The following is a 53,746-nucleotide window of genomic DNA, read 5'->3' as shown; positions in this document are numbered from 1 at the left end:
CGGCCAAGCTTGCCGCCTCCTATGCCAAGCGCGGCGTGCTGCCGGAATCCGGCGGCACCTGGTATCTGCCGCGCATGCTGGGCTGGGCCAAGGCGGCCGAGCTGATCTTCACGGGCCGCACGCTGAATGCGGCGCAGTCGCTGGAGATCGGCCTGGTCAACAAGGTCGTGGCCGATGGCGATGTGATGGGCGCCGCGCGCGAGCTGGCGCTGGAGATCGCCGCCAATGCCCCGCTCGCCATCCAGGCCGCCAAGCGCATGATGCGCATGGCGTGGAACGAACCCTTCAACGAGCACGTCCATCATGTCTTCCTGCAGCTCCTGCCGCTGATGCAGACCGAAGACATGAAGGAGGGCATCAAGGCCTTCCTGGAGAAGCGGGAGCCGAGGTTCACGGGTCGGTAACCGGATTTTCCCGGCGAAGTTGGTTAAGGTCGCCCCTGCAGAATGCCTCCCTTGGAGCCCCTTCGATGACCCGCATCCTTGCCGCAACCACAGTGGCCCTCCTGCTCACCGCCGGTGCGGCGCACGCAGAGCCGGTCGTCTACACATGGACCGGGTATGGGATGAACGTCCCCGGCAGCGGCAAGTGTCCGACCTACAAGATGGTGATCGACGTCACCGTCGACGGTGAGTCGGTGAAGGGCAGGTTCCAGCAGGAAGGCCGGCCGGAGCGCAGCTTCGAGGCGACGCTCGGCCGGAACGGCGCCATCAAGACCGCGGCGATGGTCGGCGGCGGCGGCATCATGGACGTGATCGGCCAGATCAAGGAAGGCGATTCGAAGATCAAGCTCGACGGCTATTGCGTCTTCGAAGGCAAGCTGACGAAGAAGTAATCCGTCAGTCCATCGCGACCGCGACGCGGCCGGTGACGCTGCGCTCCAGCAGCGCGCGCATCGCCTGCGGGGCCTCGGGCAGGGCGTAGGTCCGGTCGACATGCGGCCGGCAGAGGCCCTGCTCGCACCAGCCACGGATGCGTTCCGCCAGGGCGAAGGTGCGTTGCGCTTCCTCGAAGCGCGCATCATGCGGGCTCCAGCCGACATAGTAGCCGTAGTTGAAGCCCATCACCGCCAGCGTCTTCACCAGCAGGATGTTGGCCGGAATCTGCGGGATCGTGCCGCTGGCGAAACCGATGGGGCAGATGCGCCCGCCCACGGCCATGCAGCGCAGCGACTGCGTGAAGACGTCGCCGCCGACCGGATCGTAGACGCGGTCGACGCCGCGGCCACCGGTGATCTTCAGCACCTCCTCGCGGAAGTCTGTGGCGCTGTAGTCGATCACATGGTCGGCGCCATGCGCCTTGGCGAATTCCGTCTTGCGCGCGCCACCCGCGGTGGCGATCACCGTTGCGCCCAGGATCTTGCCGATCTCGACGGCCGCCATGCCGACGCCGCCGGCGGCCGCATGGACCAGCAGCGTATGGCCGGACTGCACGTCCAACGCCTCCGGCCAGGTCAGTGCACCGGCCGAGGTCGGGTAGGAGATGGCGAGCTGGATCGCCTCGACGAAACCGACATTGCGCGGTTTCGGGAAGACGTTGACCTCGTGCGCCACGACTTCCTCGGCCAGACCACCCCAGTCGAGCACGGCCACGACCTCGTCGCCGACCTTGACCCGCTTGCACGCGGGATCGACCTCCGTCACGACGCCCGCCGCTTCTGTGCCGGGCGCGAAGGGGAAGGGCGGGCGGCGCTGGTACTTGCCCGCAATGATGAGCGTGGTGGCGAAGCTGACGCCGGCCGCGCGAATCCTGATGCGCACCTGGCCGGTCTTCAGCGGGGTCGAGTCGATCTCTTCCAGCCGCAAATCTTCGGGGCCGCCCCACTGGCGGCAGATCATCGCCTTCATGTCTCTCCCTCAACCGAGCTGGACCGGCAGCGCCTTCACGCCGCGCAGGATCAGCGAATCGTGCCACTCCGGCTCGGCCCCGCATAGCCTGATGTGAGGCTGTCTTTCGCTCAGCCGAATGGCGGCGATCTGCGCCTCCAGCCGCGCCAGCGGCGCGCCGAGGCAGAAATGGATGCCATGGCCGAAGGTGACGTGCGGGTTCTGCGCCCGGCCGATGTCGAACCGCTCGGGATCGGCGAAGGCCTCGGGATCGCGGTTGGCCGAGTTCATGAAGGCGAAGACGCGCTGGCCCTCGCGGATCGTCTTGCCGCCCATTTCGAGGTTGGCGGCGGCGACGCGGGCGAAGGCGCCGGACGGGCCGTCGTAGCGCAGGAATTCCTCGACCGCGCTTTCGGCCAGGGACGGATCGGCGATCAGCCGCTCCCACTGGTCGCGGTTCCGCATCGAATAAAGGAAGCCGTTGCCGATCAGGTTGCTGGTAGTCTCGTGGCCGGCGAACAGGAGCAGGATGCAGGTGCCGATGATCTCGTCGGTCGTGAGCGCGTCGCGGTCGTCGCGCGCCAGCACGAGATGGCTGATCATGTCGTCGCGCGGCTCGGCGGTGCGGTCCTCGACCAGGGCGCGGAAATAGTCCGACATCGCCTTGGCGCCCGATTCGGCGCGCAGGTACTTGTTGCCCGCGACCTGGGCGGTGCCGATGAACAGGGCGATGTCATCGGACCAGACCTTCACCCTTTCGAGGTCGGCGCGCGGTACGCCCAGCAGGTCCATGATCACCGAGGCGGGCAGCGGATAGGCGAAGTCGGCGATGTAGTCGACGGTCTCGCCGCGCCTCGCCTTGGCCTCCATGCCGTCGATCAGGTGGGCGACGATGGCCTCGATGTTGGGCCGCAGGTTGGAGACCGAGGTCGGCGTGAAGGCCTTGTTGAACAGCCGCCGCAGCCGCGTGTGGTCGGGCGGATCGCGGAACACCATCCAGTGGTTGAGGTAGCGGACCAGGCTGTCGATCGAGCCCCGCTGGTATTCGGGATTTGTCCTGAAGAAGGGCGTGAGTCGGTCGGCCGAGATCTGTTTGTTGTTCAGCGCCACCTGCTTCACGTCGGCATAGCGCGTGATGATCCAGGCCTTCATGGCGGGCGACCAGTGCACCGGATCCTCGTCCCGCAGCCGCGCGAACTCCGGGAACGGGTTGGCGTTGGTCGCGGGATTGCCGAGATCGAACACGTGAACCATGCTCAAACCTTACTTGAAATCAGCCACCAGGGGAGCGCCATGAGCAAGACCGTCGCCGAAGTTGTCGTCGAGACCCTGCAGTCGGCAGGCGTGAAGCATTGCTGGGGTGTCCCGGGCGATACGCTGAATTATGTGACGGATGCGATCCGCCGCAGCGACATAAAATGGGTCCATGTTCGCCATGAGGAAGTCGGCGGTTTCGCGGCCGGCGCCGAAGCCCTGCTGACGGGCGACCTCACCGCCTGTGCCGGTTCCTGTGGCCCGGGTAGCCTGCATTTCATCAACGGGCTTTTCGAATCCCACCGCAATCGCGCGCCCGTCGTCCTGATTGCCAGCCAGATTACCAGCGAGGAGCGCGACTTCGACTTTCCGCAGGAAGTCGACTTCGAGCAGGTCTATCGCAGCTGCAGCGTTTTCTGCAGCGAGATCCGCTCGCCCGCCCAGGCACGGCGCAAGACCGCGATGGCCTGTCAGGCGGCCCTGGCCAAGCGGGGGGTCGCCGTGCTGATCCTGCCGGTCGACATCTCCAAGGCGGCGGCACCCGAAGAGCCGGCCTTCGTCGTGCATCAGGCCAAGCCGATACTCCGGCCGTCCGATGCCGAGCTCGACCGGATCGCCGAGATCGTCAATGGCAGCCGGAAGGTCGCGATCTATAGCGGCTCTGGCTGCCAGGGAGCCCATGACGAGATCGTGGCCCTGGCCGAGCGGCTGAAGGCGCCGGTCGCCCACACCTCGCGCGCCAAGGATTTCCTGGAGTACGACAATCCCTTCAACGTCGGCATGACGGGCCTGCTCGGGACGGCCGGCGGCTATCACACGCTGAAGAACTGCGACACGCTCCTGCTGCTGGGGTGCGACTTCGCCTGGCGCCAATTCTATCCGGACGATGCGCGCATCATCCAGGTCGATATCGACCCGACCCATCTCGGACGGCGCCATCCGGTGGAGGTGGGCGTCGTCGGCGACATCAAGGCGACGGTCGCTGCGTTGGTGGGACGGATCGAACCGCGCGAGGATCGCACCTTTCTCGACGATTGCCTGGACCGCCACGACAAGGCGATGGAAACGCTCAACAAGCGGGCAACCGCCGTCGAGGGCCACAAGATCCATCCGCAATATCTCGCCACCCTGATCGACAAGTATGCGGCTCCCGATGCCGTCATCACCGCCGATGCCGGTTCGCCGACCGTATGGCTGCTGCGGCACATCACGGTGAACGGCCATCGGCGCACGCTGATCAGCCTGACCCACGGCACGATGGCGAACGCCATGCCGCAGGCGCTGGGCGCCAAGCGCGCCTTTCCCGATCGGCAGGTGATTTCGATGAGCGGCGACGGCGGGCTCACCATGCTGCTGGGCGACCTGCTGACGGCCATCCAGGAAAGGATCCCGATCAAGATCGCCGTGTTCAACAATGGCTCGCTGGGATTCGTCGAGATGGAGATGAAGGTCGAGGGGCTGCTTGATGCCTACACCGACTTGCAGAACCCCGACTTCTCGCGTGTCGCCGAAGCGATCGGCTTCCATGCGCGGCGGGTGGAGCGCGCGGCGGACCTCGAGGCAGCCGTGCAGGACTGGCTGGCACAGCCCGGTCCGGCATTGCTCGATGTCGTCACCAGCCGCATGGAGTTGGTGATGCCGCCCGTCGTCGAGCCGGCTCAAGCCTTCGGCACTGCGGTCTATTCCGCCAAGGCGATCCTCGACGGTCGTTCCGGCGACGTCTGGGACCTCATCCGGGAGAATATCTGACCCTTGAAAAGCCAAGGCGACCGGTCATATCAAACGACATGGCCAGGAAGATCGACGTTCGGGAGAAGCTGCTGAGTGCAGGCCTCGAGGCCCTGCACAAGCGCGGCTTCAATGCGACCGGTGTGCAGGACATCACCGATGCCGCCGAGGTGCCCAAGGGCTCCTTCTACAATCACTTCGCGAGCAAGGATGCGCTCGGCGTCGAGGTCGTGAAGCACTACACGGCGCTGGGCGAGGAGCGGCGGCAGTCGATGGTCGATGGGACAGGCGCCCCGCTGGCCCGGCTGCGGGCCTACTTCAAGACCCTGAACCAGCTCGGACCGGCGAACGGATACAGCTGTGGCTGCCTGCTGGGCAATTTCGGCGCCGAGCTGTCGAGCCAGAGCGCCGATATCAGGGCGGCGCTGGACGAGGCGCTTGCCAACTGGACGAAGGACATCGCGCGGGTCATTGCCGAGGCCCAGAAGTCAGGCGACGTGAGCCGAGATGTCCCGGCGGCCACGCTGGCCGCCTTCCTGCTCAACGCATGGCAAGGGGCGGTCATCCGCTCCAAGGTCGAGAAGGGTCCGGCGCCGCTCGACGCCTTCATGTCGGTCGCCTTCAACAAAATTCTCACCTGAGACAGGAAAACTCTCTGGAAGTCTCCGATCGAAAGAGTATCTCTAAGACGACCGGTCATCTTGACCTTCGGAGATATATCGTGAAAATCCAGAACTCAGTTGCCCTCGTGACCGGCGCCAATCGCGGCCTCGGCCTTGCCTTCACCCAGGCGCTGCTCGCGGGCGGGGCGCGCAAGGTCTATGCGGCCGCGCGCGATCCCGCATCGATCAAGCAGGCGGGCGTCCAGCCGATCCGGCTCGACGTCACCAAGCCTGAGGAGGTAGCGGCCGCCGCGCGCGATCTCGGTGACGTGACGCTCGTGATCAACAATGCCGGCATCATCCGCGGCTCCGGCTTCCTCGGCGAGAACGGCGTCGAGGCGGCGCGCGCCGAGTTCGAGACCAACTTCTTCGGCCCCGTGCTCGTCAGCCGCGCCTTCGCGCCGATCCTGGGCCGCAACGGCGGCGGTGCGATCGTGAACGTGCTGTCGGCCCTCAGCTGGGTCGCTTTCCCGAGTTCGTCGACCTATGCCGCGTCCAAGGCGGCCGCCTGGTCGTTCAGCAACGGCCTGCGTCACGAGCTGCGCGGGCAGGGCACACAGGTTCTCGGCTTGCATGTCGGCTTCATGGATACCGACATGGTGCGCGACGTCACGGCACCCAAGTCGAAGCCCGAGGATGTCGTGAAGGCGGTGCTCGAAGCACTGGAAGCCGGTAAGTCCGAGGTGCTGGCCGACGAGGTCAGCCGCCGTATCAAGCAGAACCTGTCGGCCGAGCCCGGCGTCTACTTGCTGCCGCCGGCGGCCTGAGCCCACGGGCCGAAGGGCGGCATGTCCTTCGAGGGCTTCAGCGGAAAGTCGGGGGCGCGCTTCTCGAAGAACGACTTGATGCCCTCCTGCGCATCGGCGCCGGCCGCGAGATGGCCGACGCATTGCAGGTCGAGCGTCACGGCGTCGAGCGGATCCTGCGCACCCCACATGCTCCACATCAGCCGACGGTTGACCGCCGCGGCGACCGCAGACGAAGTCGAGGCCGCGAACTTCGCGGCCAGCGCCTGCGCCGCCGGCAGCAGTTCCTCCGGTGCATGAACGGAACGGACGAGGCCGCCCTTCAGCGCCTCGTCCGCGCCGAACAGCTCGGCCGTCATCACCCATTCCTGCGCCCGCTGCATGCCGACCAAGCGCGGCAGGAACCAGCAGCTCCCGGCTTCCATCGCCATGCCGCGCTTGTTGAAGACGAAGCCGATGCGCGCGCTGCTCGACATCATGCGGACGTCCATCGGCAGGCACATGGTGATACCGACGCCGACGGCCGCACCGTTGATCGCCGCCACGATCGGCTTCAGGCAGTTGAAGATCGCCAGCGTGATCGAATCGCTGGCCTCACGCTTCTGTGGCTTGTTGCCGTCGTTCCAGACCTGGAAGGCGGCGGTACCGCCGGAAATGTCGGCGCCGGCGCAGAAGGCGCGGCCCGCGCCGGTGACGACGATGGCGCGGACCTCATCCATCGCATTCACGCGCTGGAAGAAGTCGATGAGTTCGCGGCTCATCGTGGTCGAGAAGGCGTTGAGCTTGTCGGGACGATTGAGGGTGACGGTCATCACGCCGCCCGCCAGATCCGTCAGCAAAGTCTCGTATTTCATGGCCCGAATGCCCTCCCGGCATTGTTCCGCCCAGCAAGACGGAATGTCGTTGCGTGACTGATTGGTTTGGGAAACATTCGCCGCAACACCCGCCCATCGCAATCCCGGAGGAAGTCGAATGTCCCACCTGATCAAGACCGTCGAAGACGGCGTCATGAAGATTGTGCTGAACCGCCCCGAAGCCATGAACGCGCTGAGCCGCGACATGATGAACGCGCTGACCCAGTCGCTCGAGGAAGCGGCGGGCGACCGTAGCATCGGCTGCGTTGTCGTGCGCGGCGCGGGCGACAAGGCCTTCTGCGCCGGTGGCGACGTGAAGTCGATGGCGGCGGGCCGCGACCAGGACAAGACCTACGAAGACAAGGTCCACGACATCCGCGTGCGCATGCATGTCTCCGAACTGCTGCACGAGATGGGCAAGCCCACCATCGCCATGGTGAACGGCGTCGCCGCCGGCGCCGGCCTGTCGCTGGCCCTCGCCGCCGACATGCGCTTCGCCGGCAAGAGCGCGCGCATGACGACGGCCTTCGCCAAGGTCGGCTTCTCCGGCGACTTCGGTTCGCACTATTTCCTGCACAAGTTGGTCGGTACGTCGAAGGCGCGCGAACTCTACTTCACGGCCGAGATCCTGAACGCCGAGCAGATCGAGAAGCTGGGTCTCGCGACCCGGATCGTCGACGATGCCAATCTCGATGCCGAGACGATGGCCTTCGCCAAGAAGCTGGCGGCCGGTCCGCGCGTCGCCTGGTGGCACGCCAAGAAGAACATGAAGGTCGCGGAAGAGGGCACGCTCTCCGAGGCGCTCGACAGCGAAGCCGCGCGCATGATCCGCACCGGCGAGACCGAGGATCACAAGGAAGCGGCCCGCGCCTTCGTCGAGAAGCGCGCCCCGAACTTCAAAGGCGTCTAGACTTCAAGGGCCTCTGAGCTTCAGCCAGGCGGCGAGGCGGGCCAGCGCGCCCGCCACGCCGTCCGGCATCGCCACCATGGCGGTGATCAGCAGCACGCCGTAGATCAGCGCCGAGAAGCCTTTGCCCAGTCCCGCCGTCACGTCGGGAAAGAACTGGAGGAAGAGGCCGCCCAGGATCGCGCCGCTTGCCGAGTGCATGCCGCCGATCACCAGGCCGAACAGCATCTGGACCGACAGCGCGAAATTGTAGCTACCCGGTCCCACGAACCCGAATTGCCAGGCCGACAGGCAGCCCGCCACGGCGAGATAGGCACCAGCGAGGCCGGAGGCCGCCGCACGCGCCTGCGGCACGCGAACGCCCTGCGCCGCCGCCGCGAGATCGTGATCGCGCGCCGCCTTCAGGGCGCGGCCGGAGCGGCTGTGGATCAGGTTGTGCGCGAGCCAGGTCCCGGCTGCCAATAGCGCGAGCGCCATCAGGAACGCCCAGCGGTCGTTGCTGAGGAAGCCGGCGGGCGGTGTCGGGAAGTCGAGATAGAGGCCCTGGACGCCGCCGGTCCACTGCTCGATCGGACGCCAGCGCAGGAGCTGCGGAAAGGCGATGACGACGGCATAGGTGACGAGCGCCTGGGTCCACAGGCTGTACGGTCCGGCGACCCGGCCAACGCCGTAGCCGGCGGCAAAGCCCAGGACCGGCGCGAGCAAGAGACCGGCGTAGCTGGAGAGCGGCGTATGAGCGCCGAGGATCGCCGCTCCATAGCCGCCGATGCCGAACAAAGCGGCCTGGGCCAGCGAGAATTGTCCGCTGACGCCGCACAGGATCACCAGCCCCATCAGCGCGATCGACCAGATCACAGCCTGCGTGAAGCGGAAGACGACGAAATCCGGGAAGCAGAACGAGAGGGCGGCCGCCGCCACGAAGCCCATGGTCCATACGGTCCGCATGGCGTTACGATAGTCCCTACAACAACCGAATGGGAGCGAAGCGATGAGACTGAGGCAATGCGTCTTCGTCTGCAAAGACCTGGAGAGCTCCACCGAGGAGCTGTGCGACATCCTCGGCATCGAGGTCGCCTATCGCGATCCCGGCGTCGCCAAGTGGGGCCTGGCCAACGTCGTCTGCCCGACCGGCAACGACTTCCTCGAGATCGTGTCGCCCTTCAGGGACGGCACCTCGGCCGGCCGCTACATCGAGCGTCGCCACGGCGACGGCGGCTACATGGTGATCCTGCAGGTGCCCGACGCGGCGGCCGAGCGCCAGAGGGTCACCGCGCTCGGCGTCCGCGCCGTGGCGGAGAAGGACCTGCCCGAGTACCAGTACACGCACTTCCATCCCTCGGACACGAACGGCGTTCTGCTGTCGCTCGACACGACCTTTGCGCCGCAGGGCACCGATCCGGCGCTGTGGTGGCCGCCGGCCGAGAAGGACTGGCTGAAGCATGCGCGCTCCGACGTCACCAACGGCCTCGCGGGCGTCGAGATCCAGCATGACGATCCCGACGGCGCCGCGGCCTCCTGGTCGCGGATCCTGAACCGCCCGGCCGTCGACAACATCATCCGGCTCGACGGCTCGCAGATCCGCTTCGTGCCGATCGTCGACGGCCGTGGCCCCGGCGTGTCGGCCTACGACGTGAACGTCGTGGATCGCGAACGCGTGCTGGCCGCCGCCGAGAAGCGCCACCGCCGGCATGGCGTCGGCCAGGTCGAAGTGTGCGGGTGCCGCATCAATCTCGTATAAGTAGAGGCCCGGAAACCCAAGCGAGCCTTGCCCATGCCGACCCTCGATCTCCCGGATGGCAAGAAGCTGAACTATCGCGAGGAGGGCAACGGTCCGGCCCTCCTGCTGGTGCACGGCTCCCCCGGCGACAGCCGGTCCTGGGGCCGGGTCGCGCCCCATCTTCGTGACCGGTTCCGCGTGCTGGCCGTCGACCTGCCGGGCTATGGCGGTTCCGACCGCGTGCCGGACGCGCCGGTCGGTCGAGCGGCCCTGATGGGTGCGGCGGTGGCGCGTCTGGCGGAAAGCATCGGTGGCCCCGTGCGGCTGGCGGGTCATTCCTATGGCGGTGTCGTCGCGGTGCAGGCGGCGGTGCAAGCGGCACCCGGGACCATCGAGAAGATGGTCCTGTTCGAGCCGGTCTTCTTCCGGGCGCTCGAAATCACCGGCGACAGGGAAGCCCTCGAGCCCGCCGTGGCGCACTTCGAGGCCTACGCAACCCGCGCCGCGGCGGGGGAATCCGGCGTGGTGCGACTGATGATCGACTACTGGTTCGGCGAAGGGGCCTTTGCCCGCATGCCCGATCCGGTGCGGGGCTATCTCGACGCCAACGCGCCACGCAATGCGCTCGACGTTCACAGCAGCCTCAATGATACGGCGACCGCCGAGCAGCTTGCGACCCTCACGTCGCCGGTCCATGTGATCTACGGCGGGACGAGCCCGGAGATCGTGCGGGCGATCGGCCGCAGCATGTTGCAGCTCTTGCCCAATGCTCGAATGGAAGCGCTTGCCGGCGCCAATCACGGCATGCTGGATAGCCATCCCGAAGCGGTCGCCAGCCTGATCGCCGGCTGAGGATCATGCTGCGCATCACGTCGTTCGTCATGGGCCATCTCGTCTCCGCCGTCCTGGTGGGAGCGGGCGCGGGCGCGTTCCTCGATGTCCGGGCGTCGCTCTACTTTGCGCTCGCTTTGTTGGTCGGCGCCGCCGTGAGCTCGCGCGTGTGCCAGTGGAAACCTGGTTTCGAAGCCGCCGGCTGGAAGCTCTGGCTGGTCGCCGTGATCGCCAACCCGATCCTGTTGGCGTCGCTGGTCTTCATGGCCCTCGACTGGGAATGCGTCGTGGGCGTGCGTCGCGGCTGGAACTGCATCGCGGCGGCGATTGCCATCGCTGCCGCGAGTCTTTGTCTTCTGCCACCGGTCGGCGGCGTCGCCTGGCGCGGCTGGAAGCGCTACCGGGCGCGTCCGCGTTAGGCCGCGAGCGAGTTGGCGAGCCGGCCGCGGATCATCTCCTCGGCCTCGCCAACGATGCGCTCGACCAGCTCCTTGCAGGTCGGGATGTCGTTGATCAGGCCCATGCAGGTGCCGGCCGACCAGATGCCGTGCTCCATGTCGCCGGTCTCGTAGACGATCTTGCCCTTGGCACCGGCGACGATCGGACCGATCTCCTGGATGGTCTTGCCCTCGCCTTCCATCTCGATCGTCTTCTTGGCGATGCTGTTGCCGTAGACGCGGCTGGTGTTGCGCATGGTGCGCAGGATCAGCGAGGTGCTGCGCTCGTCGGAGGAGACGATCTTCTCCTTCACGTTCTGGTGGATCGGCGCTTCCTTGGTCGCCATGAAGCGGGTGCCCATGTTGATGCCCTCGCAGCCCAGCGCCAGCGCCGCCACGAGCCCACGCGCATCGGCGAAGCCGCCCGAGGCGATCATCGGGATCTTGATGACGTTGGCCGCGGCCGGCAGCAGCACGAGGTTCGGCACGTCGTCCTCGCCGGGATGGCCGGCGCATTCGAAGCCGTCCATCGAGATCGCATCGACGCCCGCCTTCTCGGCCGAGAGGCCGTGACGGACGGCGGTGCACTTGTGGATCACCTTGACGCCGGCTTCCTTCAGCTTGGGCAGGAAGGGCTTGGGATTGTTGCCGGCCGTCTCGACGATCTTGATGCCGGAATCGATGATGGCGTCGATGTACTCGCCATAGGGGCGCGGCACGAGCGTCGGCAGGATGGTGAGGTTCACGCCGAACGGCTGGTCCGTCATCTCGCGGCAGCGCTTGATCTCCTTGCGCAGGTCCTCGGGTGTCGGCTGGGTGAGGCCGGTCAGGATGCCGAGCGCACCGGCATTGGAGACGGCCGAGGCGAGTTCGGCGCGGCCGACCCACTGCATGCCGCCCTGCACGATCGGGTGCTTGATGCCGAACATCTCGGTGAAGCGCGTCTTGATCATCTTGCCGTTTCCCCTTGGGTGAGTTCCCCAAGCATTAGCGAACCGGCGCGGCGGGGGCCAGCCCACGGATCGCAGCGTGGCAATACCGTCCGCAATGCGGATCAGATCTGGTCGATGAACGAAATCGTGTCCTCGAGCGTGGGCGCGCGCTGGCGCAGAAGGCCCGAAAAGGCGCCGACGATGTCGATGTGATCGACGCCGGGATAGAGCTTCAACTCAGCTTTGCCGCCCGCCTTCCGCCAGGCCTCGGCTAGCCGCTCGCTGTTGAACGGCTTCACGGTCGTGTCCGTGGTTCCGTGCAGCAGCAGGATCGGCGGCAGGGGCGCGCGGGCATAGGTGATGGGTTGCGTCTCGCGGCGGTCCGGCGCGCCGAAAATCTCCTGCAGACGGCGCGAGGTCAGCGGCAGGAAATCGTAGGGCCCGGCAATGCCGATGCCGCCCGGCAGCTTCATGCGGTCGACACCGGCAGCGGCGAGATAGGGTGTGTTGGCGACCATCATGATCGCGATGTAGGCGCCGGCCGAATGGCCGGCGACGAAGAGCTTGTCCGTGCCGACTTTCTTTGCCGCCCACGCTGTTGCCGCCGCGCCATCGTCGAGGAAGGTCGGGTAGAGCACTTCTGGATAGACGCGGTAGTCGGGAATGATGGTGGCGATGCCGCGTGCCGCGAGAGCCTGCCCCACGAACAGGTAATCGCCCTTGGCGCCCGAATCCCACGAGCCGCCATAGAAGAAGATCACCGACTTAGCATCGGCGCGCGGCTGGTCGGGCGTGTAGACGTCGAGCTTCTGGCGCGGAAGGCTACCGTAAGGGATGTCGGCGTCGAGCGTGTAGCCGGAGCGCGAGACGGTGGTGTTCAAAAGCGCTGCGGGAGAGCAGCCGCCGAGCAGGCCGAGGACACTGGCAATGAGGCCTCGGCGCGCCAGCGTCATGCGGTCGAGGCGAGGTCGCGCACCTGATCCGCCAGCGCCAACGAGGCGGTGAGGCCGGGCGATTCGATGCCGAACAGATGGATGAGGCCCGGCACGCCATGATCGGCGGGGCCCTTGATGGTGAAATCCTGCGCCGCCGCGCCCTGCGGCACGATCTTGGGGCGGATGCCGGCATAGCCCGGCTGCAGCGAGCCGTCCTTGATTCCCGGCCAGTACTTGCGGACCGCGGCGTAGAATTTGTCGGCGCGATGCGGATCGACCGTGTATTCGATGCCGTCGATCCATTCGACGTCGGGGCCGAACTTCGCCTGGCCACCCATGTCGACGGTGATGTGCACGCCGAGGCCGCCCGGCACGGGCACCGGGTAGATGAGGCGGGAGAAGGGCGAGCGGCCGGTCAAGGTGAAGTAGTTTCCTTTGGCGTAGTACGCGGTCGGAATGTGCTCGGATGGCATCCCGACGAATTTTTTCGCGAGCGTCGGCGCATGCAGGCCGGCCGCGTTGATCAGCAGCCGGCAACGCAGGTTCATCGGCTCGGTTCCGCCGACCTCGATCTCGACGCCGTCCTCAACGACGCGGCCGCTCTTCACCGGGCTGTTGAAGGCGAACATCGCACCATGGCTCTCGGCATCGCCCTGCAGCGCCAGCATGTAGGAATGGCTGTCGACGATGCCCGTGCTGGGCGAGAACAACGCTGCCGTGCATTGCAGGTTGGGTTCCATCGCCATCGCCTCGGCGGCGCTCAGGAAGCGCATGCCCTCGACGCCGTTGGCTTCCGCACGACCCTTGATCTCGGCGAGCTTCTCGGCCTCGGCCTCGTTGGTCGCCACGATCAGCTTGCCGCAATTGAGATGCGGCACGCCGTGCTCCTTGCAATAGGCATAGAGCATGCGCCGGCCGGCGACGCAGGAGCGCGCCATCAGGCTGCCCTTGGGATAGTAGATGCCGGCGTGGATGACCTCGGAATTGCGCGAGCTGGTTTCGGTGCCGATGGCATCGGCTGCCTCCACGACGATGACCTCGCGGCCTGCAAGGGCAAGGGCGCGGGCGACGGCAAGGCCTACAACACCTGCGCCAATGACAACGCAGTCGACGGTTTCGAACGGGGACGAATTCATGGTCGCATGCTAGAACCGCCGCCTCTTTCAGTCACCAAGGGCGGGTGTCGCAGCATGAAAGGCGCGTTGGTCACGGGGGCGGGGATACGGATCGGCCGTGCGCTGGCAATGGCGCTGGCAGCCGACGGGTTTTTCGTCTTCGTGCACTACAACCGTTCGGCGGCGGGCGCGCGGGAGACCGTGGCGGCGATCCGCAAGGAAGGCGGCAAGGCGGTCGCGGTGCGCGCCGATCTCACTGCGGCGCGGCAGGCCGAAGGGCTGGTGGCTAAGTGCCGTGCACGCGGCGTGCGGCTCACCTGCCTGGTGAACAGCGCCTCGCTCTTCAAGCTCGACCGGGCGCCGACGGCGACGGCGGCCGATTTCGACCTGCACATGGCCGTCAACCTGCGGGCGCCGCTGCTGCTCGCCCAAGCGCTGGCGCGGCAGCTTCCGGCGGAAGAGACCGGCCTGGTGGTGAACGTGCTCGACCAGAAGCTGTTCAACCTCAATCCCGACTTCCTGACCTACACGCTCTCCAAGATCGGCCTGCAGGGGCTGACGACCCTGCTGGCGCAATCCTTCGCGCCGCGTCTGCGGGTGGCGGGTATTGCGCCGGGCCTGACCCTGCGCAGCGGCAGCCAGACCGATGCGCGCTTCGCCGAGCAGCATGCCGCCAATCCGCTCGAGGTCGGCGTCCAAGTCGAGGATCTCGTGCGTGCGCTGCGCTTCATCGTGGCGACGCCGAGCTACACCGGCGACACGATCATCGTCGACAGCGGCGAGCACCTGACCGGCCGCCCGCGCGACATCGCCTTCGACAGGAAAAAGAAGAAGTGACCATGGCCGCCCCCTCCGAGCGCCGCATCTTCATCCGCGACCTGCGCCTGCAGGTCTCGATCGGCATCTACGATTTCGAGCTGGCCAAGCCGCAGGCCGTCGTCATCAACGTCGAGCTGCTGTTGGGCGGGCCCGAGCGCGCGGCCGACGACAGCATCGCCAATGTGCTGAACTACGACATCATCCACGATGGCATCGTGGCGCTTGCGGGAAGCCGGCACTTCAACCTGCAGGAGACGCTGGTCGAGGCCATCCTCGATCTCTGCCTGGCGCAGGCGCAGGTCGCCGAAGCCCGCGTTTCGACCGAGAAGCCCGACGTCTACAAGGATTGCCGTGTCGGTTACGAGGCGGTTCGCCGTCGTTCGCCGGGCTGAGCGCAGGCTCCATGTCACCTTCCGTCGGTGCGCTGCGGCGCGCCACCCTGGTGCTGTTGTTCGCCGCCCTGATCTGGGGATCGATGATCCCGGTCCTGGCAGCGCTGGCCGAGCACTACGACAACTGGCTTCTGTCCTGGTCGCGCTACATCCTGGGCCTGCCGGTCCTGTGGCTGGCGGTGCTGATGAGCAAGAAGCCGGCAGCAGCGCCGCGGCCGCTGCAGTGGGAACGCCTGCTGCGCCTGGGTGCGGCGATGACGGCCTTCTCGGTGCTCTACACGTTCGGCGTGGCACACGCCCATCCGGCGACCTCGGCGATCGTCCTGATGTGCGGGCCGATCTGGGCGACCTTGCTGTCGCGCGTGATGCTGGGATCGACCACGCCGCCCGGCTTCCTGTTCACGCTGGTGCTGGTGGTCGCGGGCGGCGTCGTCGTCGTGCTCGGAACGCCGGGCCGTGCGCCGGGCTCCTTCGGCCTCGAAGGCGGCGAGGGGTTGCTGGTGATCGCCCAGCTCTGCTGGACCTGGTACTCGATCCGCGCCCAGCAATGGCTCTCCGATCGTGGCCAGATCGCCCTGTCCGCGCTGACCTCGACGGTGGCCAGCGTGCTGCTGGGCATCGTCTGTGCGGTCGTCTGGGCGCTGGGCGGCCTCGCCTGGCCGACGCGTCCGCCGACGCCGGTCGAATGGGGCATGGTTTTGTGGATCGGCGTGCTCGGCGTTGCCGTCGCAGTTCTGCTCTGGAACACCGGCGTGTCGCTGGTCGGCGTGCCGGTCGCCTCGCTGTTCGCCAACTCTGCGCCGGTCTTCGCCATCGGCCTCGCTGCCCTGATGGGACGCGAGCCGAGCTGGCTGCAGGTCTTTGGCGGCGTGATCGTGCTGGCGGGCATCGCCCAGCTCCAGATCCGCCAGATGCGGGCGGCGCGGCGATGACGACGGCGCCCGCACGCGACCGGCATCACATGCTGGGCGCCTTCGCCGCGATGGTGTTCGTGGGCCTGGCCTGGGGCGCCAACGTGCCCGTCTCCAAGGTGATGCTCCAGCACTTCGACCTCGTGCCGATGCTGACGGTTCGAACCGTGGTCGCCGTGGCGACGTTGGGCGTGCTGCTGGTGCTGGTGGAGGGCGTCGGCAAGCTGCGCATCGAGCTCGGCCTGAAGCGCTTCCTGCTGATCGGCCTGATGATGAGCGGCTTCTTCACGATCTTCCTGGTGGGCATCCGGTTCAGCAATCCGATCTCGGCCTCCGCGGTGCAGGTGGCAGGGCCGCTGATCGCGGCGGCAACCGTGCGCCTGGTGACGGGCGCGCGTTTCGACCCGGGATTCGGCGTGGCTTTGGCGCTCACCCTGGCCGGTGGGGCCATCCTCGCGGCCGGGAGCCTGTTCGGGCAGGGCGCGCTGACCCTGGGGGGCGGCGAGATCATCGTGCTGCTCTCCAACGCGCTCTGGACGCTTTACAGCCTGAAGGCGCAGGCTTGGTTCGACCGCGCGAGCCAGCTCCATCGGACCTATGTCGCGTCGCTGTCGGCCCTGGGCTGGATGGCGATCCTCAGTGTCGTGCTGGTGGGGCTGGGCTGGGCGCATTCGCCGTTCGCGGTGAGCGATGCCTGGGTGTGGAGCCAGCTCCTGCTCGTCGCCGTCTTCGCGAGTGGCATGGGCGCCTATCTGTGGAACGTCGGCGCCAGCCGGCTCGGTGTCGCAATTGCGTCGCTCTGGGTGAATCTCGTGCCGTTTTTCGCCGTATTATGGTCAATGACCTATGGCTTCATCCCCAACGCCTACCAGATCGCCGGTGGGCTCGTCGCCCTGAGCGGCGTCGTCTACATGCAATGGCGAAAGCTGCAAACGACAAAACGCTGAGATAGGCTCTGCCATGCCCGACATGTCCTTCCCCCACCTCAAGGTATCGAATTGCCGCTGGCTCTCCGTCCCCGGACGAGGCGACGTGCGCGGCAAGATCAACTTCCTGGAGTTCGATCATCAGCTCGGCTTCACGGTTCGGCGCCTTTTCTGGTTGCACGACATCGCCCCCGACCAGTGGCGCGGCCGGCACGGCCATCGCGAATCGCACCTTGTCACCCTGGTGATGAACGGCTCCTGCCAGGTCCATCTCGACGACGGCAAGGCGAAGGAGACGGTCGTCCTCAACGATCCGGGACGGGCGCTGCATATCGGGCCGATGGTCTGGCACGAGCTGGACAACTTCGCGCCGCAGACCGTCATCCTGGTCATCGCCTCGACGCTGTACGACGAGAGCGAGTACCTGCGCGACTACGAAGCCTTCAAGCGCGAGGCGCTGTCGGCGAGCGGCGCATGATCCCCTTCCTCGACATGAAGTCGGTCTACACCGAGCTCAAGCCCGAGCTCGATGCCGCCTATGCGCGGGTGATGGAGTCCGGCTGGTTCGTGCTCGGCAAGGAAGTCGAGGCCTTCGAGAACGAGTACGCGGCCTTCTGCGGCACCAGGCACTGCGTCGGGTTGGCCAACGGCCTCGAGGCCCTCGAGATGACGTTGCGCGCCTGGGACATCGGTGCCGGCGACGAGGTGATCGTTCCGTCCAACACCTACATCGCGACCTGGCTGGCGGTGACGGCGGTCGGCGCCAAGGTGGTGCCGGTCGAGCCGACACCCGGCGGCCCGAACATCGATCCCGATCGCATCGCGGCGGCGATCACATCGCGCACCAAGGCGATCATGCCGGTCCATCTCTACGGCCAGCCGGCCGACATGGATGCGATCACGGCGCTGGCCGCCAAGCATGGGCTGAAGGTGGTCGAGGACGTGGCGCAGGCGCAGGGCTCCAAGGTGCGTGGAAGGCGGGCCGGCTCTCTGGGCGACGCCGGCGCGCACAGCTTCTTCCCGAGCAAGAACATTGGCGCTTTCGGGGATGGCGGGGCCGTCACGACCGACGATCCGAAGCTTGCCGAACGGCTTCGTACGCTGCGCAACTACGGCAGCCGCGTGAAGTACGTGAACCTGGAAAAGGGCGCGAATTCACGCCTCGACGAACTGCAGGCCGCTTTCCTGCGGGTGAAGCTTCCGAAGCTCGATGAATGGAACGAACGGCGGCGTCTTGTGGCGGCGCGTTACGACGACAAGCTCGCGGATTTGCCGAACCTTGCTTTGCCGAACGTGCCGCAATGGGCGGAGCCGGTCTGGCACCTCTACGTCGTGCGGACGCCCCGCCGTGCCGATCTGGTCAAGGCGTTCGAGAAGGCCGGCATCGGGTCGCTTATCCACTACCCGATCCCTCCGCACCTGCAGGAGGCCTATGCCGAACTCGGCCAGGGCAAGGGGACCTATCCCCTTGCCGAGAAGCTGGCCGAAACGGTGCTCAGCCTTCCGATGGGACCCCACATTCCAGTCGAGTCCGTCGACAAGGTGTGCGGCGTGATCCGGCAGGCGCTCGCCGCCTAAAGCTCCGGCGCGGCGTGGATGCCGCGATAGTTGCGCTGGTAATCCCAGTAGCCGTCATAGCCGCGCTGTGAATAGGTCGGCTGCTGGGCGTAGCTGTACTGGTAGGTCGTGGTCCGGTAGGCGCTCGGCGGCGCCGTGTAATAGCCCGGCTGCGAATAGTAGGTCGTCGTCGCGTAGCGCGGCGCCGGCGAATAGGCCTGATAGGGCGTGTAGCCCGAACGGTAGCCGCTGCTCGGGCCGTAGTAGGATTCCGACGCACAACCGGCGACGGTCGCGGCCATCAGGGCCGCCGCAATGATGCCAGTGACTCGCATGGCGCTCTCCTTGTTCTGTGCTGAGTCAACACAGGAGAGCTTGCGCGGGTTGCGGCCTAAACCCCGCTTCCCTCGTTTTGCCACAATCGCGTCAGCGAAGAACGCCTCCGGCGTTCCTAGTGATTGTGCAGGATCTGGCCGAGGAACAGCTTGGTGCGCTCGTTCCGGGGATTGGCGAAGAACTCTTCCGGCTCGTTCTGTTCGACGATCTCGCCGCGGTCCATGAAGATCACGCGGTCGGCGACGGCGCGGGCGAAGCCCATTTCGTGGGTGACGCAGAGCATGGTCATGCCCTCGCGCGCCAGCTCGATCATGACGTCGAGCACTTCCTTCACCATCTCCGGGTCGAGCGCCGAGGTCGGCTCGTCGAACAGCATGATCTTGGGCCGCATGCAGAGCGCCCGGGCGATCGCCACGCGCTGCTGCTGGCCGCCGGAGAGCTGGCCGGGATACTTCAGCGCCTGCTCGGGGATGCGCACCCGCTTCAGCAGGCCCATGGCGATCTCCTCGGCCTCCTTCTTCGGCATCTTCTTCACCCAGATCGGCGCCAGGGTGAGGTTGTCGAGGATGGTGAGGTGCGGGAAGAGGTTGAACGACTGGAACACCATGCCGACCTCGCGGCGGATCGCCTCGATGTTCTTCACGTCGTTCGACAGGGTGACGCCGTGCACCACGATGTCGCCCTGCTGGTGCTCCTCCAGCCGGTTGATGCAGCGGATCAGGGTCGACTTGCCCGAGCCCGACGGTCCGCAGATGACGATCTTCTCGCCTTCCTTCACGTCGAGGTTGATGTCCGTCAGCACGTGGAACTGTCCGTACCACTTGTTGACGCCCTTGAGCTGGATCACCGATTCGACCTTCGAGAGATCGCGGGCGGTTGCGGCCATGAGTTGCTCCCTGACGGCGCCTAGCGGCGCGTACCCTTGTTGAGCTCGAACTCGAGGTACTTGCTGTACCGCGACATCGAGAAACAGAAGATGAAGTAGACGAAGGCGGCGAACAGGTAGACCTCGCCCGGGAAGCCCGCCCAGTTGGGATCGACCAGCGCCTGGTTGGCGGTGTTCAGGAAGTCGAAGATGCCGATGATCAGCACCAGCGACGTATCCTTGAAGAAGCCGATGAAGGTGTTGATGAGCGGCGGGATCACGACCCGCAGCGCCTGCGGCAGGATGATCAGCAGCGTCTTCTGCGGGTAGTTGAGGCCCATCGCGTCGGCCGCCTCGAACTGGCCCTTGGGCAGCGACTGTAGGCCGCCGCGGATGACCTCGGCGATGTAAGCGCCGGCAAACAGGATGACGGCGACCTGGGCGCGCAGGAACTTGTCGATGGTCGTGCCCGACGGCAGGAACAGCGGCAGCATGACCGAGGCCATGATCAGCAGGCTGATCAGCGGCACGCCGCGGATCAGCTCGATGAAGCCCACGCACAGGCCCTTGATCAGCGGCAGGTTGGAGCGCCTGCCGAGCGCCAGCAGGATGCCGTAGGGGAACGCGAAGGCCAGGCCATAGGTCGCCAGGATCAGCGTCACCGGCAGGCCGCCCCACAGGCTGGTCTCGACGTAGCTGAGCGGCGCGATCGCGAGGCTCCACTTTGGCAGCACGCCCACGATGCGCAGGACCAGCCCGATCGCACCGATGGCGATCAGGGCGTAGTAGGCCATCCGCTCCGACGGCGTCGCCAGCGCGCTGCGCATCGTCAGGCCGATGCCGCCGCCGACCAGGGCGATGAACAGGATGAGGCTGAGCGGAATGTGGATCTGGCCGAACATCAGGATGAAGGTGATGAACGAGCCGACGCCCCAGATGACCAAAAGGCGCCAGTTCCACATGCGCCGGTCGGCGCTCAGCACCAGCATCGCCAGCATGGCGATGACGGCGAAGAGCGGCCGCCAGTGCTGCTCGTAGGGGAAGGAGCCGAAGAAGATGTAGCGGAACTTCTCGCGGATCAGCGCCCAGCAGGCGCCGCCGCCGCGGCACTCCGCGCCGGTCGAGGCGGTGAAGTTGGCGGTGAACAGCGCCCATTCGAGGAACCAGCTGAGGATCCAGGCCACCGCCGCGACCAGCACGACCGTGGTGATGCCGTTGCCCCAGCTGGAGAACAGGTTCTTGCGGGCCCAGCCGAAAACGCCGGTCTCGTCGACGGGAGGGGCGAGCGGCTTGCGCTCGCCGACAGGCATGTCGGTCATGCTCAGCGCTCCCTCAGGGCGATGCGTTTGTTGTACCAGTTCATGAACGCCGAGATCGACAGGCTGACCGACAGGTAGGCGGCCATGATGATCAGGATGTTCTCGATCGCCTGGCCGGTCTGGTTGATGGTCACGTTGACCGAGGCGACGAGGTCCGGATAGCCGATCGCGATGGCCAGCGAGCTGTTCTTGGTGATGTTGAGATACTGGCTGGTCATCGGCGGGACGATGACGCGCAGCGCCTGCGGCAGCAGCACCAGCCGCATCGACTGGCCGCGCGACAGGCCGAGGGCCGCTGCCGCCTCGCTCTGGCCCTTGTGCAGGGCGAGGATGCCGGAGCGCACGATCTCGGCCACGAAGGCCGAGGTATAGAGCACGAGCCCGACCAGAAGCGCGGTGAACTCGGGCTGGATGACGGTGCCGCCGGCGAAGTTGAAGCCCTTCAGCTCGGGCCAGCTCAAGTGATGCGGCGCGCCGCCGGCCAGCCAGACGAGGGCCGGCAGGCCGATCATGATGCCGAGGCTCGCCGAGATCGCCGGGAAGGGCTGTCCCGTGGCTTCCTGGCGCTTCCTGCCCCAACGGCGGATGAACCAGGCGCCGGCGAGGCCGATCAGGAACGCCACGCCCATCCATTTGTGGATGGGATCGGCCATCGGTACCGGGAAATAGACGCCGCGATTGCTGAGGAAGACGCTGTTCCAGAGCAGCGAGATCGCCTGCCGGGGGCCGGGGAAGGCCTCGCTGATCAGCTTGTAGAAGAGGAACAGCCACAGCAGCAGCGGCACGTTGCGGAAGGCCTCGACGTACCAGGCGCAGATCCGGCTGAGCAGCCAGTTGGGCGACAGCCTGCCGACGCCGATGATGGTGCCGAGCAGGGTGCTGAGGAGGATGCCGAGGACGGCGACGCGCAGCGTGTTGAGGATGCCGACCCAGATCGCGCGGGCGTAGGTGCTCGCCGGCGAGTAGTCGATCATCGTATCGCCGATCTCGAAGCCCGCCTCGCGCTCGAGATAATGGAATCCGCTGGCGATCTTCTGGCGCTGCAGATTGTCGATCGTGTTGCTGACGAGATACCAGGCGAGGAAGCCGACGAGACCGACGACAACGATCTGGAACACCCAGCCGCGAATGACCGGATCGTTCCACGGTGCCACTCTCACACGTGGCGCAGAGCCGAGAGTCTCGACTGCCATACGCTATTCCCCCTGACTGGTGCGGTTGGCCCGCGCGGGCCTTATATGCCCCCTATTGCCCCCAGTGTAGGAGGGAATTGCCCACACGCAACCGGGCAAATCCCACGCTCCTCGGTGCCCGATCGTACCCATCAACGGATCGGCGGGGCGTATTGCAGGCCGCCCTGGGTCCACAAGGCATTCTGGCCGCGCGGAATCTTGAGCGGCGAGCCCATGCCGACATTGCGGTCGAAGCTCTCGCCGTAATTCCCGACCTGCTTGACGATGTTGTAGACCCACTTCTCGTCGACGCCGAGTGCCTTGCCCATGCCCGGCGTGACGCCGAGGATGCGCTTGATGCTGGGATTGTCGCTCTTCAGCATCTCGTCGACGTTCTGGGACGTGATGCCGTATTCCTCGGCCTCGATCATGGCGTAGAGCGCCCAGCGCACGATGTCGGCGAACTGGTTGTCGCCATGGCGCACGACCGGTCCCAGCGGCTCCTTCGAGATGATCTCCGGCAGGATGACATAGTCGTCGAAGGTCTGCGGCGGCGGCACATTGGCCGCGCGCGTCGCGGCCAGGCTCGACGCGTCGGTCGTGTAGACGTCGCAGCGACCCGAGAAGAAGGCCGAGCGGATCTCGTCGACCTTCTCGATGACGACCGGCTTGAAGGTCATCTTGTTGGCGCGGAAATAGTCGGCGAGGTTGAGTTCGGTGGTGGTGCCGGGGGCGACGCAGACCGTGGCGCCGTTCAGCTCCTTGGCGCTCTTCACGCCGAGCTTCTTCGGCACCAGGAAGCCCTGGCCGTCATAGTAGTAGACGCCGGTGAAATCGAGGCCGAGCGCCGTGTCGCGGGTCAGTGTGTAGGTGGCGTTGCCCATCACGATGTCGACTTCGCTCGACTGCACGGCGGTGAAGCGCTGCTGCGAGGTGAGGGGCGTGTACCGGACCTTTTCCGAATCGCCGAAGATCGCGGCCGAGACGGCACGGCAGACGTCGACCGAGAGGCCCTTCCACTTGCCCTGGCTGTCGGCCAGCATGAAGCCCGCGGTGCCGATGCCGACCCCGCAGTTGACCATGCCGCGTGCCCTGACGGCGTCGAGATCCTTGCCCGCCTGGGCTGTCCCGGCGCTGCCGAACACGGCCACTGCCAGGCCAGCAGCCGCCGCCACGATCCTATTGCGCATTTCACCTCCCATTATTTTTAGATCCCCAGAATGCCGCCTTCTTCCGGAGGCTTGCAAGCCGCAGGCCAAAACGGGCGGAGGCCGATTACCGGATCGGGGGAGCGTAGAGCATGCCGCCGTCGCGCCAGGGGCGGTTCAGCCCGCGGGGGATCTTCAGCACCGTGTTGGGACCGAGATTGCGGTCGAAGCTTTCGCCGTAGTTCCCGACCTGCCGGATGACGTTGTAGGCCCACTTCTCGTCGACCCCGAGCGCCTTGCCCATGCCCGGCGTGACGCCGAGGATGCGCTTCAGCGTGGGATTCTCGCTCTTCAGCGCCTCGTCGACGTTGCGCGAGGTGATGCCGTATTCCTCGGCCTCCAGCATCGCGAACAGGGACCAGCGGACGATGTCCGCGAACTGGTTGTCGCCATGGCGGACGGCCAGTCCGAGCGGTTCCTTGGTGATCGCCTGGGGCAGGATCGAATAGTCGTTGGGATCCGGCGCATAGGCGGCGCGCGTCGCGTAGAGGTTGGACAGGTCCGCCGTCAGGACGTCGCAGCGACCGGCGAAGAAAGCGGCGCGCATGTCGTCGAGCTTGTCGAAGCACCGGCTTGAAGCTCATCTTGTTCAGCCGGAAATAGTCGGCGACGTTCGCTTCGGTCGTCGTGCCCGGCTGGACGCAAACGGCGGCGCCGTCGAGGTCGCGGACGCTGCGCTTGCCGAGCTTGCGCGGCACCATGAAGCCCTGGCCGTCATAGTAGTAGATGCCGGCAAAATCGACGCTGGCGTCGCGGCTGAGCGTGACGGTCGTATTGGAGGCGAGGAGGTCGACCTCGCCGGCCTCGAGGGCGGGAAGGCGCTTCAACGGTTCGAGCGGCACATACTTGACCTTGCCCGCGTCGCCGAACAAAGCGGCCGCCGTCGCCCGGCACATGTCGACCGAGAGCCCCCGCCAGACGCCCTGGCTGTCGGCGTGCATGAAGCCCACGAGGCCTGCATTGACGCCGCACAGGAGCTCACCTCGCGCCTTGACCGCGTCGAGGACCGGTCCGGCCATGGCGCTTGTTGCCGCGAAAGCCGAGACGGCGGCGATCACCGATAGTGCGAATTTCAGCATGTGTCCCCCGACACTTCTCCCCGGTCAGAGACTGCCCGCATCGCCGGAACGTTTGCAACGGCCAAACGAAAACCGCCGCCCTTTCGGGCGGCGGTTCGTCGTTTGTGTCCTGGCCGGGAGCTTAGCGGATCGGCGGGGCGTACTGCAGGCCGCCCTGGGTCCACAGCGCGTTCTGGCCGCGGGCGATCTTGAGCGGCGAGCCCATGCCGACGGTGCGGTCGAAGACCTCGCCGTAGTTACCGACCTGCTTGATGATGTTGTAGACCCACTTCTCGTCGACGCCGAGCGCCTTGCCCATGCCCGGCGTGACGCCGAGGATGCGCTTGATGCTGGGATTGTCGCTCTTCAGCATCTCGTCGACGTTCTTGGACGTGATGCCGTATTCCTCGGCCTCGAGCATGGCGTAGAAGGCCCAGCGCACGATGTCGGCGAACTGGTTGTCGCCATGGCGCACGACCGGTCCCAGCGGCTCCTTGGAGATGATCTCCGGCAGGATGATGTAGTCGTCCGGCGTCGGGGCGTTCGCGGCGCGCGTGGCGTAGAGGCCCGAGGCGTCGGTCGTGAACACGTCGCAGCGGCCGGCGAAGAAGGCGGCGCGGACTTCCTCGATCTTCTCGATGACGACCGGCTTGAAGGTCATCTTGTTGGCGCGGAAGTAGTCGGCGAGGTTGAGCTCGGTGGTGGTGCCCGGCTGGACGCAGACGGTGGCGCCGTTCAGCTCCTTGGCGCTCTTCACGCCGAGCTTCTTGTTCACCATGAAGCCCTGGCCGTCATAGTAGTTGACGCCCGTGAAGTCGAAGCCGAGCGCGGTGTCGCGCGTCAGCGTGTAGGTCGTGGTGCGGACCAGCAGATCGACCTCGCCCGACTGGAGCGCGGTGAAGCGCTGCTGGGCCGTGGTCGGCACGAACTTGACCTTGTCAGCATCGCCGAAGATGGCGGCGGCGACGGCGCGGCAGACATCGACGTCGATGCCGGTCCACTTGCCCTGGCTGTCGGCCGCCGCGAAGCCCGCGACGCCGGTGCTGACGCCGCAGATGAGCTGGCCGCGCGCCTTGATCGCATCGAGATCCTTGCCGGCGTACGCCGTACCGGCGACGCCGACCAGACCGGCGGCGGCGATGCCGGCTATCATTTTTTTGAACATGTTGCCTACCCTCGTGGTTGCCTCTGCCGTCCCGTCGGCCGCCTGTTGCGGCCGTTCGGGATCGATGACGCAATTCCTAGGCGAACAACTGGGCGCGCGCAACGGCGCGCGGCGCCCAACCGTGTCCGTCTAGAGGCGGTCGGCGGCGCGCGAGGAGAAGGGGTTGGACGACCACGGCTCGGCGCCCTGGAGGCCCGGATAGCGGTTCTCGCTACTGCCGCGGCTGCGGTCCGAGGCGCGCTTGATCTCCTGCTGCCACTGCCGGTAGGAGACGAGCTGCTCGCCCGCCAAGGTGCTGTGGCCGCCATTCTCGGAGATGAAGGGCTGCGGATCGACGAACTGGCCGTTCACGATCACGGAGAAGTGCAGGTGCGCGCCGGTCGACCGGCCGGTCGAGCCGACATAGCCGACCAGGTCGCCCTTGCGGACACGCGTGCCGGGACCCACGCCGTCGGCAAAGCGCGACATGTGGGCGTACAGCGTCTCGAAATTGTCGGCGTGGCTGATCTTCACGGTGCGGCCGTAGTTGAAGTACCAGCCCTGGTGATTGATGAAGCCGTCGGCTGCCGCGTAGATCGGCTCGCCAGTCTTGCCCTCGAAATCGATGCCGTTGTGGAAGCCGCCGCCGCTCTTGCGGCCGTAGTAGCGGCGCGTGCCGAACGGCGAGGACTGGCGTGCCTCCGGCCGCGGATTGGAGAGCGCCGTGCCGCCGAGACGGCGGCCCTGATCGTCGAACCAGCCTTCGGGCTGGTTCTGGGGCGCGAACCACCAGAAGGACTGCTTGCCCTGTCCCTCGCCGAGGCTCGCGACGAGGACGCGCGGCGTGCCGTCGACGGTGCGGCCCTGGACGACGTCGATCCGGGCGGCAGCCGGCGCGAAGCCGGAGAGCGCCTGGGTCAGTTCCTTGAGGGCAGCCGGATTGGCGCCGGTCGGGGCGAGGCTGGTCGCCAGGGTGGCGCTGCTGGTCTTCACGGTCTTGACCGAATCGGCCACCACCGAGCGGGCGCCCGGGCCGGCGTTCGGCGGGGCCGAGCCCGGCAGGCTGGAGACGCGCTCGTCATCGTCCTCGGTCGCGCCGGGCGCGAGCTTGAAGCCGAACGAACCGTCGGCGCCGCGGGCGAGATCGACGGCCAGCGCCTTGTTCGAATAGAGCTGGAGGGAGACCAGGCGCTTGGGCTGGCCGGCGCCCTGCGGCTCGAGCACGGCGCGGCCGGAACTGGCGGCCTTGACCTCGGGCTGGCTCAGCGCCTTGCCGACGGCGTCGGCCGCCGCCTGGGCGTCGTTGGGGTCGACGCGGAGGCTCAGGAGCTGCTGGACGACCGAGCTGTCGGCCGCGATCGAGAAGGACTGGACGTCTTCGCTGGGGACGGGCGCCGGGGCGGACCTCGCGGCGGGCTTCTTGAGCTGGTTCTTGGACGGCGCCTTCACCTGCGCCATCGCGCCGGCGGCGCAAAATATCGAAGAGACTGCAAAGGTCGCTACCGTGAGACTGCGGATGGTTCGCCAGCTATAGGCGCGTTGGAGACGCGTCATGGTGGACGTCATCAGTGGGCCGCTCCCGTTCCATTGAACGCTACGAATTGACGATGAGGCGACTAGCGATCCATCGACCTCCCCCGGTCGATGGCCCCCCGCGTGCCCCGCTTGAAGGGCACTTTGGCCACGGAGTATCCACAAGTCCACAAAAAGTTGCAAAAATGCAACACCCGCGCAAGGTCCGTAACATATTGGAAATGTTAGGATTTTAGCGCTGGCGACCCTTGCGATCATTAAAGGTCACAGGGGGCAACCTTTCCGATTTTGCTGCGGCGCAAAGAATCGGATAGCGCGCAAGAAGTCCGGCCGCTTCCGCCATTTCCTCGACATCGTTGAACATCGGCACGCCGGCTCGCTCCATGGTGGCGAACCAGTCGGCCTTCCCGGGAAGGGTGCCCATCATGCTGTGCATGAGAGGAAGCGGTGCGGCTGCGGCCAGCTCGGCGAGGCGCGCGATCACCGGTTGGGCGTCGACCATGAAGGGCACGACATTGATCATCATCACCATGTCGTAGGTCTGCGCGGCATGGGCCATGGCGGCCTCGAAGGCGAGGCCGAACCGGTCTTCGCGGGCATCGGCCAGCAGGTCGATCGGGTTGGCGACGGAGGCCTCCGGCGGCAGCTGCTGGCGCAGCACGTCGGCCATGGCGCGCGGCAGGGCGGCGAGGTCGAGCCCCTCCAGGGCGGCCCGGTCGGCGCAGAGAACGCCGGGTCCCCCGGAGTTGGACAGGATCAGCGCGCGCGGCCCGAGGCCCCTGGGAAAGCGTCGCCCAGCCAGCCCAGGTAATCCTCCACGCCGAGATGGACGGCGTTGCCGACGGACACGACGGATGTGAGCGGCAGGCCGCGGGCATTGGCCTTGTCGATGAACTCCTCGGCGAGCGCCCCCGACTGGGAGATGAAGGCGAGGCCGTTGGTGGCGCCAACTGTGGTACCGGGTGGCAGGTCGCGGAGGAAGGTCGCGGCGAAGCGCTTGGCCGGATCGAGATGGACGATGCCGGCGCAATTCGGTCCGGTGATGGTGAGGCCGCGTTCGGCCGCGAGCTTCAGCAGCGCCTCGTTGCGCGCCATGCCGGCGGGACCGGCCTCGGCAAAGCCGCCGGGCAGGATCAGCAGGTTGCGGATGCCGCGGTCGGCCGCCTGTTCGACCGCCTCGAGGATGGCGTCGGGCCGGATCACGATCACGGCGAGGTCGACGGCCGGTTCGATGGCGGCGATCGAGGTCACCGAGTCGTAACCGAATATCGTTCCACCCTTGGGATTGACCGGCACGACCCTTCCGCCATAACCGGCCTGACGAAGCATCTGCATGACCGCGCCGCGCGGAAGAGGTGGCTCGTTCGCCGGCCCCCACGATGGCGATGCTGTCGGGGGCGAAGAACGGCGTGAGGTCGCGGGCGGGTGCTGGCATGACGCGTTGGTTGCAGCACAGGCGTAGGGGGAGAACAAGATGGCCGATCCGATCGAGATCCTTGTCCAGGGCCGGGCCCACGATCTGGGTGGCGGCTTCGCGGTCCGCCGCGTGCTTCCGAGCGTGAAGCGGCGCATGGTCGGGCCGTTCATCTTCCTCGACCATTTCGGTCCGATGGACGTGCCGCCGGGCGGCGGCATGGAAGTCCGGCCGCATCCGCATATCGGCCTCGCCACGGTCACCTATCTCTTTGATGGCGGCATCTATCACCGCGACAGCCTGGGCTATTCGCAGGCGATCCGCCCGGGCGACGTCAACTGGATGACCGCCGGCAGCGGCATCGTGCACAGCGAGCGGACGGAGCCCGAGATGCGCGCCACCGGCTTCCGCATGCACGGCGTCCAGACCTGGGTGGCGCTGCCCAAGACGCACGAGGAGACCGCGCCGGCCTTCGAGCATGTCGAGAAGGCCCGGCTGCCGGCCTGGACGGAAGGCGGCGCCGAGCTGCGGCTGATCGTCGGGACCTATGCCGGCCGCACCGCGCCCACCAGCCACTTCTCGCCGATCTTCTATGTCGGCGTGGAGATGAAGGCCGGCGCCGCGCTGGCGATCACGCCCGACCACGAGGAGCGCGCGATCTACGTGGCCGAAGGCATGCTGGTCGTCGGCGAGAGCCAGCTCGGCGTCGGCGACCTGGCGGTCTTGGCGCCCGGCCAGACGGTCGAGGCGCTGGCGGGTCCGGACGGCGCCAAGGCGATGCTGCTGGGCGGCGCCACCATGGACGGCCCGCGTCACATCTGGTGGAACTTCGTCTCCTCGGACAAGGACCGCATCGAGAAGGCCAAGGAAGACTGGCGCGAGAAGCGCTTCGCCATGGTGGCCGGGGATCCCGAGTTCATCCCGCTGCCGGATCGCTAGGTCGCAGCTACTTCTTCTCGACGTTCCAGAACACCGTGATGGGCGATTCGATGTTGCCCGTCACGCCCTTGCGGCGCGCCATCGGCTGCAGGTACTGGCCGAGCGGGACCGTCACGCCCTGGTCCATCATGCGCTTCTGCACCTGCTCGGCGATCGCCTTCTGCTTCGCGGGATCGCTCTCGCGGGTGAAGGCCATGCGCAGCCGTTCGATCTCCTCGTCGAGCGGCCAGCCGAACTGGGCGCGGTCGCCGCTCGCCTCGGCATAGTGGTTGTTGATCGGGTCGATCAGCAGGACCGCCGCCGCCGCGGTCATCGAGATGTTCCAGCCGCCCTGGGCGACCGGGTCCTTCTTGGAGCGGCGGCTCACCACGGTCTGCCAATCCATCGACTGCATGTCGACCTTGAAGCCGCCGCGCTCCAGCAGCGTCTTGGCGATCGGCGCCAAGTTGGTCAGCACGGCGAGGTCGGTCGACTGCAGCAGCACGATCGGCGTGCCGTCGTAGCCGGCCTCCTTCAGCATCTTCTTCGATTCCTCGAAGTTCGACTCCAGGATGCCGTCCATGCCGATCGAACTCTCGAACGGCGTGCCGCAGCCGAAGACGGCCTTGCAGACCTTGTAGTAGCGCGGATCGCCGATCACGCCCTGCAGGAAGTCCTTCTGGTTCAGCGCGACCTCGGCGGCACGGCGGATGCGGACGTCGTTGAACGGCGGCTGCTTCCAGTTGAAGCGCAGCACATAGGTGTTGCCGAGCTTGTCGAGATTGACGATCTCGACGTTCTTGTCCTTTTCGAGCACCGGCAGCAGGTCGTGCGAGGGCTGCTCGATCATGTCGATCTCGCCCTGCTGCAGCGCGTTGATCGCGGTCTGCGTGTCGGGGATCGAGACCCATTCGACCCGGTCGAGCTTGGCGACCTTGCCGCCGGCCAGGCCCGACGGCGGCTCGGCGCGCGGCTTGTAGTCGGCGAAGCGCACATAGACGACCTTCTCGCCGGCCTTCCATTCGTCCTTCTTGAACACGAAGGGACCGGAGCCGGTGAAGTCGGATATCTGCTGGTTCGACGGCGTCCTGGCGACCCGCTCGGGCATGATGAGGAGCGGCGTCGAACTCGGCTTGCCGAGCGTCTTCAGCATGATGGCGAACGGCTCCTTCAGGACGATCTGGAAGGTCTTGTCGTCGACCGCCTTCATCTCCTGCGTCTGCTTGGCCAGCAGGCCGCCCAGGGTGTCGCGCTCCGTCCAGCGCTTGATCGAGGGAATGACGTCGGCCGAGGTCACCGGCTGGTCGTCGTGCCACTTCAGCCCGTCGCGCAGCTTGAAGGTCCAGGTGAGCTTGTCGTCGCTGACCGTCCAGCTATCGACCATCTGGGGCTGCGGCTCGAGCTTGGCATCGAGCGCGAACAGCGTGTCGTAGATCATGTAGCCGTGGTTGCGGACGATGTAGGCCGTGGTCCAGATCGGATCGAGGATCTTGAGATCCGACTGCATCACGACGCGCAGCGTCTTGTTGGATTGTGCGAGGACCGGCGCAGTCGTGAAAACGGGTACGCAAAGAGCCGCGAGGGCGAGCAACGAACGACGCAACATACAGAACACTCCCTAAACGGACGCCGGAGGGCTCCAGGTCGTCTCCTCGTCGAGCGGATAGACGGGCCTCGGCAGCTTGGTCCAGGTGAAGTTCGCCAGAACCGGCGACGTCAGGCCCGGACAATCGACTTCGTAGATCTGCTCCGGCTTGAAGAACTCGTCGAAGCCGCCGCGGAAGTGGCCGCGGCTCTTCACGACCACCGTGCGGGCCTGTGCAATGTCCAAGCCAAACATCTCGAACTGGCGCGGGTCCATGCACTGGCAGCGGATGCTGATGACCACGATCAGGATGCCGCCGAGGTCGAGCAGCGCCGACGGGCCCATGTCGGCCGAGACGTTCTTCAGGACGCCGCGCCGGCCGACATACTGGCCGTCCGACAGCTTGATGACCTTGGCCTCGCAATCGAAGGGCAGGGAGAATTCCTGGTGCTCCTGCGTGTTGAACGAGGCGTTGAAGATCGCGCCTTCGCCCAGCTCGTGCGCCTGCGCGGCGAGTGCTGCATCGTTGAACACGCCGAAGTACACGCCCTGCACCCGGGCGCCCTTCAGCGCGCGCAGCAGGTAGGTCGTGTTGCCGCGCCCGCCGCCGCCGGGATTGTCGGCGACATCGGCCAGGATGATCGGCTTGCGGCGACGATCGCGGCCGACCGAGGCAGCGAGCTGGACCGCGTCGGCCAGGGTCATCGCCTCGCGCTTGAAGCGCTCCTTCATGCCCCAGGCGCGCTTGGCGATGTCGAGCGCCAGCTCGGCCGCCGCCTTGCGGTTGCCGTTGCGCGCCGTGACGACGGCGGTGAGTCCGTTCTTGGGACTGTCGCTGTAGGCGAAGCCCGCCATCACGGAGACGTTCAGGATGTCGCCGCCGACCTTCGTCTGGCCGTACTTGATCAGGTCGGCATAGGGGCCCTTCGCGGTCAGAAGCGCGATCTGCGGCGGCACCAGCGGGATCTTCACCATCTCGATCGCCGTCTTCGCGCCGGCCAGCAGCTCGCGCATGTGCCGGCCCGCCTCGACGCCGCGCTCGTAGATATCGACATGCGGGTTCTCGAGGTAGCCCACGAAGACGCTGAGATTGTCGGTCATCCGGCGCGAGACGTTGGCGTGCAGGTCGAACACCGAGACGATGGGCACGTCGGGCCCGGCGACGCGGCGCAGGATCTCGAACAGGTCGCCATCGGGATCGTCGGTGCCCTGCGCCAGCGCCGCGCCATGGCAGGAGACGAAGATCGCATCGACCGGCAGCACCGACTTCAGGCCGGCCTCGATCTCGGCGAGATAGTCCTTGAAGAACTGCTCCGCGACCGGCCCGCCGGGCTGGGCCAGCGACACGCGCAGCGGCACCGGCGTCCAGGTGCCGCTGCGGTCCATCTCGTCGAAGAAGCCGGGCAGGTCGGGCATGGTGATGGACTTGCCCGAGCGTGCCTCGCTCACGATGCGGTTGCCGCGGATGTCGACGTCGTGCTCGAAATCCTCTGCCGTGGTCACCGGCGAAAAGCGGTTGCACTCGATGGCAAAGCCGAGAACGGCGATACGCGGATTGTCCTTGGACACAGAAGCCTCCTAGCGCTGTCGCGCGAGGAACGCGTCGACCAGCGCGTTGAATCTAGCGGCCTGCTCGAAATAGGGCGAGTGCCCGGCATCGGCAATCGTCTGGGCTTCACCGCAGGGCAGGCTTGTCGCGATGGCGCTTGCCAGGAACGGCGGGAAGACGACGTCCTCGCCGCCGGCGATCAGCAGGGTCGGCACGCGGAACGTCTTGAATTCGGCCAGGGTGCGCGTCGCCGTGCGGCGCAGGCCGGCGCGCAGCTTCTCCTTGTCGAGCGCGCCCGCCATCTCGTCGATGCTGCGATAGAGGAGATGCAGCGCGGGAAAGCGCTCTGCCGCGCGCTCACCAATCGCCGGATGGATGCCGCGCGCCATGCCGGCCGCGATGGTGGCGTTTGCCGCGGCCAACCACGCGTCATAGGCACTGCCGCCCGACGGATCGGCGCCGCGCCGGTCGAGCGTGCCCGACGTCGAACTCAGCACCAGTGCCTTCACGCGGTCCTGATGCGCCAGCGCATATTCCAGCATCGTCCAGCCGCCCATCGATTGCGCGACCAGACGGACGTCGGCGAAGCCGAGATGATCGATCAACGCCGCAAGATCGCCGGCATAGTCCGCGGGATCGACGCCGCCGGGCACCGGATCGGACGGGACGAAGCCGCGATGGGCGAAGGCGACGCATGTGTAGTGGGGTGCGAAGTGCGCCACCTGTTGCCACCAGCTCAGATGGTTGCCCCCGAGTCCATGCGCGAAGAGCAGGGCGGGCCCGCTGCCGGAGACTTCGTAGTAGAGATCGCCGAACGGGCGCTTCAGCCGACCGACGGTGCGGGACGGCGCGGCGTAGGAACTCATGCGGAGCCTCTCTTCTGGCTAGCAGGCTGTCGAAACGGGGTCTTTCGGCGAACACCTTTGATTCGTTACCGGGTTACCGCGATACGGGAGCCGCCGCATTCGTTTCGTTTGTTTCGTTCGTTTCGTTTATTTCGTTTGTTCACCAAAACGCCGACTGTTTCGGCCTGCTAGAAGAGGATCAGCCTGGAGCCCACGATGCCGAGCGGCCAGCGTCCCGCGGCGAACAGACGAAACTTGCTTTCGAAGGGCGAGCTTTCTTCACCCGCGAGGCGCGCCACGGCCAGCTGATAGACCGCCTGCGACGCCGCGCCCGCTGCCACATGGATCGATGCCTTGGCCGCGTTGCCCATGCGCCCGGCTGCGGTGGCGGCCTTGCCATGCACCAGTTCGCCGGCTTCGGTGGTGAGCTCCGTGAGCGCGGTCCACAGGGCGCGTTCGGGATAGCGAGCTTCTGCGCGCTGCAACAGCTCACGGCGCACAGCCTCCTCGCGATCCCACCAGACGGGCGACCAGTCGAGCCTCTTCAGCATGGCCTCCGCTTCCGGCCAGTCCTGTGCGATGCCGCTCTCGAGACCGTCGAAGCCGAGTACTGCGGCATAGGACGCGGCATCGCTGCGGTCACCTTCCGTCAGCGGCTCGCCGAGGGCCGCGAACCAAGAGGCCGCACGGACCTCCGCCTTCACCCGGTCGAGCGCCGTCCGGGGCAGGGAGACGATTGAGGTCACGCCGCCTGCCGCACCCCCGGCAGGGTGAGGCCGTACTTGGCGGTGACCTCGGAAGCGCGGTTCATGAAGTCGGCACGCATCTCGTCGTTGGTGCGCTGCTTGATATTCCACTTGCGGAAGATGTCGTTGTTGCGCGACTTCGAGCCGCCGAAGAAGGAGGGCAGGTAGGGGAAATATTCGTCGATGGCGGCCTGCAGCGATGCCTTGCCCTCCGGCGTCTTGATCAGCTCGGCGGTGAAGTCCTCGCCGAACTGCGCGTGGAAGCGCTCCTCCGGCATGGTCGCGCGCGCGAGGTTGCGCAGCGGATGGAAGGTGCAGTGGAGCAGGTCCTCGACCTGCAGGATCTCGGCGAGGTCGGCCAGCAGCTTGATGGCGACAAACTCCTGCCAGTTCTTCAGCGGGAACTCGAAGATCGACAGCGGGCGCTTGCCGGTGCCCGGCACCATGCGCTCCTCGTCGATGCCCATCTGCACGCCGAGCTGCTTGAAGCGCACGTGATGGCCGTATTCCTCCATGGCGACCCGGCAGGTCAGCCACTTGGCGTAGGGCGTCGGCGCATAGGCGATCGCGGGTTCGTCGAACACCTGGGCGCCGTAGAGCTCGTTCACGGCATGGCTGATGACGAGCTTGCCGACGGCCTCGCGATACTCCTCGGGCGCGTCCTTCAGTTCCTCGACGGTCTTGACGATGATGGACTCGGTCATGTCGCTCTCCTCAGACGAGAGGTTCGGTATTGAAGGCTTCGAGATCGGTCGTGAGATCGGTGAACCAACCTTCCACTCCGGCGATCAGCTCGTCGGCTATGTTTTCAGGGCCATCGTCCACCACCATACCGACGACCGGGCGCGGCTGGCCGAACACGAAAATCTCGCGTCCTCTAACGCCCAGCAGTTGGCCGGTGATCGTCTTGGCCTTGGGCAAACAGAGCGCCGTAACCAGGTTGGCGACATGATGCGCGCCGATCTTGAGGGCGCGCTCCTTGTAGGTCTTCTGCGCTTCGTTCGCGGGCTGGATGATGTCGGTGACGCGGGTGCGGGCGAACGGCGCCACGGCATTGGCGGTGATCTGCGCCCGTGCGAGGTCCATGGCGGTGACGCGTGTGAGGCCAAACAGGCCGGCCTTCGCACTCGCATAGGCCGCCTGGCCGAGATTGCCGTAGAGGCCGGCCGAGGAGACGATATTGACGATGCGGCCCCAGTCGTAGCCGTCTTTTCCGCCACGGCCGGACTTGCCCTGGTCGCGCATGACGGCCGAGGCGGCGTTGATCAGGTAGAAGGCCGACGACAGGTTGGTGCGGATCACCGCGTCCCAATCGGCCGGATCGGCGCGGAAGACGAAGGCGTCGCGCAGGATGGCGGCGTTGTTCACGACGATGTCGATGCCGCCGAAGGTCTTCACTGCGAGGTCGACGAGTTGCTTGCCCACGCCGGGCGACGCGACGCTCTCGGTGAAGGCCAGCGCGCTCTTGGCTCCGGCCTTGTCGTTCATCTCCTGAGCCGCCGTGCGAGCCACTTCCGGATCGCCGCCGTCGCCCGAGATCGAGGCGCCGTTGTCGGCCACGATGACCTTGGCACCCTCGGCGATCAGCGACTCAGCGATGGCCCGGCCGATGCCGCGGCCGGCGCCGGTGACGATGGCGACGCGCCCCTGCAGAAGACCGCTCATTGTTCCGCTCCCGTTTTCTTGTTTGCCGCTGCCATTTCGGCCGCCGTGTAGAAGGCGTCGGCATGGATATCGACACGCCGCATGCCGCGCTGCTCCAGCAACAGCGTCGCGGCCTCGACCATCACCGGCGGGCCGGCGAGATAGGCCTTGCAGCCGTCGACCTCGTCGAAATCCTGGGCGACGGCTTCATGCACCAGCCCCTGGCGCCGACCCGAATCGCCGTCCTCGCTCAGCACCGGAATGAAGTGCAGGTTCTTGTGCTTCTCGGCGAGTGCCGCGAAATGGTCGTGCAGGTAGAGGTCGCGTTCGCTGCGGACGCCGAAATAGAAATAGATGTGCTGCGGCAGTTCCTTCTGCAGCACACGCTCGACCACCGACTTGATCGGCGCCATGCCAGAGCCGCCGGCCACGGCGATGATCGGTCCGCGATGGCTCTCGCGCAGGTAGGAGGGGCCGAACGGACCCTCGACCCGCACGCTGTCGCCGACCTTCAGTCTTTCCGCCACATGGGCGCTTGTGGCGCCGCCCGCGGTGCGACGGACATGGAATTCGAGCACCGGATCGCCCGGCACGTTGGCCATGGAGTAATCGCGCGGCGGGCAGCCCTCGAATGTGACGGAAGCGAACTGGCCGGCCGAGAAGTCGAAGGGGCCGCCAGAGACGATCTCGAGCCGGATGCGCTTGATGTCGTGCGTGGCGTCGTCGAGCGACACGACCTTGCAGGCGAGGAGGCGGCGCGGATGGACGATCAGATCGTCCTCCTCCAGCCAGGCGACTTCGCACTCGTCCCAGGGCACGGCGCGGCAGGCGAGGATCAGGCCGCGCGCCTTCTCCTCGTCGGAGAGCGCGAACTCGGAGTAACCCTCCATCGTCACCTCGCCCTTCACGAGATGCGACTTGCAGGCGCCGCAGTTCCCGGACTGGCAGCCGAACGGATAGGAGATGCCGGCGTCGAGCGCGGCTTCCAGGATGGTGGCGCCGGTCGGCACGTCGATCGTGCGGTCGGCGGAGGCGATGCGAACCTTGAAGCTCATCTTGTGCGGCGGCGAATTTGTTTGCTCCCCAAACAATCTCCGTCTACCACTCCGACGATGGGCCGTCCACCCGCCAAGCCCCTGTCCAGCTCCCCGCCCAAAGCGCTCGACCGCGGCCTGCTGCCGTCGCTGATGGGCTACGCGCTGCGGCGCACCCAGTCGGCGGTCTTCGCCGATTTCGCCGCGACCTTCGCCAAGGCCGGCGAGGCGCTGACGCCGGGCGAGTTCGGGTTGCTGGTGCTGGTCGACCGGAACGAGGGCCTCAGCCAGATGGCGCTGGCCCGGGCGCTGGGCATCGACCGCTCGACCCTGGTGCCGATCCTCGACCGGCTGCAGGCGCGCGACCTCCTGGTGCGGCGGCCGTCGCCGACCGACGGGCGCACCCATGCGCTGGCGCTCACGCCGGCCGGCGAGAAGGCGCTCGCCCGGTTCGGCAAGCTGGTACGCGCGCACGAGAAACGGATCGCATCCGGTCTTTCGACGGCCGAAACGCAGACCCTCATCGACCTCTTGGAAAAGGTGCGGGCGTCGGCCCGTTCGTTATAGTCCGCGCCCCATGAGCTCAGCCCATCCCGACTTCCAGAACGCCGCCAAGGATTTCGTGCACGATTCCGAGATGCTCGAAATCCTGCGTGCCAACCCGCCCGAGGCGTTGAAGACGCTGAACGGCGAGCTGCTCGATATCGATTCGACGCGCGGCTATGCGCGGTTCCGTTTCGAGGTGGTGCCGGCCTTCTGCCATTCGCAGGGCCGCATCTGCCAGGGCGGCTTCCTCACCGGCATGGTCGACACCGCCATGGCCAACGCCGCCATCGTCAAGGGCAAGCTCGCGGTCGCCGTGCCGACGCTCGAACTCAAGATCAGCTTCTTCGAGGCGATGGGGCCGGGCATCCTCTACGCCGAGGGCCGCGTGATGCGCTGGGGCGGCTCGGTCGGCTTCCTCGACGGTGAGCTCAAGGACGAGAAGGGCCGCCTGATCGTCCATTCGACCTCGACGATCAAGATCGTGCGCCCGAAGGTGAAAGCTTAGGGCGAAAGACGCACTCGGCTTCATTGGAGCGCGCAACTCCAGTTGCGCTCAAGCTTCGTCACTCTGCAAGACATGAGCGCAACTGGAGTTGCGCGCTCCAATGACGGTTTGAAACCTACTTTCCGAAACGCGTCTGCCAGTGCTCGGCGATCTGCTGGCGGGTGGCGAACCAGGCGCCGCCTTTCTGCTTCATGTGCGACAGGATGCGATCGAGGGCGGCGATGCGGCCGGGGCGGCCGATCATGCGCAGGTGCAGGCCGATCGACATCATCTTCGGCGACCGCTCGCCTTCGGCCCACAGCGTGTCGAAGGCGTCGCTCGTATAGTCGGCGAAGTCGCGCGCCGACACGAAGCGATGGAAGCCCTGGTGATAGTGCATGTCGTTGGTGTCGAAACTGTAGGGCAGCACCAGGTGCCGCTTGCCCGCGACCTCGACATGGAAGGGCAGGTCGTCTGAATAGTCGTCGCTGTCGTAGAGGAAGCCGCCTTCCTCGACCAGCAGCCGGCGGGTGTTGGGCGAGGGTGTCGAGCGCGTGTGCCAGCCGACGGGCCGCGTGCCGGCGATCTCGGTCAGCGCCTTGACGGTGCGCGCGATGATCTCGCGTTCCTTCGCCTCCTCCATGTGGGCATGCTTTTCCCAGCGCCAGCCATGGCAGGAGATCTCGTGGCCGCGCGCCACGGCGTCGTGGATCAGCCAGGGAGACAGTTCGGCGGCCAGGCCGCAGGTGCTGACGGTCGCGGGTACCCCAAGTCGCTCCAGTGAGTCGGCGATGCGCCACCAGGCGGCCTTGGTGCCGTACTCGAAGTGCGATTCCATGCAGCGGTCGGGGACGCCCACGACTTCGTCGGTGACCTCGTAGACCTTCTCGTTGTGGGCGTCACCTGCCGACAACGACATCTCCGCGCCTTCCTCGAAATTGATCACGAAGGAGACGGCGACCCGCGCGCCATTGGGCCACTGCGGATCGGGCGGCGTGCGGCCATAGCCCTTGAGGTCACGCATGGTCGTCACGAATCCCTGTGGCCGATCACGTCGGCCAGCGGACCTGCAAGGCCCTTGGAATCCTTGGCGGCGGGGCGGCGATAGGTCCCCAAGGTCGCCTTGCGCGGATTGAGGCGTACGAGACCCTCGGCCATCGTCACGGCGGCCTGGATACCGTCGACCAGCGGCACCGGCACTCGGTCGCGGATCGTGTTGGCGAGGCCGGCCAGCGGCGCGCCGGCCAGGATGACGACGTCGGCGCCGTCGTTCTTCACCGTGCCGAGGGCGAGGTCGATCAGCACCTGCTCCTTCTCGTGCTGCACGTCGTCGATCGAGCGGAAGCCCTCGTCGGGCGTGCGGATGGCGGCACAGCGACCGGACATTCCATGCCAGTCGACGATCTCCGCGAACCACGGTTCGAGCGCCTTGGCGAAGCTCACGATCGCGAACTTGCGACCGAGCGTGCAGGCGACCAGCATCGCGGCTTCCGCCATGCCGACGACCGGGAAATCGAACAACTCGCGCGCGCCGCCGAGGCCGGGATCGCCGAAGGCCGCGACGATGGCCGCGTCGAAGGTGCCGCGCCGCTCCGCCAGCATCTCCAGCATCATGGCGCTGCCGATCGCGGCCTCCGCACGCGTGGCGATGTAGGGCACGCCGCGCGGCGCGGTCATGGGCTGCAATTCGGTGCCGGGGCTGGCGACGAGCTTGCCGGCCGCGACCAGACGGTCGGTCACGCCGATGGACGTGTTGGGATTCGCAACGAGGATTTTCATCGGGCTATTGTTAGAAGTCGGCGAGCTTGCGCAAGCCCACGAGCCGGTCGCCGATCACCAGGGCCACGATGGCCAGCAGCACGAGGCCGGCCGAGATGGCGGCGATGGTCGGATCGGGCCGCTCCTCGACATATTGCAGCATCTGGATGGGCAGCGTCTTGGTCCAGGCATCGGTGAAGAACATCGAGATCGGGTAATTGTCCATCGAGGCGAGGAACGCAAACATCCCAGAGGTCAGGAACGCCGGCGCGAGCGCGGGCACCATGACCCTCGTCAGCGCCGCCGGATAGGAGCAGCCCAGCGTCCGTGCGGCGTCGATCAATGAGAAGTCGAACAGCGAGAGGGCGCCGACGACGGTGCGGACGATGTAGGGTAGGGTGATGACCACGTGGGCGATCAGCAGGCTGGCATAAACGTCGCGCAGGCCCATCGCCTTGAAGCCCTGCAGCATGGCGATGCCGATCACCAGGCCCGGCAGCATCAGCGGCGAAACGAGGAAGGTCGAGATCGTCTCGCGCCCGGGAAAGCGGCCGCGCACGAGGGCGATGGCGCACAGGGTCCCGAGGACCATGGCAACGACCGTCGAAACAGCGGCGATCTGCAGCGAGACGAGGAGGGCCGGTACAAGGCCGCGCATGTTCGCGAGGCGCTCGTACCAGCGCAGCGACCAGTCGGGCGGCGGCAGGGTAAAGACCGTCGAGGAGCCGAACGACACGGCGATGGTGACGATGAGCGGCGTCATCAGGAAGACGACGGTGAAGCCAGCGATTGCCCAGACGACATATTGCGAGACGCGTTCGATGGCGGTCATGTCTGGCTGCCTCCGATGCGGCGCGCCAGCCAGGTCGAACCCACGACGATGGACACGGCCAGCACCAGCAGGATCACGGCGGTGGTCGAGCCAAGCTGCTCGTTGCGCATCAGCAGGAAGGAGCGGCCGGTCAGGGTCGACAGGGTCTGGAAGCGGTCGCCGATCAGCAGCGAGGGGATGACGAACATCGACACGCTCATCGAGAAGACGAAGGCGACACCCGAGACGATGCCCGGCAGGGTGAGCGGCAGGGTGACATGGGTGAAGCGGTAGAGCGGCGTGGCGCCCAGGGTCGCGCCGGCCTCGCTGAGGCGCGGGTCGATCAGCTTCACCACTGAGTAGATCGGCAGGATCATGAAGGGCAGGAAGATGTTGGCGGCGCCCAGCACCAGCCCGGTCTCGGTGAACAGGAGCCGCTGCGGCTCGTCCCAGAGGCCAGTCCCGACCAGGATCTGCGAGACGATGCCGTCGCGGCGCAGCACGATCTGCCAGGCGAAGGCCTTGACCACGGCGCCGACCGAGAGCGGCAGGATGATCGAGACCAGCATCACGATCTGCAGGACCGCGCCTGCCCGCGCCAGCGCGAAGGCGGCGGGATAGCCGATCACGAAGCAGACGACGGTGACCCAGGCGGCGACCCGCAGGGTGTTGCCGACGACCCTCCAGTTGAACGGATCGCTCAGGAAGGCGACGTAGGGCTGGATCGTTAGACCGCCCGGTCCCGTCAGGCTTTTCATGAAGAGCCAGAGCAGCGGGAACGCGTAGACGACGAGTAGATAAATGACCGCCGGCGCCGCCAGGAGGGCGACGGGATCCCGCCACGGCGAGGGCGCACTTTTCGTCGTCATGGCGCCGGGTAGATCAGCGTGTCGGCGACGGCCCAGCCCAGTCGCATTTCGGTGCCGGGCGCGGGCAGCCCATCGCTAAGATCGGCGGTCTCGACCATGAGATGGTCGCCATCCTTCGCCTCGAAATGGAGCTGGACCTTCGATCCCTGGAATACGGCGTCGCGCAGGCGGGCGACCAGCGCATAGTCGCCGCCCGTGTTCACCTTGATGCGCTCCGGTCGGACCGCGAGCACGACGGACGCTCCGGTCACGAAGCTGCCCGACGCGCGCAGCGGGCCGTACGCGGTGTCGACGATGACATGATCGTAGTCCTGGCCCACGACGGTGCCGGCAATACGCGAGGAAAGGCCCACGAATTCGAGCACGAAGGCGGTCGCGGGTGAGCGGTAGATCGTGGCCGGTTCTGCCAGCTGCTCGATCGCGCCCTTGTTCATCACCGCGATGCGGTCGGACATGGTGAGCGCCTCGTCCTGGTCGTGGGTGACGAAGACGGCGGTGATGCCCAGCTCGCGCAGCAGGCGGCGCAGCTCGATCTGCATGTTCTCGCGCAGCTTGCGATCGAGCGCGGAGAAAGGCTCGTCGAGCAAAAGCAGCTTGGGCTGCACGGCGAGCGCCCGGGCGACGGCCACGCGCTGCTGCTGGCCGCCCGACAAGGCGCGCACGGAGCGGTCCGCGAAATCGGTGAGATGGACCAGCGACAGGAAGCGCCGCACCGTCGGGCCGATCTCGCCGGCCGGATGCTTCCGCGCCTTGAGGCCGAATGCGATGTTCTCGGCGACCGTCAGGTGGGGAAAGAGCGCGTAGTTCTGGAAGACGACGCCGACGTCGCGACGATGCGGCGGCCGGGCGCCGATCTCCTCGCCGTCGAGTCGGATGGCGCCGCGGTCGGCGGCCAGCAGGCCGGCGACGATGCGCAGGAGGGTGGTCTTGCCGCATCCCGAGGGACCCAGCAGCGAGATGAACTCGCCGGCGGCAACCTGGAGATCGACACCGCCCAACACGGTCACGCCGCCGAAGGACTTTTCAGCTCCGGCGACATCGAGGAACGAATCGGAAGTCACGACGCAGCCTCTCGACTACATCGACATGTCCCGGTCCCAGCGCTTCACCCAGTCGGCGCGATTGTCGGCGACGAACTTCCAGTCGATTCCGTGGATCGTGGTGTTGGTCGGCGCACCGGGAGGGACGGGTGTGTCCTTGTTGGTCGGCAGCGAGTAGGTGGCGACCGAGAGCTTCGCCTGCACCTCCGGCCCGATCATCTCGTTGATGTAGCCCGCGGCCAGTTCCGGCTGCGGCCCGCCCTTCACCAGCGCGACACCCGAGGGCATGGCGAAGATGCCTTCCTTCGGGACCGCGATCTCGACCGGCGCACCGGCCGCCTTGCGCTCCAGCGCCACCTGAGAGATCGCGCTCGAGATCATGAAGCCCTCGCCCTGTTCCAGCAGGTTGTAGGCCTGCGGCATCTGCGTGTAGGCGGTCAGCAGATTGGGCTTGATGGTCACCAGCTTCTTGAAGCCGGCGTCGACGTCCTTCTGCGCCTCGGGCATCGGCTTCCCGGTGGCGAGGAACGCCGCCATGAACAGGTTGGCGAGGCCTTCGGTGTTCTGCAGCGACGGCAGGATGACCCGGCCCTTGTACTTGGGATCGTAGGCGTCGGCCCACGAGGTCGGCGCCACCTTCATGGCCTTCGGATTGTAGGCGATGCCCAGCCACGGCTGGAGGTAGTTGCACCACATGCCGTCCATGTGGATCGTGCCCGGCTTCAGCGCGGCGAGGTTCGGCACCTTGGCGGCGGTCAGCGGATCGAGCAGCCCCTCTGCGACGGCCGGGATCATGACCGGATCGTCCATCATGACGACCGACAGGTACTGCTTGTCCTTGTTCTTTTGCATCTTCTCGAGGTTGACCAGCGAGCGCGAGCCCTCGAACACGACCTTGCAGGAGAACTTCTTCTCGACGACCGGGGCGATGATGGTCTCGACGAAGTTCTTGTGGCTGGCGGCCCCGCCGACCACGAGTTCCTTCCCCTGGGCGCGCAGGATGCGCGGCGCGGCCAGGGCCGCGGTGGCAGCGCCGGCGGCTGCGAGGACGGTGCGGCGGCTGAGGCTCGCGGTCTTTGACTTATTCATAGGCTATTCCCCCTTCGTCGAGACGAGGGAGGCAAGGATCGTGCCTAAGGGGGGCATTCGGCTTAAACCGGCCGGAGGCGGGCACCTTTACAGCGTTCGGGCGTTCACGCTTCCATGTCCGACAAGTCATCAGAGGCCACCGCGGCAGCCGACGTCGAAATGCTCCGGCGCCATGTCCGCATCCTGGTCGAGCTGGGCAGGCTGGCCGGACAGCATTGGACGCCCGAGCGTTTCCTCGACCTGGCGGTCGTTCAGGTCGGGCGGGCGGTCGAGATCCATCACGTAAAGGTTCTGCAATACCGTCCCGCGACGGCCGACCTGCTGATGGTCGCCGGAACGGGCTGGAAAAAAGGGGTGGTGCGGGTGGCGACGTTTCCGTCCGACCTGCGCTCGCCACCCGGCCGTGCCTACCTGACGGCCGAGCCGGTCTCGATCGTCGACTGCGCGAAGGCGCCGGACTTCGTGCTGTCCGCGATGCTCAGGGAGCATGGCATCGTCTCGCTGGCGAACGTGCCGATCCTGACCGGCAGCGCTGCTTGGGGCGTGCTCGAAGTCGACAGCACGGTGCCGCGCGACTTCGGCGCAGACACCCTCTCCTTCATGATCGCCGCAGCGGCGATCATCGGTTCCACCCTGGAGCGCGGGACATCGGTGGGCGGGGAGGCGGCGGCGCTGGCGGAAGCGGCCGCCGAAGCCCAGCGGCGCGAGGTCCTGCTGCGCGAATTGCAGCACAGGGTGAAGAACAACTTCCAACTGATTCTCGCTTCCATCAGCTTGCAGAAGCGCCGTTTCGCGGTGGGGGAAACCCATAATGCGCTCGATCACATTGCCAATCGCATCAACGCCATCTCCCTCGCCCACGATCAGCTCGCGCCGCGGCAGGATGCGCAGACCGTCGACATGGCCGGCTATCTTCGCGCCCTGTGTGCGTCGATCGAGCAGCAGGTGGAGAATGTCGCGATCGACATCGAGGCAGATGAAGTGGCGTTGTCGATCGAGCGGGCCGTCCCGCTGGGGCTCATCCTCAATGAGGCGGCGACCAACAGCGTCAAGCATGCCTTTACCGGAAAGGGGGGCCGCATCTCCGTGCGCCTCCAGGCCGGTGTCGGCTTCGGCGAGGGCCGCCTGGTCGTCGCCGACGACGGCAACGGTTTCGAGAAGCGCGAGTCCAAAGGCTCGGGCCTCAAGCTGATCGACTCGCTGGCGCGGCAAATCGGCGGCCAAGTTTCGATCGAGAGTTCGAAGAAAGGCACGTCGACGTCGGTCACTTTCCCGATCATCGGCTGAACCGGCCGCCGTGTGCGGCGTTTCGGCCGCCCCTTTCCGTTCGGTAAGGGACCTTACAGAACATTCCTGTCATTCCAATCGGGTCTTGGGCAGGCCGGTGGCGTCCGGAAGATCCGGAGCGCGGGCCATGGGGGCGTGTGGAAAAAACAGCGGTGCTTGTGCTGATCGTCGAGGATCAGGCGGAGATCGGCGAAGTCTTGAGAGATTCCTTCCAGGATGGCGGCTACGACGTGCTGCTCGCTGCAACGGCGGAAGAGGCGCTGGCCGTGCTCGATGCCCGCAGGGAGGAGGTGCGCGCCCTCGTCACCGACATCAAGTTCGGGTCGAGTGCCACCGGCTGGGACGTGGCGCGCCATGCGCGCGAGCTGAAACCCGAAATGCCGGTGGTCTACATGACGGGCTCGGAGAGCAGCGACTGGCCGGTGCTGGGCGTGCCGAACAGCATTCTGGTTCCGAAGCCCTTCGCGCCGGCGCAGGTCATCACTGCGGTCTCGCAGCTCCTGAATTCGAGCCGCACACCGGGTTCGTAAAGACCGACAACCAGCGGGCCGACGATGCGCTATTCCTGCTTGCGGCCTGGATCGCCGGCTTTCAGCCGCGCCACTTCTTCTTCGAGTTCCTTGATCCGCTGGGCGAGCTGGTCGACGGCGGGGGCGATTTCGGCCTCGCTGTAACGCGGCACGATGTGCTGGCGGCAATTGATGTCCCAGGCCTCGATCGTGAAGGCGATCGCGCGCTGCGGTCGCGCCCGGTAGCTGGGATCGACCAGGCGCTCCATCAGTTCGAGATCGCCTTCGACGATGCGGGCACGGCCCCACAGTTTCAGGCGCTGCTGCGTGGCGAAGTGCAGGATGAAGATGTGAGCGCGGTCGTTTTCGCGCAGATGGCCGAGCGTGATGTACTGGTGGTTGCCCGCGAAGTCGGCGAGGGCCAGCGTGTGGCTGCCGATCGGCTTCAGGAAGCCGGGAGGGCCGCCGCGATGCTGTATATAAGGTCGGCCGTCGGCGCTGGCCGTCGCCAGGAAGAAGGTGTCGATGGCGCCAAGGAACTGGCGGAGATCGTCGGTGATCTCCGTGTTCCATGTCCGGCCCTCGAACTGGGCGCGCGATCCGAGACGCGTCTGCTCCGCCTTCACCGCGGGCGAGAACATCACGTCTTCGGGATTGCTCATCCCCGTCGCTCCATCGTTACCCCAGCTTCTTGCCGAGTCGTCCGGCGATTTCCTGGATGAATTGCCAGGCGACGCGGCCCGACCGCGAGCCGCGGGTGATCGACCATTCGACTGCCTGTTTGCGCAGCTCGTCCTTCGGCACGTCGAGCCCGTAGAATTCGCAATAGCCTTCGATCATCGAGAAGAACGTGTCCTGGTCGGCATTGTGGAAGCCGAGCCACAGGCCGAAGCGGTCCGACAGCGAGACCTTTTCCTCGACGGCCTCGGACGGATTGATCGCCGTCGAGCGCTCGTTCTCGATCATGTCGCGCGGCATCAGGTGGCGCCGGTTCGACGTCGCGTAGAAGACGACATTGTCCGGCCGGCCCTCGATGCCGCCGTCAAGCACGGCCTTCAGCGACTTGTAGGCGGCGTCCTGGCCGTCGAACGAAAGGTCGTCGCAGAACACGATGAAGCGACGGGAGGAGTCGCGGATCATGGTGAGCAGGGCGGGCAGGGACGGGATGTCCTCGCGATGGATCTCGATCAGCGCCAGGGGGCCCGGCGGGCCACCCATCTCGCGGTTCACATGGGCGTGCACCGCCTTGACGATCGAGCTCTTGCCCGCGCCGCGCGAGCCCCAGAGGAGCGCATTGTTGGCCGGCAGGCCCTTGGCGAAGCGACGCGTATTCTCGACCAGCGTCTCCTTCTGGCGGTCGATTCCGACCAGGAGATCGAGGTTCACGCGGTTGACCTTGGGGACCGCCTCGAGCCGGTGACCGGCCGCGTGCCAGACATAGGCTTCGGCCGCATTGATGTCGGCGCCGGGAGGAAGCGGGGGCGCCAGACGGTCGAGTGCTGCCGCAATGCGTGAAATAGTGGCTTTAAGGTCTTGATCCATCGTCGCTGGCCGCTGAAAAGGGGGGCGACCATATCGCCCCCTGCTTACATTGCAAAGCGGGGCGGGACCGCTATAGTCCGCGCGCTTTTTCGACGGCCGGAAGATTCGGGAGCAGAAGATGTTTATTTCGCAGGCGTGGGCGCAGGGTGCAGGTGGTGGTGGCGGGGATTTCCTCGTCCAGCTCTTCCCGCTGATCCTCATCTTCGTCGTCTTCTACTTCCTGCTGATCCGTCCGCAGCAGGCCAAGGTGCGCGCCCAGCGCGAGATGTTGTCCGGCGTGAAGCGTGGCGACCGGGTCGTCACCGGCGGCGGCATCATCGGCCTGGTGACCAAGGTGATCTCCGACAACGAGGTCCAGGTGGAACTTGCCGAGGGCGTGCGGGTTCGCATCATCAAGCAGACCATCACGGATATCCTGACGCGCGGCGAATCGGTGCGCGGGCCGAAGGACAGCAACGAAGAAGACGACAAGCCCATGTTGCCGCCGCCGGCCGCCGCGCCGGAGCGCAAGAGCCTGCTGGGCAGCCTGTTCGGTGGCGGCAAAAAGTAACGAGGCGGAGAGGATTTAGGTCGGAATGCTCAACCTTCCGCGCTGGCAGACCATCGTCATTGCCGGCATCACGCTGCTGTCGGCGCTGTTTGCGCTGCCGAATCTCTTGCCGGCCAGCGTTCTCGACCACATGCCGCACTGGTATGCGAACAGCCGCATCAATCTCGGCCTGGACCTGCGCGGCGGTGCGCACTTCCTGCTGGAAGCCGACCTGCGCTCGGTGATCAACGAGCGCCTGAACAACCTGTCTGATTCGGTGCGCGGCGAACTGCGCAAGCAGCAGGTGCCCTTCAAGGATGTCACCATCGAGCCCGGTCGCGCGCTGGTCGTCAGCCTGCGTGACGAAGCCAATCGCGCCAAGGCGATCGAGGCAATTCGTGCGGTCGATCCCACGCTCACGCTCTCCGGCAGCGGCGACACGATCCGGATTGCCTATTCCGACCAGGAGATGGCGAAGAAGAAGAAGGAAGTGATCGACCAGTCGATCGAGATCCTTCGCCGCCGCGTCGACGAGACCGGCACCCTGGAGCCCACCATCACGCGCCAGGGCGACGAGCGCATCCTGCTGCAGGTCCCGGGCATCAAGGACACGACCGACCTCAAGCGCAAGATCAACCAGACCGCCAAGCTCACCTTCCATCTGGTGAACGAGGACGTGGCCGCGGCCGGCCAGAACATCCCGCAGACCGTGCCGCCGACCACCTTCCTGGTGCCGACGCGCGAGGGCATGCAGGAGCTGCGCCGGACCAACCCGAAGGCCTGGGAGGATATCCAGGCCGCCAATCCGCGCCTGTCGCCGGAGCAGATCTGCCGTCGCTACCAGCCGCAGTGCCTGCCGGTGCTCAAGCGCGTGGTCGTCGGCGGCGAGGACCTCGACGATTCGAAGGCCACCTTCGAGCAGCAGCAGGGCGGCCGTCCGATCATCAGCTTCACCTTCAACTCGGCCGGCGGCCGCGCCTTCTGCGCCGCCACCCGCGCCAACATCGGCAAGCGCCTGGCGATCCAGCTCGACGGCGAGATCATCAGCGCCCCGGTCGTGCAGGGTGCGATCTGCGGCGGCAGCGGCATCATCACCGGCAGCTTCACGACCCAGCAGACGCAGGAGCAGTCGCTGCTGCTGCGCTCGGGCGCGCTGCCGGCGACGCTCAGCATCATCCAGGAAAGCACCGTCGGCGCCGACCTGGGCGCGGACGCCATCCAGGCCGGCACGGTGGCGGCGCTGGTCGGCACGGCGCTGGTCGCGATCTTCATGTTCGTGGCCTACGGCCCGGTGTTCGGCGGTTTCGCCAACCTCGCCATGCTGGTGAACCTCCTGATGGTGTTCGCCGGCATGTCGATCCTGGGCGCCTCGCTGACCCTGCCCGGTATCGCGGGCCTGGTGCTGACGGCAGGCCTGGCGGTCGATGCCAACGTGCTGATCTATGAGCGCGTGCGCGAGGAGAAGGCCCTGGGCCGCTCCCCGTTCAGCTCGCTCGCCACGGGTTACGAGAAGGCGATGTCGGCGATCATCGACGCCAACCTCACGACGCTCATCGCCGGCGTCCTGCTGTTCGGCTTCGGTTCGGGGCCGATCCGCGGCTTCGCGACCACCCTGACGCTCGGCATCATCACCTCCATGTTCAGCTCGACGATCTTCACGCGCATGCTGCTGGCGGTCTGGGTGCGCTGGCGCCGCCCCTCCGAACTCGTGATCTGAGGCGCAGCCATGTGGAAGCCTGTCCGCCTTTTCGCCTTCAAGAAGAAGTTCGACTTTCTCGGTCAGCGCCGCGCCGCGCTGATCATCTCGACCTTGATCAACGTCGTTTCGATCGTCGGCGTCCTCACGCTCGGCCTCAACTTCGGCATCGACTTCAAGGGCGGCATCGCCATCCAGGCCAAGGCCAAGGACGGCAAGGCCGAGCTCGACCAGCTGCGCAACACGGTCGGCGCTCTCGGCGTCGGCGAGGTGTCGCTGCAGGAATTCGGCGATCCCAGCACCGTCCTGATCCGTGTCCAGCGCCAGGAAGGCGACAACCAGTGCGTCGCGGGTGCGCAGCGCGTGATGCTGCAGCGCGCCGGCCAGGGCTGGCAGGTCAAGCCCGGTGCGGCCGGAACCGGCGACGTCGAGTTCACCTCGCCGGCCGCACTCGACGCCGCCAACTGGCGCGATGCCGTCAGCCGCGCCGGCTTGACCATCCAGGAGCGTCAGCTGCCGCGCGGCCAGACCAATACGGCCAAGATCGACATGTCGGTCGAGCAGCGCGCCGAATGGTGCCAGCAGGTGGCGATCAAGCTGGTCGAGGATGCGATCGGCAGCAACTACGAGCTGCGCGGCACCGAGTCGGTCGGTCCCAAGATCGGCGACGAGCTGATGCGCAGCGGCATCTGGGCCGTGATCGCCACCATGGTCGCCATCGCCATCTACGTCTGGGTGCGGTTCGAGTGGCAGTTCGCGATCGGTGCGCTGATCGCCATGCTGCACGACGTCATCTCGACCATCGGCATCTTCGTGCTGTTCCAGCTCGACTTCAGTCTCACGGCGCTGGCCGCGGTGCTGACCATCGCCGGCTACTCGATCAACGACACCGTCGTGATCTTCGACCGCGTGCGCGAGAACATGCGCCGCTACAAGAAGATGCCGCTGCTCGACCTGCTGAACCACAGCATCAACGAGACGCTGTCGCGCACCTTGATGACCTCCGCCACCGTGTTCGTGGCGGTGGGCGCGCTGGTGCTGTTCGGCGGTCCGGTGCTGCACAGCTTCTCGGTCGCCATGCTGTGGGGTGTCATCGTCGGTACCTACTCGTCGGTCTGGGTCGCCTGCGCCGGCCTCGTCTATCTCGGCCTGCGCGCCGACCATCTGCGCCCGGCCGAGGACAAGGCGGACAAGGCCGACAAGGGCGGCGACAAGACGGAGCAGGCCGGGGCGTGAAGCCGCTGCTCCCGGGACCCGCCGACAAGAGCCTGCCGACGCCGGACCCGAAGCAGGTCCAGTACATTCGCAGCTACGGTCCCGGCCGCTTCATGATCAGCGAGCGGGAATGGCAGTCGCCGGTGCTGGTGACGCCGGCGGCCACCTATCCCTGGAGCGTGACGCGCGCCGAAGACCTCTCCCTCGAAAGCCTGGCGCCGCTGCGTGAGGCGGCCGTGCCGACCGAGATCCTGGTGCTGGGCTGCGGCCCGCGCGCCGTGTTCGTGCCGCCCGACCTGCGGGCCGCCCTGAAGGCGGCCGGCATGGGCCTGGAAGTGGTCGATACCGGCTCGGCCTGCCGCATCTACAACGTGCTGCTGGCCGAGAGCCGGCGGGTGGCGGCGGCGCTCATTCCGCTGTAGGCGGCGGGAAGACGCCGCGAAACGAAAACGGGGCCCGCAGGGCCCCGTTTCCTTGTTCGGATCGTCGTCGATCAGATCGGCGCGTTCTGTTGCGCCACCATGCAGTAGAGCATGCCGATCGAGAACATGGTGTTGAAGCGGCTGGCGTAGAGGGCCCTCGGCGCGGCGGCGGCCTTCTCCTCGGCCGTGGCTTCGACGAGGCCCAGGATCTTCTGCTGGTTCGGCCAGATGATGAACCAGACGTTGAAGGCCATGATCATCGCCATCCACATGCCGATGCCGATCATGATGAAGCCGGGGCGCAGGGTGAGCGCGTCGATGATGTACTTGTTCATCGTGGCCAACAGGAGACCGGTGATGACGGTGGCAAGGGCGGCGTAGCGGAACCACCAGAGGACCGTGGGGGCGATGAACTTGGTGATCGCCGTCCGGCTTTCGGCCGGCTGGATCTTCGGCATGGTGGGCACCTGCACGAAGTTCAGGTACCAGAGCATTCCGATCCACATGATGCCGCAAATAACGTGCAGCCACCGCATGATGACCGTCGCATAGGCATGGTCGATCTTGATCGACTGTCCGGTCACGGCACCGGCGCAGACCACGATCAGAATCAGAAGCACGATGCCTGCGGAAACGGTGCGCCCAAGAGAGGTAAAGATGGCACCCATGTCGAACATCCCCTTTTATCTTATTGAGAGGATTGAAGAATCCTCGATGGTCATATTGTAAACTCAACCCGACCTGCGTTCAACGGTCGCAGCCGAACCCCCCTGATCCCCGATGCCCGAACCCCAGCCGAACAGCTACCGCGCCCCCGAGGTCTCGCACCGCTACGTGCTCGATCTCGTGCGCGACGCCGACCGGGAGCGTTTCCTCGGCGCCCTGTTCGCGCCGGAGCCGCAGCGCAGCGGGCTGTTGGCGCTGCTGGCCTTCGACCACGAGCTGGCGCGCACACGCAGCGTCACGAAAGAGCCGATGCTGGCCCGCATCCGCCTCGAATGGTGGCGCGAGGCGATGGCCGAAGCGTCGGGAACGGGCAAGCCGCGGGCGCAGCCCATCGTCGAATCGCTCAGCGAAACGATCCGCCAGCACGAGCTAACGCTCGAAAGCCTGGTCGCGCTGATCGATGCCCGCGAGGAGGAGATCGAGGGACCGCTCGACGTCATGCGGGCCGGCCATGCGCTGGCCGACCTCGAACTCGGCGTCTTGGGGGTCGAGGACCCCGCCTCGCGACAGGCGGCCCATGCGGTCGGCGCCGCCTGGCTGATGGGCGAGGGGCCCGAGCGCGACCAGCTCGTGGGCGATGCGCGTGCGCTCCGGCGCAAGGTCGATCCGGCCGCGCTGCCGATCCTGCTGCCGGCCCTTTCGCTCGACCGGCCGATGGGGCCGCTGCGGCGGCCGCTGGCCTATTGGTGGGCGGCCAAGCGCGGGCGATACTGACGGGGCAACCCGGGAGGAAGTGTGGCGCGCACGAAGGCCAATGGCATCGAGATCGAATATGAGACCTTCGGCAAGAAGGACGACCCGGCGCTCCTGCTGATCATGGGCCTGGGCGCCCAGCTCACGCTCTGGCCGGAATCGCTGTGCGAGGGATTGGCCAGGCAGGGCTTCTTCGTCGTGCGCTACGACAACCGCGACGTCGGCCTGTCGACCGACTTCGACAGTGCAGGCCTGCCCAACCTGATGGATGCCTTCGCCAAGCTGATGAAGGGCCACAAGGTCGATGCGCCGTATCTTCTCTCCGACATGGCCGCCGATGCGATCGGGCTGCTCGACGCGTTGGGCATCGACCGCGCGCACATGGTCGGCGGCTCGATGGGCGGCATGATCGCCCAGGTGATCGCCGCCACCTATCCGGCGCGCACGCGTTCCCTCGTGTCGATCATGTCGACCAGCGGCCGCTATGACCTGCCCGCGGGAAAGCCCGAAGCGGTCGCCATGCTCTCGGCGCAGCCCGAGGGCCCGGCGCGCGAGCAGATCGTGGCGCACGGCATCAAGCTGCGCACCGTCATCAGTGGCCCAGGCTATCCGACCGACCCCGCCGCGATGCGCGCGCTGGTCGAGCGCAACGTCGACCGCCGCTATTACCCGCCGGGGGCCGCGCGCCAGTATCTGGCGATCATGGCCTCGGGGCCGAGGGTCGACCTGCTGAAGACCGTCAAGGTCCCGACGCTGGTGCTGCACGGCGAAGACGATCCGCTGCTCCCCGTGGAGTGCGGCCGCGACGTGGCGGCCCTCGTGCCGGGCGCGAAGATCGAGACTTTCCCCGGCTGGGGGCATGACGTGCCCGAGCAGATGGTCCCGAAGCTGGTCGCCAGCATCTCGAATTTCTGCAAGGCCGCCTGAGGAAACAACCCAATGAAGTTCGGCATCTTCTACGAGCATCAGCTTCCCCGGCCCTGGGGCGAGAAGAGCGAGTACCAGCTCCTGCAGGACTCGCTGACCCAGATCGAGCTCGCCGATGCGTTGGGCTACGACTACGCCTGGGAGGTCGAGCATCACTTCCTCGAGGAGTATTCGCACTCCTCGGCGCCGGAAGTGTTCCTCGGCGCCGCCAGCCAGCGCACCAAGCGCATTCGCCTGGGCCATGGCGTGATCCAGCTCACCACCAACAACCCGCATCGCGTGGCCGAGAAGGTCTCGACGCTCGACCTGCTGTCGGGCGGCCGGGTCGAGCTGGGCATGGGCGAGGCGGCGGGGCCGGCCGAGCTGCATCCGTTCAACATTCGCGTACGCGACAAGCGCGAGCGTTGGGAGGAGGCCGTGAAGGCCATCGTCCCGATGTTCACGAAGGAGAGCTGGGAGTTCCACGGCCAGTATTACGACTTCCCGGCGCGCAACGTGATCCCCAAGCCGTTCCAGAAGCCGCATCCACCGCTCTGGGTCGCCTGCTCGAACATCCAGACGATCGGCAAGGCGGGCGAATGGGGCATGGGTGCGCTGGGCTTCACCTTCGTGACGCCGGAAGCCGCGCGCGCCTGGGTGCACAAGTACTACAACAACCTGCTGAACAACTCGAAGAAGCTCGCC

The 53,746-nt window shown here is 66.5% G+C and carries 60 protein-coding genes and 1 pseudogene (2 of these 61 only partly in view); 27 read left to right on the top strand and 34 right to left on the bottom strand.

What is annotated here, in order from left to right; translation table 11 throughout:
* Together AC1ROX_RS12130 and AC1ROX_RS12125 are read left to right on the top strand one after the other, a co-directional pair.
* A protein-coding gene (locus AC1ROX_RS12130) for an enoyl-CoA hydratase/isomerase family protein (protein WP_493125782.1) crosses the window boundary here: on the top strand, positions 1-404 show its 3' portion. The gene continues 427 nt to the left of window position 1, outside the view; only the last 404 of its 831 coding nucleotides appear in the window; its start codon lies off the left edge, out of view; it ends in the stop codon at positions 402-404.
* A 65-nt stretch (positions 405-469) separates the two neighbouring features.
* On the top strand, positions 470-835 hold the full coding sequence (locus tag AC1ROX_RS12125) for a hypothetical protein (RefSeq protein WP_493125780.1): 366 nt from the start codon (positions 470-472) through the stop codon (positions 833-835).
* Between the two features lie 4 nt (positions 836-839).
* Here the strand turns inward: AC1ROX_RS12125 and AC1ROX_RS12120 are convergent, their stop codons facing one another.
* The gene (locus AC1ROX_RS12120; RefSeq protein WP_493125778.1) at positions 840-1,847 is read right to left on the bottom strand and encodes an NADPH:quinone oxidoreductase family protein; all 1,008 of its coding nucleotides are present in this window, start codon (positions 1,845-1,847) and stop codon (positions 840-842) included.
* 9 nt (positions 1,848-1,856) lie between these two features.
* Positions 1,857-3,080, bottom strand: coding sequence for a cytochrome P450 (locus tag AC1ROX_RS12115; RefSeq protein ID WP_493125776.1), 1,224 nt, complete (start codon positions 3,078-3,080; stop codon positions 1,857-1,859).
* Positions 3,081-3,119: 39 nt separating this feature from the next.
* On the opposite strand from AC1ROX_RS12115, the gene AC1ROX_RS12110 reads away from it, so the two are divergent.
* The 3 genes from AC1ROX_RS12110 (at position 3,120) to AC1ROX_RS12100 (ending at position 6,237) form a co-directional block, all read left to right on the top strand.
* The gene (locus AC1ROX_RS12110; protein WP_493125774.1) at positions 3,120-4,829 is read left to right on the top strand and encodes a thiamine pyrophosphate-dependent enzyme; all 1,710 of its coding nucleotides are present in this window, start codon (positions 3,120-3,122) and stop codon (positions 4,827-4,829) included.
* Positions 4,830-4,867: 38 nt separating this feature from the next.
* Positions 4,868-5,449: a TetR/AcrR family transcriptional regulator gene (locus AC1ROX_RS12105; protein WP_493125772.1), complete on the top strand. Its 582-nt coding sequence runs from the start codon at positions 4,868-4,870 to the stop codon at positions 5,447-5,449.
* 80 nt (positions 5,450-5,529) lie between these two features.
* On the top strand, positions 5,530-6,237 hold the full coding sequence (locus AC1ROX_RS12100) for an SDR family oxidoreductase (RefSeq protein ID WP_493125770.1): 708 nt from the start codon (positions 5,530-5,532) through the stop codon (positions 6,235-6,237).
* Here AC1ROX_RS12100 and AC1ROX_RS12095 read toward each other — a convergent pair.
* On the bottom strand, positions 6,213-7,070 hold the full coding sequence (locus AC1ROX_RS12095; RefSeq protein ID WP_493125768.1) for an enoyl-CoA hydratase-related protein: 858 nt from the start codon (positions 7,068-7,070) through the stop codon (positions 6,213-6,215). The genes AC1ROX_RS12100 and AC1ROX_RS12095 overlap by 25 nt on opposite strands.
* Positions 7,071-7,188: 118 nt before the next feature.
* On the opposite strand from AC1ROX_RS12095, the gene AC1ROX_RS12090 reads away from it, so the two are divergent.
* Positions 7,189-7,980 (top strand): enoyl-CoA hydratase, encoded by a 792-nt coding sequence (locus AC1ROX_RS12090; protein WP_493125766.1) that lies wholly within the window; start codon positions 7,189-7,191, stop codon positions 7,978-7,980.
* Positions 7,981-7,983: 3 nt separating this feature from the next.
* Here AC1ROX_RS12090 and AC1ROX_RS12085 read toward each other — a convergent pair whose 3' ends face one another.
* Positions 7,984-8,922 (bottom strand): branched-chain amino acid ABC transporter permease, encoded by a 939-nt coding sequence (locus tag AC1ROX_RS12085; protein ID WP_493125764.1) that lies wholly within the window; start codon positions 8,920-8,922, stop codon positions 7,984-7,986.
* Positions 8,923-8,965: 43 nt separating this feature from the next.
* On the opposite strand from AC1ROX_RS12085, the gene AC1ROX_RS12080 reads away from it, so the two are divergent.
* Genes AC1ROX_RS12080 through AC1ROX_RS12070 form a run of 3 tightly spaced genes read left to right on the top strand, consistent with a single transcriptional unit; the run spans position 8,966 to position 10,944 of the window.
* On the top strand, positions 8,966-9,715 hold the full coding sequence (locus tag AC1ROX_RS12080) for a VOC family protein (RefSeq protein ID WP_493125762.1): 750 nt from the start codon (positions 8,966-8,968) through the stop codon (positions 9,713-9,715).
* Between the two features lie 33 nt (positions 9,716-9,748).
* Positions 9,749-10,546 (top strand): alpha/beta fold hydrolase, encoded by a 798-nt coding sequence (locus tag AC1ROX_RS12075; RefSeq protein WP_493125760.1) that lies wholly within the window; start codon positions 9,749-9,751, stop codon positions 10,544-10,546.
* A 5-nt stretch (positions 10,547-10,551) separates the two neighbouring features.
* Positions 10,552-10,944 carry a hypothetical protein gene (locus AC1ROX_RS12070; protein WP_493125758.1) on the top strand — a complete coding sequence of 131 codons (393 nt, stop codon included), beginning with the start codon at positions 10,552-10,554 and terminating at the stop codon, positions 10,942-10,944.
* Here the strand turns inward: AC1ROX_RS12070 and AC1ROX_RS12065 are convergent.
* The 3 genes from AC1ROX_RS12065 to AC1ROX_RS12055 form a co-directional block, all read right to left on the bottom strand.
* Complete coding sequence (locus AC1ROX_RS12065; RefSeq protein ID WP_493125756.1) at positions 10,941-11,915, bottom strand: NAD(P)H-dependent flavin oxidoreductase; 975 nt, start codon at positions 11,913-11,915, stop codon at positions 10,941-10,943. The two genes, AC1ROX_RS12070 and AC1ROX_RS12065, sit on opposite strands and share 4 nt — an antisense overlap.
* Before the next feature lie 101 nt (positions 11,916-12,016).
* Entirely contained in the window at positions 12,017-12,775 is a 759-nt protein-coding gene (locus AC1ROX_RS12060; RefSeq protein WP_493125754.1) for an alpha/beta hydrolase, read from the bottom strand.
* 68 nt (positions 12,776-12,843) lie between these two features.
* Positions 12,844-13,965 (bottom strand): NAD(P)/FAD-dependent oxidoreductase, encoded by a 1,122-nt coding sequence (locus AC1ROX_RS12055; protein ID WP_493125752.1) that lies wholly within the window; start codon positions 13,963-13,965, stop codon positions 12,844-12,846.
* Positions 13,966-14,019: 54 nt separating this feature from the next.
* Between AC1ROX_RS12055 and AC1ROX_RS12050 the strand changes: the two genes are divergently transcribed.
* From AC1ROX_RS12050 to AC1ROX_RS12025, 6 genes are read left to right on the top strand one after another with little or no spacing between them, the layout of a single operon-like run.
* Positions 14,020-14,781 (top strand): SDR family oxidoreductase, encoded by a 762-nt coding sequence (locus tag AC1ROX_RS12050; RefSeq protein ID WP_493125750.1) that lies wholly within the window; start codon positions 14,020-14,022, stop codon positions 14,779-14,781.
* A gap of 2 nt (positions 14,782-14,783) precedes the next feature.
* On the top strand, positions 14,784-15,155 hold the full coding sequence (locus AC1ROX_RS12045; protein ID WP_493125748.1) for a dihydroneopterin aldolase: 372 nt from the start codon (positions 14,784-14,786) through the stop codon (positions 15,153-15,155).
* 11 nt (positions 15,156-15,166) lie between these two features.
* Positions 15,167-16,087 (top strand): DMT family transporter, encoded by a 921-nt coding sequence (locus tag AC1ROX_RS12040; RefSeq protein WP_493125747.1) that lies wholly within the window; start codon positions 15,167-15,169, stop codon positions 16,085-16,087.
* Positions 16,084-17,013 carry a DMT family transporter gene (locus AC1ROX_RS12035; RefSeq protein ID WP_493125746.1) on the top strand — a complete coding sequence of 310 codons (930 nt, stop codon included), beginning with the start codon at positions 16,084-16,086 and terminating at the stop codon, positions 17,011-17,013. Before AC1ROX_RS12040 ends, AC1ROX_RS12035 begins: the two co-directional genes overlap by 4 nt.
* A 13-nt stretch (positions 17,014-17,026) precedes the next feature.
* Complete coding sequence (locus tag AC1ROX_RS12030; protein ID WP_493125745.1) at positions 17,027-17,470, top strand: sugar 3,4-ketoisomerase; 444 nt, start codon at positions 17,027-17,029, stop codon at positions 17,468-17,470.
* On the top strand, positions 17,467-18,570 hold the full coding sequence (locus tag AC1ROX_RS12025) for a DegT/DnrJ/EryC1/StrS family aminotransferase (protein WP_493125744.1): 1,104 nt from the start codon (positions 17,467-17,469) through the stop codon (positions 18,568-18,570). Before AC1ROX_RS12030 ends, AC1ROX_RS12025 begins: the two co-directional genes overlap by 4 nt.
* Here the strand turns inward: AC1ROX_RS12025 and AC1ROX_RS12020 are convergent.
* From AC1ROX_RS12020 to AC1ROX_RS11970, 11 genes and pseudogenes are all read right to left on the bottom strand, one after another.
* Entirely contained in the window at positions 18,567-18,884 is a 318-nt protein-coding gene (locus tag AC1ROX_RS12020) for a hypothetical protein (RefSeq protein WP_493125742.1), read from the bottom strand. The genes AC1ROX_RS12025 and AC1ROX_RS12020 overlap by 4 nt on opposite strands.
* A 116-nt stretch (positions 18,885-19,000) precedes the next feature.
* Positions 19,001-19,771 (bottom strand): amino acid ABC transporter ATP-binding protein, encoded by a 771-nt coding sequence (locus AC1ROX_RS12015; RefSeq protein ID WP_493125740.1) that lies wholly within the window; start codon positions 19,769-19,771, stop codon positions 19,001-19,003.
* A 20-nt stretch (positions 19,772-19,791) separates the two neighbouring features.
* The gene (locus AC1ROX_RS12010) at positions 19,792-21,069 is read right to left on the bottom strand and encodes an amino acid ABC transporter permease (RefSeq protein WP_493125738.1); all 1,278 of its coding nucleotides are present in this window, start codon (positions 21,067-21,069) and stop codon (positions 19,792-19,794) included.
* 2 nt (positions 21,070-21,071) lie between these two features.
* The gene (locus tag AC1ROX_RS12005; RefSeq protein ID WP_493125736.1) at positions 21,072-22,262 is read right to left on the bottom strand and encodes an amino acid ABC transporter permease; all 1,191 of its coding nucleotides are present in this window, start codon (positions 22,260-22,262) and stop codon (positions 21,072-21,074) included.
* A 131-nt stretch (positions 22,263-22,393) separates the two neighbouring features.
* On the bottom strand, positions 22,394-23,431 hold the full coding sequence (locus AC1ROX_RS12000; protein ID WP_493125734.1) for an amino acid ABC transporter substrate-binding protein: 1,038 nt from the start codon (positions 23,429-23,431) through the stop codon (positions 22,394-22,396).
* An 85-nt stretch (positions 23,432-23,516) separates the two neighbouring features.
* On the bottom strand, positions 23,517-23,996 hold the full coding sequence (locus AC1ROX_RS11995) for a hypothetical protein (RefSeq protein ID WP_493126155.1): 480 nt from the start codon (positions 23,994-23,996) through the stop codon (positions 23,517-23,519).
* Positions 23,997-24,186: 190 nt separating this feature from the next.
* Positions 24,187-24,390: pseudogene (locus tag AC1ROX_RS11990) on the bottom strand (transporter substrate-binding domain-containing protein); the annotation flags it as partial.
* A 259-nt stretch (positions 24,391-24,649) separates the two neighbouring features.
* Complete coding sequence (locus tag AC1ROX_RS11985) at positions 24,650-25,672, bottom strand: amino acid ABC transporter substrate-binding protein (protein WP_493125732.1); 1,023 nt, start codon at positions 25,670-25,672, stop codon at positions 24,650-24,652.
* Positions 25,673-25,801: 129 nt separating this feature from the next.
* The gene (locus tag AC1ROX_RS11980; RefSeq protein ID WP_493125729.1) at positions 25,802-27,217 is read right to left on the bottom strand and encodes a M23 family metallopeptidase; all 1,416 of its coding nucleotides are present in this window, start codon (positions 27,215-27,217) and stop codon (positions 25,802-25,804) included.
* A 199-nt stretch (positions 27,218-27,416) separates the two neighbouring features.
* Positions 27,417-27,854: a hypothetical protein gene (locus tag AC1ROX_RS11975; RefSeq protein WP_493125727.1), complete on the bottom strand. Its 438-nt coding sequence runs from the start codon at positions 27,852-27,854 to the stop codon at positions 27,417-27,419.
* Between the two features lie 86 nt (positions 27,855-27,940).
* Positions 27,941-28,519: a CoA-binding protein gene (locus AC1ROX_RS11970; RefSeq protein WP_493125725.1), complete on the bottom strand. Its 579-nt coding sequence runs from the start codon at positions 28,517-28,519 to the stop codon at positions 27,941-27,943.
* A gap of 139 nt (positions 28,520-28,658) precedes the next feature.
* Here AC1ROX_RS11970 and AC1ROX_RS11965 point away from each other — a divergent pair, with 139 nt between their 5' ends.
* A complete protein-coding gene (locus AC1ROX_RS11965; RefSeq protein WP_493125723.1) occupies positions 28,659-29,537 on the top strand; it encodes a pirin family protein in 879 nt (292 codons plus the stop codon).
* A gap of 7 nt (positions 29,538-29,544) precedes the next feature.
* Here the strand turns inward: AC1ROX_RS11965 and AC1ROX_RS11960 are convergent, their stop codons facing one another.
* The 7 genes from AC1ROX_RS11960 to AC1ROX_RS11930 all read right to left on the bottom strand — a co-directional run bounded on the left by AC1ROX_RS11960 (position 29,545) and on the right by AC1ROX_RS11930 (position 36,940).
* Entirely contained in the window at positions 29,545-31,122 is a 1,578-nt protein-coding gene (locus tag AC1ROX_RS11960) for an ABC transporter substrate-binding protein (RefSeq protein ID WP_493125721.1), read from the bottom strand.
* 12 nt (positions 31,123-31,134) lie between these two features.
* A complete protein-coding gene (locus tag AC1ROX_RS11955; RefSeq protein ID WP_493125719.1) occupies positions 31,135-32,670 on the bottom strand; it encodes a M81 family metallopeptidase in 1,536 nt (511 codons plus the stop codon).
* A gap of 9 nt (positions 32,671-32,679) precedes the next feature.
* On the bottom strand, positions 32,680-33,516 hold the full coding sequence (locus tag AC1ROX_RS11950) for an alpha/beta fold hydrolase (protein WP_493125717.1): 837 nt from the start codon (positions 33,514-33,516) through the stop codon (positions 32,680-32,682).
* A gap of 167 nt (positions 33,517-33,683) precedes the next feature.
* Positions 33,684-34,241: a hypothetical protein gene (locus AC1ROX_RS11945; RefSeq protein WP_493125715.1), complete on the bottom strand. Its 558-nt coding sequence runs from the start codon at positions 34,239-34,241 to the stop codon at positions 33,684-33,686.
* On the bottom strand, positions 34,238-34,945 hold the full coding sequence (locus AC1ROX_RS11940) for a Phenylacetic acid catabolic protein (protein WP_493125713.1): 708 nt from the start codon (positions 34,943-34,945) through the stop codon (positions 34,238-34,240). Before AC1ROX_RS11940 ends, AC1ROX_RS11945 begins: the two co-directional genes overlap by 4 nt.
* 10 nt (positions 34,946-34,955) lie before the next feature.
* The gene (locus tag AC1ROX_RS11935; RefSeq protein ID WP_493125711.1) at positions 34,956-35,906 is read right to left on the bottom strand and encodes an SDR family NAD(P)-dependent oxidoreductase; all 951 of its coding nucleotides are present in this window, start codon (positions 35,904-35,906) and stop codon (positions 34,956-34,958) included.
* Entirely contained in the window at positions 35,903-36,940 is a 1,038-nt protein-coding gene (locus AC1ROX_RS11930; protein WP_493125709.1) for a 2Fe-2S iron-sulfur cluster-binding protein, read from the bottom strand. The genes AC1ROX_RS11935 and AC1ROX_RS11930 overlap by 4 nt, the downstream gene beginning before the upstream one ends.
* A gap of 57 nt (positions 36,941-36,997) precedes the next feature.
* Between AC1ROX_RS11930 and AC1ROX_RS11925 the strand changes: the two genes are divergently transcribed.
* Both AC1ROX_RS11925 and AC1ROX_RS11920 read left to right on the top strand, forming a co-directional pair.
* Entirely contained in the window at positions 36,998-37,486 is a 489-nt protein-coding gene (locus tag AC1ROX_RS11925) for a MarR family winged helix-turn-helix transcriptional regulator (protein WP_493125707.1), read from the top strand.
* A 10-nt stretch (positions 37,487-37,496) separates the two neighbouring features.
* Positions 37,497-37,970 carry a PaaI family thioesterase gene (locus AC1ROX_RS11920; protein ID WP_493125705.1) on the top strand — a complete coding sequence of 158 codons (474 nt, stop codon included), beginning with the start codon at positions 37,497-37,499 and terminating at the stop codon, positions 37,968-37,970.
* Positions 37,971-38,085: 115 nt separating this feature from the next.
* Here the strand turns inward: AC1ROX_RS11920 and AC1ROX_RS11915 are convergent, their stop codons facing one another.
* Genes AC1ROX_RS11915 through AC1ROX_RS11890 form a run of 6 tightly spaced genes read right to left on the bottom strand, consistent with a single transcriptional unit; the run spans position 38,086 to position 43,516 of the window.
* The gene (locus tag AC1ROX_RS11915; RefSeq protein WP_493126147.1) at positions 38,086-38,973 is read right to left on the bottom strand and encodes a polysaccharide deacetylase family protein; all 888 of its coding nucleotides are present in this window, start codon (positions 38,971-38,973) and stop codon (positions 38,086-38,088) included.
* 5 nt (positions 38,974-38,978) lie between these two features.
* Positions 38,979-39,728 (bottom strand): aspartate/glutamate racemase family protein, encoded by a 750-nt coding sequence (locus tag AC1ROX_RS11910; protein WP_493125703.1) that lies wholly within the window; start codon positions 39,726-39,728, stop codon positions 38,979-38,981.
* A 10-nt stretch (positions 39,729-39,738) separates the two neighbouring features.
* Positions 39,739-40,539: an ABC transporter permease gene (locus AC1ROX_RS11905; RefSeq protein WP_493125701.1), complete on the bottom strand. Its 801-nt coding sequence runs from the start codon at positions 40,537-40,539 to the stop codon at positions 39,739-39,741.
* Complete coding sequence (locus tag AC1ROX_RS11900; RefSeq protein ID WP_493125699.1) at positions 40,536-41,387, bottom strand: ABC transporter permease; 852 nt, start codon at positions 41,385-41,387, stop codon at positions 40,536-40,538. The genes AC1ROX_RS11905 and AC1ROX_RS11900 overlap by 4 nt, the downstream gene beginning before the upstream one ends.
* Complete coding sequence (locus AC1ROX_RS11895) at positions 41,384-42,448, bottom strand: ABC transporter ATP-binding protein (protein WP_493125697.1); 1,065 nt, start codon at positions 42,446-42,448, stop codon at positions 41,384-41,386. The genes AC1ROX_RS11900 and AC1ROX_RS11895 overlap by 4 nt, the downstream gene beginning before the upstream one ends.
* Before the next feature lie 15 nt (positions 42,449-42,463).
* Positions 42,464-43,516, bottom strand: coding sequence for an ABC transporter substrate-binding protein (locus AC1ROX_RS11890; RefSeq protein ID WP_493125695.1), 1,053 nt, complete (start codon positions 43,514-43,516; stop codon positions 42,464-42,466).
* 114 nt (positions 43,517-43,630) lie between these two features.
* Between AC1ROX_RS11890 and AC1ROX_RS11885 the strand changes: the two genes are divergently transcribed.
* Together AC1ROX_RS11885 and AC1ROX_RS11880 are read left to right on the top strand one after the other, a co-directional pair.
* The gene (locus AC1ROX_RS11885) at positions 43,631-44,803 is read left to right on the top strand and encodes a sensor histidine kinase (RefSeq protein ID WP_493125693.1); all 1,173 of its coding nucleotides are present in this window, start codon (positions 43,631-43,633) and stop codon (positions 44,801-44,803) included.
* 152 nt (positions 44,804-44,955) lie between these two features.
* Positions 44,956-45,333: a response regulator gene (locus AC1ROX_RS11880; protein WP_493125691.1), complete on the top strand. Its 378-nt coding sequence runs from the start codon at positions 44,956-44,958 to the stop codon at positions 45,331-45,333.
* A 29-nt stretch (positions 45,334-45,362) separates the two neighbouring features.
* Here AC1ROX_RS11880 and AC1ROX_RS11875 read toward each other — a convergent pair whose 3' ends face one another.
* Both AC1ROX_RS11875 and AC1ROX_RS11870 read right to left on the bottom strand, forming a co-directional pair.
* Positions 45,363-45,974 carry a pyridoxamine 5'-phosphate oxidase family protein gene (locus AC1ROX_RS11875; protein ID WP_493125689.1) on the bottom strand — a complete coding sequence of 204 codons (612 nt, stop codon included), beginning with the start codon at positions 45,972-45,974 and terminating at the stop codon, positions 45,363-45,365.
* 16 nt (positions 45,975-45,990) lie between these two features.
* Positions 45,991-46,854, bottom strand: coding sequence for an ATP-binding protein (locus AC1ROX_RS11870; RefSeq protein WP_493125687.1), 864 nt, complete (start codon positions 46,852-46,854; stop codon positions 45,991-45,993).
* A 118-nt stretch (positions 46,855-46,972) separates the two neighbouring features.
* On the opposite strand from AC1ROX_RS11870, the gene yajC reads away from it, so the two are divergent.
* The 4 genes from yajC to AC1ROX_RS11850 are packed head-to-tail and all read left to right on the top strand — an operon-like array spanning position 46,973 to position 50,716.
* Positions 46,973-47,404, top strand: a complete 432-nt coding sequence (gene yajC / locus AC1ROX_RS11865) for a preprotein translocase subunit YajC (protein ID WP_493125685.1) — start codon at positions 46,973-46,975, stop codon at positions 47,402-47,404.
* A 25-nt stretch (positions 47,405-47,429) separates the two neighbouring features.
* Positions 47,430-49,100: a protein translocase subunit SecD gene (gene secD, locus AC1ROX_RS11860; protein WP_493125683.1), complete on the top strand. Its 1,671-nt coding sequence runs from the start codon at positions 47,430-47,432 to the stop codon at positions 49,098-49,100.
* A 9-nt stretch (positions 49,101-49,109) separates the two neighbouring features.
* Positions 49,110-50,315: a protein translocase subunit SecF gene (secF, locus tag AC1ROX_RS11855; protein ID WP_493125681.1), complete on the top strand. Its 1,206-nt coding sequence runs from the start codon at positions 49,110-49,112 to the stop codon at positions 50,313-50,315.
* Positions 50,312-50,716, top strand: a complete 405-nt coding sequence (locus AC1ROX_RS11850; RefSeq protein WP_493125679.1) for an Mth938-like domain-containing protein — start codon at positions 50,312-50,314, stop codon at positions 50,714-50,716. The genes secF and AC1ROX_RS11850 overlap by 4 nt, the downstream gene beginning before the upstream one ends.
* A gap of 71 nt (positions 50,717-50,787) precedes the next feature.
* On the opposite strand, the gene AC1ROX_RS11845 is transcribed toward AC1ROX_RS11850, so the two are convergent.
* Positions 50,788-51,384, bottom strand: a complete 597-nt coding sequence (locus tag AC1ROX_RS11845; RefSeq protein WP_493125677.1) for a urate hydroxylase PuuD — start codon at positions 51,382-51,384, stop codon at positions 50,788-50,790.
* A gap of 112 nt (positions 51,385-51,496) precedes the next feature.
* On the opposite strand from AC1ROX_RS11845, the gene AC1ROX_RS11840 reads away from it, so the two are divergent.
* The 3 genes in view from AC1ROX_RS11840 to AC1ROX_RS11830 are tightly spaced (at most 21 nt apart) and all read left to right on the top strand, a layout consistent with a single transcriptional unit that may run on beyond the window.
* Positions 51,497-52,156: a squalene/phytoene synthase family protein gene (locus tag AC1ROX_RS11840; protein WP_493125675.1), complete on the top strand. Its 660-nt coding sequence runs from the start codon at positions 51,497-51,499 to the stop codon at positions 52,154-52,156.
* 21 nt (positions 52,157-52,177) lie between these two features.
* On the top strand, positions 52,178-53,062 hold the full coding sequence (locus tag AC1ROX_RS11835; RefSeq protein ID WP_493125673.1) for an alpha/beta fold hydrolase: 885 nt from the start codon (positions 52,178-52,180) through the stop codon (positions 53,060-53,062).
* Positions 53,063-53,074: 12 nt separating this feature from the next.
* Positions 53,075-53,746, top strand: the 5' portion of a protein-coding gene (locus AC1ROX_RS11830) for an LLM class flavin-dependent oxidoreductase (RefSeq protein WP_493125671.1). 561 nt of this gene lie beyond the right edge of the window; only the first 672 of its 1,233 coding nucleotides appear in the window; the start codon lies at positions 53,075-53,077; its stop codon lies beyond the right edge, outside the window.

The organism is Reyranella sp. GW821-FHT14A01 (assembly GCF_058803965.1).
This window is presented reverse-complemented; position numbering and strand designations above follow the sequence as displayed.

Coding starts and splice junctions, on each gene's coding strand:
- AC1ROX_RS12125 (WP_493125780.1), top strand. CDS start 470: ATGACCCGCATCCTTGCCGCAACCACAGTGGCCCTCCTGCTCACCGCC.
- AC1ROX_RS12030 (WP_493125745.1), top strand. CDS start 17,027: ATGCCCGACATGTCCTTCCCCCACCTCAAGGTATCGAATTGCCGCTGG.
- AC1ROX_RS12090 (WP_493125766.1), top strand. CDS start 7,189: ATGTCCCACCTGATCAAGACCGTCGAAGACGGCGTCATGAAGATTGTG.
- AC1ROX_RS11890 (WP_493125695.1), bottom strand. CDS start 43,516: ATGAATAAGTCAAAGACCGCGAGCCTCAGCCGCCGCACCGTCCTCGCA.
- AC1ROX_RS11905 (WP_493125701.1), bottom strand. CDS start 40,539: ATGACCGCCATCGAACGCGTCTCGCAATATGTCGTCTGGGCAATCGCT.
- AC1ROX_RS12020 (WP_493125742.1), bottom strand. CDS start 18,884: ATGCGAGTCACTGGCATCATTGCGGCGGCCCTGATGGCCGCGACCGTC.
- AC1ROX_RS12075 (WP_493125760.1), top strand. CDS start 9,749: ATGCCGACCCTCGATCTCCCGGATGGCAAGAAGCTGAACTATCGCGAG.
- AC1ROX_RS12065 (WP_493125756.1), bottom strand. CDS start 11,915: ATGATCAAGACGCGCTTCACCGAGATGTTCGGCATCAAGCACCCGATC.
- AC1ROX_RS12095 (WP_493125768.1), bottom strand. CDS start 7,070: ATGAAATACGAGACTTTGCTGACGGATCTGGCGGGCGGCGTGATGACC.
- yajC (WP_493125685.1), top strand. CDS start 46,973: ATGTTTATTTCGCAGGCGTGGGCGCAGGGTGCAGGTGGTGGTGGCGGG.
- AC1ROX_RS11970 (WP_493125725.1), bottom strand. CDS start 28,519: ATGCAGATGCTTCGTCAGGCCGGTTATGGCGGAAGGGTCGTGCCGGTC.
- AC1ROX_RS11935 (WP_493125711.1), bottom strand. CDS start 35,906: ATGAGCGGTCTTCTGCAGGGGCGCGTCGCCATCGTCACCGGCGCCGGC.
- AC1ROX_RS11960 (WP_493125721.1), bottom strand. CDS start 31,122: ATGTTGCGTCGTTCGTTGCTCGCCCTCGCGGCTCTTTGCGTACCCGTT.
- AC1ROX_RS11950 (WP_493125717.1), bottom strand. CDS start 33,516: ATGAGTTCCTACGCCGCGCCGTCCCGCACCGTCGGTCGGCTGAAGCGC.
- AC1ROX_RS11925 (WP_493125707.1), top strand. CDS start 36,998: ATGGGCCGTCCACCCGCCAAGCCCCTGTCCAGCTCCCCGCCCAAAGCG.
- AC1ROX_RS11885 (WP_493125693.1), top strand. CDS start 43,631: ATGTCCGACAAGTCATCAGAGGCCACCGCGGCAGCCGACGTCGAAATG.
- AC1ROX_RS12080 (WP_493125762.1), top strand. CDS start 8,966: ATGAGACTGAGGCAATGCGTCTTCGTCTGCAAAGACCTGGAGAGCTCC.
- AC1ROX_RS11985 (WP_493125732.1), bottom strand. CDS start 25,672: ATGTTCAAAAAAATGATAGCCGGCATCGCCGCCGCCGGTCTGGTCGGC.
- AC1ROX_RS11965 (WP_493125723.1), top strand. CDS start 28,659: ATGGCCGATCCGATCGAGATCCTTGTCCAGGGCCGGGCCCACGATCTG.
- AC1ROX_RS11940 (WP_493125713.1), bottom strand. CDS start 34,945: ATGACCGAGTCCATCATCGTCAAGACCGTCGAGGAACTGAAGGACGCG.
- AC1ROX_RS11840 (WP_493125675.1), top strand. CDS start 51,497: ATGCCCGAACCCCAGCCGAACAGCTACCGCGCCCCCGAGGTCTCGCAC.
- AC1ROX_RS11930 (WP_493125709.1), bottom strand. CDS start 36,940: ATGAGCTTCAAGGTTCGCATCGCCTCCGCCGACCGCACGATCGACGTG.
- AC1ROX_RS12015 (WP_493125740.1), bottom strand. CDS start 19,771: ATGGCCGCAACCGCCCGCGATCTCTCGAAGGTCGAATCGGTGATCCAG.
- AC1ROX_RS11915 (WP_493126147.1), bottom strand. CDS start 38,973: ATGCGTGACCTCAAGGGCTATGGCCGCACGCCGCCCGATCCGCAGTGG.
- secD (WP_493125683.1), top strand. CDS start 47,430: ATGCTCAACCTTCCGCGCTGGCAGACCATCGTCATTGCCGGCATCACG.
- AC1ROX_RS12025 (WP_493125744.1), top strand. CDS start 17,467: ATGATCCCCTTCCTCGACATGAAGTCGGTCTACACCGAGCTCAAGCCC.
- AC1ROX_RS11875 (WP_493125689.1), bottom strand. CDS start 45,974: ATGAGCAATCCCGAAGACGTGATGTTCTCGCCCGCGGTGAAGGCGGAG.
- AC1ROX_RS12035 (WP_493125746.1), top strand. CDS start 16,084: ATGACGACGGCGCCCGCACGCGACCGGCATCACATGCTGGGCGCCTTC.
- AC1ROX_RS11900 (WP_493125699.1), bottom strand. CDS start 41,387: ATGACGACGAAAAGTGCGCCCTCGCCGTGGCGGGATCCCGTCGCCCTC.
- AC1ROX_RS12010 (WP_493125738.1), bottom strand. CDS start 21,069: ATGACCGACATGCCTGTCGGCGAGCGCAAGCCGCTCGCCCCTCCCGTC.
- AC1ROX_RS12085 (WP_493125764.1), bottom strand. CDS start 8,922: ATGCGGACCGTATGGACCATGGGCTTCGTGGCGGCGGCCGCCCTCTCG.
- AC1ROX_RS12110 (WP_493125774.1), top strand. CDS start 3,120: ATGAGCAAGACCGTCGCCGAAGTTGTCGTCGAGACCCTGCAGTCGGCA.
- AC1ROX_RS11995 (WP_493126155.1), bottom strand. CDS start 23,996: ATGCGCGCCGCTTTCTTCGCCGGTCGCTGCGACGTCCTGACGGCGGAC.
- AC1ROX_RS12070 (WP_493125758.1), top strand. CDS start 10,552: ATGCTGCGCATCACGTCGTTCGTCATGGGCCATCTCGTCTCCGCCGTC.
- AC1ROX_RS12055 (WP_493125752.1), bottom strand. CDS start 13,965: ATGAATTCGTCCCCGTTCGAAACCGTCGACTGCGTTGTCATTGGCGCA.
- AC1ROX_RS12050 (WP_493125750.1), top strand. CDS start 14,020: ATGAAAGGCGCGTTGGTCACGGGGGCGGGGATACGGATCGGCCGTGCG.
- AC1ROX_RS12120 (WP_493125778.1), bottom strand. CDS start 1,847: ATGAAGGCGATGATCTGCCGCCAGTGGGGCGGCCCCGAAGATTTGCGG.
- AC1ROX_RS12040 (WP_493125747.1), top strand. CDS start 15,167: ATGTCACCTTCCGTCGGTGCGCTGCGGCGCGCCACCCTGGTGCTGTTG.
- AC1ROX_RS12045 (WP_493125748.1), top strand. CDS start 14,784: ATGGCCGCCCCCTCCGAGCGCCGCATCTTCATCCGCGACCTGCGCCTG.
- AC1ROX_RS11870 (WP_493125687.1), bottom strand. CDS start 46,854: ATGGATCAAGACCTTAAAGCCACTATTTCACGCATTGCGGCAGCACTC.
- AC1ROX_RS12105 (WP_493125772.1), top strand. CDS start 4,868: ATGGCCAGGAAGATCGACGTTCGGGAGAAGCTGCTGAGTGCAGGCCTC.
- AC1ROX_RS12005 (WP_493125736.1), bottom strand. CDS start 22,262: ATGGCAGTCGAGACTCTCGGCTCTGCGCCACGTGTGAGAGTGGCACCG.
- AC1ROX_RS11920 (WP_493125705.1), top strand. CDS start 37,497: ATGAGCTCAGCCCATCCCGACTTCCAGAACGCCGCCAAGGATTTCGTG.
- AC1ROX_RS11845 (WP_493125677.1), bottom strand. CDS start 51,384: ATGGGTGCCATCTTTACCTCTCTTGGGCGCACCGTTTCCGCAGGCATC.
- AC1ROX_RS11980 (WP_493125729.1), bottom strand. CDS start 27,217: ATGACGTCCACCATGACGCGTCTCCAACGCGCCTATAGCTGGCGAACC.
- AC1ROX_RS11910 (WP_493125703.1), bottom strand. CDS start 39,728: ATGAAAATCCTCGTTGCGAATCCCAACACGTCCATCGGCGTGACCGAC.
- AC1ROX_RS12115 (WP_493125776.1), bottom strand. CDS start 3,080: ATGGTTCACGTGTTCGATCTCGGCAATCCCGCGACCAACGCCAACCCG.
- secF (WP_493125681.1), top strand. CDS start 49,110: ATGTGGAAGCCTGTCCGCCTTTTCGCCTTCAAGAAGAAGTTCGACTTT.
- AC1ROX_RS11975 (WP_493125727.1), bottom strand. CDS start 27,854: ATGGCCGACGTGCTGCGCCAGCAGCTGCCGCCGGAGGCCTCCGTCGCC.
- AC1ROX_RS12000 (WP_493125734.1), bottom strand. CDS start 23,431: ATGCGCAATAGGATCGTGGCGGCGGCTGCTGGCCTGGCAGTGGCCGTG.